General features: G+C 46.6%; 30 protein-coding genes. 12 read left to right on the top strand and 18 right to left on the bottom strand.

Features of this window, described 5'->3' with window-relative positions; translation table 11 throughout:
* The first annotated feature begins 223 nt into the window (after positions 1 to 223).
* Together KDD36_05165 and KDD36_05160 are read left to right on the top strand one after the other, a co-directional pair.
* Positions 224 to 1,099 carry a helix-turn-helix domain-containing protein gene (locus KDD36_05165; GenBank protein MCB0396018.1) on the top strand — a complete coding sequence of 292 codons (876 nt, stop codon included), beginning with the start codon at positions 224 to 226 and terminating at the stop codon, positions 1,097 to 1,099.
* 177 nt (positions 1,100 to 1,276) lie between these two features.
* Entirely contained in the window at positions 1,277 to 2,281 is a 1,005-nt protein-coding gene (locus KDD36_05160; GenBank protein ID MCB0396017.1) for a T9SS type A sorting domain-containing protein, read from the top strand.
* Here the strand turns inward: KDD36_05160 and KDD36_05155 are convergent, their stop codons facing one another.
* A complete protein-coding gene (locus KDD36_05155; GenBank protein MCB0396016.1) occupies positions 2,282 to 3,316 on the bottom strand; it encodes a T9SS type A sorting domain-containing protein in 1,035 nt (344 codons plus the stop codon).
* A 49-nt stretch (positions 3,317 to 3,365) separates the two neighbouring features.
* Between KDD36_05155 and KDD36_05150 the strand changes: the two genes are divergently transcribed.
* Positions 3,366 to 3,797, top strand: coding sequence for a DUF983 domain-containing protein (locus tag KDD36_05150; GenBank protein MCB0396015.1), 432 nt, complete (start codon positions 3,366 to 3,368; stop codon positions 3,795 to 3,797).
* 15 nt (positions 3,798 to 3,812) lie between these two features.
* Here KDD36_05150 and KDD36_05145 read toward each other — a convergent pair whose 3' ends face one another.
* The 5 genes from KDD36_05145 to KDD36_05125 form a co-directional block, all read right to left on the bottom strand.
* Complete coding sequence (locus KDD36_05145) at positions 3,813 to 7,013, bottom strand: M4 family metallopeptidase (protein MCB0396014.1); 3,201 nt, start codon at positions 7,011 to 7,013, stop codon at positions 3,813 to 3,815.
* A 90-nt stretch (positions 7,014 to 7,103) separates the two neighbouring features.
* Positions 7,104 to 10,037, bottom strand: a complete 2,934-nt coding sequence (locus tag KDD36_05140) for a PKD domain-containing protein (GenBank protein ID MCB0396013.1) — start codon at positions 10,035 to 10,037, stop codon at positions 7,104 to 7,106.
* Between the two features lie 2 nt (positions 10,038 to 10,039).
* Positions 10,040 to 12,814: a choice-of-anchor L domain-containing protein gene (locus KDD36_05135; GenBank protein MCB0396012.1), complete on the bottom strand. Its 2,775-nt coding sequence runs from the start codon at positions 12,812 to 12,814 to the stop codon at positions 10,040 to 10,042.
* Positions 12,815 to 13,211: 397 nt separating this feature from the next.
* Complete coding sequence (locus tag KDD36_05130) at positions 13,212 to 15,074, bottom strand: tetratricopeptide repeat protein (GenBank protein MCB0396011.1); 1,863 nt, start codon at positions 15,072 to 15,074, stop codon at positions 13,212 to 13,214.
* A gap of 67 nt (positions 15,075 to 15,141) precedes the next feature.
* Complete coding sequence (locus tag KDD36_05125; protein ID MCB0396010.1) at positions 15,142 to 16,095, bottom strand: glycosyltransferase family 2 protein; 954 nt, start codon at positions 16,093 to 16,095, stop codon at positions 15,142 to 15,144.
* Positions 16,096 to 16,307: 212 nt separating this feature from the next.
* Here KDD36_05125 and KDD36_05120 point away from each other — a divergent pair, with 212 nt between their 5' ends.
* Together KDD36_05120 and KDD36_05115 are read left to right on the top strand one after the other, a co-directional pair.
* Positions 16,308 to 17,573: a hypothetical protein gene (locus tag KDD36_05120; GenBank protein ID MCB0396009.1), complete on the top strand. Its 1,266-nt coding sequence runs from the start codon at positions 16,308 to 16,310 to the stop codon at positions 17,571 to 17,573.
* An 8-nt stretch (positions 17,574 to 17,581) separates the two neighbouring features.
* Positions 17,582 to 18,034 carry a hypothetical protein gene (locus KDD36_05115; protein ID MCB0396008.1) on the top strand — a complete coding sequence of 151 codons (453 nt, stop codon included), beginning with the start codon at positions 17,582 to 17,584 and terminating at the stop codon, positions 18,032 to 18,034.
* 96 nt (positions 18,035 to 18,130) lie between these two features.
* Here KDD36_05115 and KDD36_05110 read toward each other — a convergent pair whose 3' ends face one another.
* Positions 18,131 to 19,504, bottom strand: a complete 1,374-nt coding sequence (locus KDD36_05110) for a histidine kinase (protein MCB0396007.1) — start codon at positions 19,502 to 19,504, stop codon at positions 18,131 to 18,133.
* Between the two features lie 783 nt (positions 19,505 to 20,287).
* Between KDD36_05110 and KDD36_05105 the strand changes: the two genes are divergently transcribed.
* From KDD36_05105 to KDD36_05090, 4 genes are read left to right on the top strand one after another with little or no spacing between them, the layout of a single operon-like run.
* Positions 20,288 to 21,625, top strand: a complete 1,338-nt coding sequence (locus KDD36_05105; GenBank protein MCB0396006.1) for a PhoH family protein — start codon at positions 20,288 to 20,290, stop codon at positions 21,623 to 21,625.
* Between the two features lie 47 nt (positions 21,626 to 21,672).
* Positions 21,673 to 22,842: an aspartate aminotransferase family protein gene (locus KDD36_05100; protein MCB0396005.1), complete on the top strand. Its 1,170-nt coding sequence runs from the start codon at positions 21,673 to 21,675 to the stop codon at positions 22,840 to 22,842.
* Entirely contained in the window at positions 22,839 to 23,456 is a 618-nt protein-coding gene (locus KDD36_05095; protein MCB0396004.1) for a hypothetical protein, read from the top strand. Before KDD36_05100 ends, KDD36_05095 begins: the two co-directional genes overlap by 4 nt.
* Before the next feature lie 15 nt (positions 23,457 to 23,471).
* On the top strand, positions 23,472 to 24,287 hold the full coding sequence (locus tag KDD36_05090) for an ion transporter (GenBank protein ID MCB0396003.1): 816 nt from the start codon (positions 23,472 to 23,474) through the stop codon (positions 24,285 to 24,287).
* Between the two features lie 42 nt (positions 24,288 to 24,329).
* On the opposite strand, the gene KDD36_05085 is transcribed toward KDD36_05090, so the two are convergent.
* The 3 genes from KDD36_05085 to htpG are packed head-to-tail and all read right to left on the bottom strand — an operon-like array spanning position 24,330 to position 28,758.
* The gene (locus KDD36_05085; GenBank protein ID MCB0396002.1) at positions 24,330 to 25,472 is read right to left on the bottom strand and encodes a cysteine desulfurase; all 1,143 of its coding nucleotides are present in this window, start codon (positions 25,470 to 25,472) and stop codon (positions 24,330 to 24,332) included.
* Positions 25,465 to 26,856 (bottom strand): phosphoglucosamine mutase, encoded by a 1,392-nt coding sequence (gene glmM / locus KDD36_05080; GenBank protein ID MCB0396001.1) that lies wholly within the window; start codon positions 26,854 to 26,856, stop codon positions 25,465 to 25,467. The genes KDD36_05085 and glmM overlap by 8 nt, the downstream gene beginning before the upstream one ends.
* Positions 26,857 to 26,895: 39 nt before the next feature.
* Positions 26,896 to 28,758, bottom strand: coding sequence for a molecular chaperone HtpG (gene htpG, locus KDD36_05075; protein MCB0396000.1), 1,863 nt, complete (start codon positions 28,756 to 28,758; stop codon positions 26,896 to 26,898).
* 182 nt (positions 28,759 to 28,940) lie between these two features.
* On the opposite strand from htpG, the gene KDD36_05070 reads away from it, so the two are divergent.
* Positions 28,941 to 29,990 (top strand): branched-chain amino acid aminotransferase, encoded by a 1,050-nt coding sequence (locus KDD36_05070; protein ID MCB0395999.1) that lies wholly within the window; start codon positions 28,941 to 28,943, stop codon positions 29,988 to 29,990.
* Between the two features lie 517 nt (positions 29,991 to 30,507).
* Here KDD36_05070 and KDD36_05065 read toward each other — a convergent pair.
* The 3 genes from KDD36_05065 to gcvT form a co-directional block, all read right to left on the bottom strand.
* On the bottom strand, positions 30,508 to 31,635 hold the full coding sequence (locus KDD36_05065) for a DUF3524 domain-containing protein (GenBank protein MCB0395998.1): 1,128 nt from the start codon (positions 31,633 to 31,635) through the stop codon (positions 30,508 to 30,510).
* 204 nt (positions 31,636 to 31,839) lie between these two features.
* On the bottom strand, positions 31,840 to 32,598 hold the full coding sequence (locus tag KDD36_05060) for a 2-phosphosulfolactate phosphatase (protein MCB0395997.1): 759 nt from the start codon (positions 32,596 to 32,598) through the stop codon (positions 31,840 to 31,842).
* Between the two features lie 6 nt (positions 32,599 to 32,604).
* Positions 32,605 to 33,687: a glycine cleavage system aminomethyltransferase GcvT gene (gene gcvT, locus KDD36_05055; GenBank protein ID MCB0395996.1), complete on the bottom strand. Its 1,083-nt coding sequence runs from the start codon at positions 33,685 to 33,687 to the stop codon at positions 32,605 to 32,607.
* Between the two features lie 189 nt (positions 33,688 to 33,876).
* Between gcvT and KDD36_05050 the strand changes: the two genes are divergently transcribed.
* Complete coding sequence (locus tag KDD36_05050) at positions 33,877 to 35,754, top strand: polysaccharide biosynthesis protein (protein MCB0395995.1); 1,878 nt, start codon at positions 33,877 to 33,879, stop codon at positions 35,752 to 35,754.
* A gap of 36 nt (positions 35,755 to 35,790) precedes the next feature.
* Here the strand turns inward: KDD36_05050 and KDD36_05045 are convergent, their stop codons facing one another.
* On the bottom strand, positions 35,791 to 37,770 hold the full coding sequence (locus tag KDD36_05045; protein MCB0395994.1) for a hypothetical protein: 1,980 nt from the start codon (positions 37,768 to 37,770) through the stop codon (positions 35,791 to 35,793).
* A 115-nt stretch (positions 37,771 to 37,885) separates the two neighbouring features.
* A complete protein-coding gene (locus KDD36_05040; GenBank protein MCB0395993.1) occupies positions 37,886 to 38,224 on the bottom strand; it encodes a hypothetical protein in 339 nt (112 codons plus the stop codon).
* A gap of 147 nt (positions 38,225 to 38,371) precedes the next feature.
* Here KDD36_05040 and KDD36_05035 point away from each other — a divergent pair, with 147 nt between their 5' ends.
* Positions 38,372 to 38,779, top strand: coding sequence for an acyl-CoA thioesterase (locus KDD36_05035; protein ID MCB0395992.1), 408 nt, complete (start codon positions 38,372 to 38,374; stop codon positions 38,777 to 38,779).
* Here KDD36_05035 and KDD36_05030 read toward each other — a convergent pair whose 3' ends face one another.
* From KDD36_05030 to sucC, 3 genes are all read right to left on the bottom strand, one after another.
* A complete protein-coding gene (locus tag KDD36_05030; GenBank protein ID MCB0395991.1) occupies positions 38,780 to 39,379 on the bottom strand; it encodes a DUF4294 domain-containing protein in 600 nt (199 codons plus the stop codon). It lies immediately after the preceding gene.
* Between the two features lie 109 nt (positions 39,380 to 39,488).
* Entirely contained in the window at positions 39,489 to 40,982 is a 1,494-nt protein-coding gene (accC, locus tag KDD36_05025) for an acetyl-CoA carboxylase biotin carboxylase subunit (protein ID MCB0395990.1), read from the bottom strand.
* A 27-nt stretch (positions 40,983 to 41,009) separates the two neighbouring features.
* A complete protein-coding gene (gene sucC / locus KDD36_05020; GenBank protein ID MCB0395989.1) occupies positions 41,010 to 42,203 on the bottom strand; it encodes an ADP-forming succinate--CoA ligase subunit beta in 1,194 nt (397 codons plus the stop codon).
* Positions 42,204 to 42,271 lie beyond the last annotated feature (68 nt).

The following is a 42,271-nucleotide window of genomic DNA, read 5'->3' as shown; positions in this document are numbered from 1 at the left end:
TATTATATTTCCCTACATATTATCTTTATAGCATAAGGCAACCCTGAGGCCCGCCTCAACCACCATTGATTGAAATGCAAAAAATCCTTAAGTATTTTCGGCATGACCAAGGTACAAAAGAGAGTACCCAAATGCCTCCACGGAATTAACCAATCCATATACTAAATTAGCTCAATCGGTTATTTTGTAGCGGAAAATCCCCTATATTTGCTACTATATTAGCATGAAACCGATATTTTTCCAAAACCCAAAGACCAAAGAGAAGTCCATTCACGTACAAGTGGACCGGTCAGCCTATTTCTTTGATCATCTTCATTACCATCCTGAGGTTCAGATCACCGGGCTCGTTTCCGGAGAGGGAACGTTGATTGTGGGCGATCGCATTAAGCGCTTCGGCCCGGGCGATGTGTTTATGTTAGGAGCCAACCTTCCCCACGTTGTGCGAAGCGATGAAGCATATTATGAACCTGGATCACGACTCATATCCCACGGAACATCCGTATACTTCAGCACGATGGAACTGGGAGATGTTTTTATGGGCTTGCCCGAAATGGCTTCTGTAAGCCGCTTGGTGGAAGACGCTTCCAGGGGGATTATCTTTAAGGGAAAGGCCCGTGACAAGTGCCATTCGATGATTCAGGAAATGTCCAGAATCACCGGTGTCAACAGGCTGATCATGTTATTGGAGATCCTTAAGGTATTATCGGAAACTGATGAATACGAGTTCCTCAGTTCTGTGGCCATTGGAAAACAAGGTAAAGAGACCGACAACAAAAGAATGAAGGATACCCTGGCTTACATGTTCAACCATTACCAGGAGGATATCAAGCTGGAAGATGTGGCGGCTGTTGCCAATATGAGTACCACTGCTTTTTGCAGGTACTTCAAACAAAGAACCCGTAAAACGTTTTCCAGCTTTCTGAACGAGATCCGCATTGCCAACGCCTGTAAAATGCTTACCTCCTCTTCCATGTCCATCAGCCAGATATGCTATCAGAGCGGATTTAATAATGTGGCCAACTTTAATCGCCAGTTTAAGCGCATTAATAATCTGACCCCATCCGAATACCTGAAGAAATTCAGACGTCCGGAAATGTAGGGCCATTCCGCTTAAAACCCTTGCCCCGCCTTACAATCACTCATCGCCACCATTCAGCCTGAGCGTACAACGAAGCCATTTATCATCGCGTTTCACAAGTAGATCCACCTACAATGCTACGCTATGACACGGGAATCTTTTCACCTCATGTTCCAATGTAAAGAAGATTGGAACCATATGAAGAAAAACGGCATCGGAAGACATTGCGATTCCTGCGAGAAGACAGTGATTGATTTCACAGGGATGAACCCACATGAAATTAAACAATACCTCCGGGAGCAATCCCAGCCTGTATGTGGCCGAATTCAACGCGATCGGGTCCATATACCGGATTCACCTCCGGCTAAAAAAAGCATTATTGTTCTGAGTTATCTGACTTCTGCCTTGCTCATGCTTTTGGCCTTGTTCCCAAACCGAAAAGCAATCGCTCAAAAGACTGAACCGGAGGATGCAAAAACACCGACAGAATCCGGATCATCTCAAACCACGGGTTATCGTGAGATTGTAGGAAAGGTATCAGAGGAAGGTACAGGAGATAGAATTTCCTTTGCGATTGTTGGTGTTTCGTATAAAGGTGATCAGATCGCAACGACAACGACTGATTACTATGGCAACTACACCATCCGGTTTCCGATCAATCAACCTTTGGATCATGTGGATATTCAAATATCCGTTTTCGCATATGAGACGGTATTTATGGAAAACATTTCCTTTCCCCATCTTAAGGAAAAGATATATCTGAAGAATGAAATGCGGAAAGTTTCTGATTTCTGCATAATTGAAGTTGAGTTAAAGCCTAAAGTTACCCATGTGGCTGTAGGACTCATCGTTTATAAGAAAGCTGAAGTAGATGAAATTGATCCTGAGCCTGAGGTATTAGATCAGGAAAATGAAGTGAAGTTGAACGCTGAAAAAACAAATGTTATGAATACCTCCGACACCACCCACCTGAGACTTTACCCTAATCCTGCGGATGAATATGTTAAGATATTGCTGACGCAGAAAGGAGATTATAACCTCGAGATATTTGATTCGCAGGGCAACCTGTTATACAGCCAGATGTTTTCAGGAAAGGTTTCCCTTGTGAATACCACGAACTTTCCCTCGGGCATTTACACCACACGTATAACATCCAGGTTCTGGACCGGACCGAAGTCAGAACAACTTCTGGTGGTACATTGATCAGGGGAGTTTGCTGAAACGGGCATAATGATATGCTCCTCCTATTTCCGCAAAGCGGATCAGATATACACCGGAGGGCAACATATTTAGCTCCGCTTCTCCTTTGGTTCCAGATATCACGAGTTGCCCGGCCGAATCAAACACCTGCCATGACAACAGTCCCGCCTGATCCCAATGAAGGGAGTATGACGTTGGGTTTGGGAAAACGCGTACGCTTTCCGTATTCACACCGGCATATACAATACCTGTCGTATTGACAACCCACACATTCGCTATGGCAAAGTCTTCACAACCGTTCACATAAACCATGACCGTCACCTGATAGGCGCCGGGGGTTGTGTATGTATGCGACGGTGCGGTTGCAACGGAGGTGTCTCCATCGCCAAAATCCCAGGCCACGCTATCATAACCTGAAGTCAACAGACTGAAGTCAACTGTTCCACTTACGGAAAGATTAACCGTATCCTCACTTGCCTGGATGATCGGCGCATGGATCACGGTCAGCGTAACTGCCACGCCAACCGCAGCCGAATCGGAGCATCCTTTGCTGTTTGTTTTTGTCATGTTATACCAACCAGCCTGGGATGTGTCATAGACCGGAGATACTGCACCTGATATCGGATTGCCATTCATATACCATTGGCTTGTTCCTCCGGTAGAAGCGCTTAGTTGTACACTTTCACCGGGACAATAGGTGGTATCCGTTGCGGGCATGATGCTCACGGAGGGAATGTTATTCACTGAGACCGCAATGCCAGTTGCTGCACTATCCGTCCCACATGTTTGCCCTACCATGCAATTGTAAACACCGGGCGTATTCACGAACAAATATGAATCCGTTGCGCCATTGACAGGTACACCATTCCTGTACCATAGAAAGGTATCACCCAGCGGAGTCGCATCCAGTTTGATGCTGTCGTTGGCACAAACAGGGTTTTGTCCTGTGGATGCAATTGTGTGAGGACACTGGGCGTTGGCTTTATTGGCGCTGATAAAGAGCGGCATGGAGAGGACAAAAGGGATATACCATTTCATCCGTTAAAGATAAAATATTGAGGTTATTCCTGTAAATTGCACGCGATTTATGAAGTTCAAGCGCAGCAATATTATCCTGGGTATACTTCGCAATAGATGCCCGAGATGCCATAACGGACCTTTTTGGGCACATGCCAACCCATATGTTAACCTCATCCGGTATAAGGGTGGAATTTATGAACGATGCAGTTCCTGTGGTCTGAAGTACGAAAAGGATGTGGGCTTCTGGTATGGTGCGATGATCGTGAGTTATGCCCTCAACGTCGGACTCTTTCTCATCATGTGGGCACTTTGGGCTTGGGTATATGATGATGATACCCCTCTGCTACAGCTGGTAACCAGCATTATCCTTTCATCCATATTGTTTTTCCCCATCGTATTCTACCTTTCAAGAATGGTCTGGATCCGGTTCTTTGTAAGGTATGACGAGAAATGCCCTTCTGAGGCCGGAAGCTTTCCGGCAGAGGTTACCACCAGATAGCACCCGTTCAACAAATCAATACACAAGGATTTTCTGGACCTGGATGCCTTCTCCGGTACGCAAAGTCACCAGATACCAGCCCGGTTTCCAATGATCACCGGCAAATCTCACCTGGTTCATCCCGGGTTTTATTTTCATTGGCCGACTTTCGATAAACTGACCAATAATATTGCTAACCTCTACGGTCACATCATCTGCATTCGCTGAATTGACCCATACATCAAATACCCCTTCACTCGGATTCGGATAAATACCCCATGGCCATTCATTTGCATCGCCCGGTTCATTCACGCCGACATTGACGGTCTCTACCACATTGATGTTATCAATAAAGGCATTGTCACCCACATAAAGTGCGGGGTACTTTTCTGACTCACGGCCTTCATAATTCTTCGTTTCAAAACACACTTCAAACTTGTTACCAGCATAAGCACTTAAATCCACGTGATGAAATGTGAATGCATCTGATGTTTTGGTGACGGGATTATACTGATCCCCGATCTGACTTCCGTTGACCATGACCCTCAGGTTACTTGTAAATGGAAAGGGACCGCCGGCTTCCGTACTGTATATCCCGTTGTAAGTCTGCCTGAGGTCGAATGTCAGGTGTGCTGTGCTCCAGCTACTGGCATCAATACACAGGCAGAGTTCTCCGCGATAGTCATCATTTACCGTCCATGAGTTCAGATCTGTTGGTTTTTTATAACCGTACGTAAAACGGATGGAATTATAAACGGATCCGCTGATCTGGTAAGCATAATTTCCTGCTGCAGCGGAGGTGTCAGATATGCACCCCCTTGTTCTGGGCATGTTCACCGAATAAAACGAGTCAATAGCAGCGATGGGATCTTCAAAGGTGATGCGCGCATCCGTCAGGTAAGTCGGGCGGATAACCAGTACATCCGTCACAGAGTCGTTTACGGCATTATTATCTCCCGGATATTCTGTCCAGGCATCAAGCAGGAACGTCCGCGAGCCGGTCAGCGAAAGTTTTGTTGAGAAAGTATGACTGACCTTTCCTTTGGATGGAAGGTCTGTTCCGAGCACCAGGGTATCCCTGATGGCTGTTCCTCCATTGCTTCTATAGGCCAACGGAATAGAACTGCCGGAGGGTAATGTGTCGCACCCGAGGTATTGCAATGTAACCACTACATCTTCGGAATTGCCAAGGAGGCAACTCGAAGATGGGCTAATAATCTCGGTCACCCCAAGATCCGTGTTCTGGTACGCAATCTTTAGCACATTAACGTTGATCGTATCATTTGAAATATTCTGGTCATTAGCCATAGTCACCCAGCATTTCACAGCATAAGTTCCCGCGGTAACCAGATTGGCGGACTGCGAAAATGTATGAATGATGGTATCTCCCGCAGGCAGCGGTGTGGTCAGCACAATGGTATCTGTATGCACCGTACCCGAATTCACTTTGTACGATGTGGTGATGGTATCACCGGAAGCCACATCCTGACAGCCGGTATTTTTAATATATATACTTAAATTTTCATTGGCCGTGAGTCCGCATGAAGGATGTTCCGTTTCTAATTTCAAAACGCCTGCATCCAACTCTGACAAGGAGTCTCCTACACCTACTGCATACCAGGCCATTGCGGTTTGCTTCATTTCATCTGAACAGGTACCGAATAAATCTTCAGCGGCCCAGATAGAACCCTGACGGGCATCGGCATATGTAGATGATTTTGTCAGATATACGGTGAGGTTCCGGTAGGCAATGGCAGCAGCCTTATGCCTGCCGATGCCATTGACGGTATATGCATCTCCGTTGTCGTTCACCCCGGAATCACCATCCGTTAACAGATAGAACCAGAAGTTCTGAACGCCACTGTTATAATGCACACCTCCATTGTCATCTGAAGCCGTATACCAGTAGTTTCCCTTGTATGTATCCGGATTTGCAAAGCGATGTGGCTCCGCCATGTCACGAAGGGCACCAATATCCTCGCCCACATCCCAGTTCACACTGCTGCTGTCTCCCATCCATTCAACCATATATCCGAATATATCGCTGAATGATTCATTCAGTGCGCCTGATTCATTCTTATAGATAAGACCGGCGGAAAACTGCGTAACACCGTGGGTAAATTCATGCCCGCAAACATCCAGTGCAACGAAGGGTTTTGAATTACCCGCCCCATCTCCATAGGTCATAAACTCACCGTTCCAGAAAGCATTCTGGTACTTGTCGCGAAAATGGAGAAAAGACAACATGGGGGAACCGAGATTATCAAAACTGTTCCGGCCATGGTATTGAAGGTAGTAATCATGTGTTACCTCACCGCCCCAGTGTCCGTCTGTAGCCGCTTCATCATGCTGTGAATTGAAGTTGTCCCAGAAATTGTCGTCGTCGGTAAAATCCACCGCATCTCCGTAAAAAATTCCTTTGTTCATATCATAGGTTTCGATACGAACACCATCACGAACTTCCCGGAGGCGAAATGAATCCGGCGCCAGGGAGTCTGTTACAATGCTGACGGTATCGTTGTACATTGTTGCAGCGGTGCCGAAGGCATTATCGGTGTGAATCTGATCCAGGGTCATCAGCACTTCACCGGATGACGCGTCAACAAAATACCATTGGCGGCTCAGCGGCTCAACCGAGAAGATGTCGATCTGCCAGGCCAGTTTATATGCAGAAGGTATACCGGAAAATGTGGGATCAATGATCACCAGTTCCGCTTTGGGGTAATAGGTTGCATCCGGATCGTTGCGCAACCGTTTCAATAAGGTTTCCGCGTTCTTATCTTCCCACATATATACATGTGCATTTGCCCGTTGCATGGCGGTTGCCACTGCAGTTATGGATGAAACAGCAGGTTGCACATCAAGGGAAAGACCGGCGACCCACTTTCCGTTGGCGGAACGGGCAAGTCCGTTTTGTGAATGAACGGTCAGTTCGGCATCAAAAACCTGAACCCCCGAATATGTTTGCGTATATCGGTCGTGTGTCATACCGATGTTGTCATCAAAATGTTTTTGAAGCTCAAACCCGACCTCTTTCCCTAGTTCGGCATGTTGTGTAAACACTTCAATAAATTGACCGTTGGTCAGGTGTTGATCAGGAGTAACCTTTAACCAGCCGTTCTGATCAACTTGTAGTTTGGGTAGATTTTCCGGGGTTTCCGGAGAAGATTGCTGGGCGAATGAAAGCATGGTACCAGTACATAGCACGAGCATGCTGAATAGCTTGGGAGCAGACATAAGAAAATGGTTTTAGAGGCCGATCAAACGTAAAAAAATCCGGGCAGATGCTCTACCCGGATTTTATAAATTTTAAGATTTCAATTGGCCCTATCGTACGAGGGTGACCTGCCCTACCCGTCTCCAGCGTTCACCGGAACAGTCTATAGCCCGAATCAACCACACGTACACATCTTCCTGTGCAATTTTATCTCCTCCATTGGCTTTACCGTTCCAACCTTCGAATGAACTGGTCTGGAATATTTCATTTCCCCAACGGTCGAAAATAAACATCTCAACTTCACAGAAGCCTTCATACTCGATCTTAAAGAAATCATTAACACCATCTCCATTCGGGCTGAATACGTTTGGTACATAGATAGAAGATATAGGTTCTACAATGACTTTTTTGTAAACAGTATCCTTGCAGCCGTATTGGTTTTCCATGGCCAGCACCACGTTATACTCCCCCACTTCCCTGTAGGTGTGGTTGGGATGCTGGATGGCGGCGGTATCTCCATCACCGAAGAACCAGTTCCATTTCACACCAGCCGTAGATTTATCAGTGAAATTGATTACCGGGTTAATGATGCTCACCTTGATGGGATCAGCATCAAAAGCGGCATTCGGCCATGGATACCCCTCAACATAACAGGGCTTGGTCAATGACTTTTTACAACCCGATGGAGAAGTAACGGTGAGCGAAATATCATAGCATCCCGGCTCGGTGAATTGATGTGTAGGCTGGCAATCGGTGGAGGCCGCTGAACCGTCACCGAAGTCCCACAAACATGAACCACCATAAGAAGAGCAGTCTGCAAAATCCACAATCAGCGGCACACACCCCTTCAACGAGTCTGTGAAGCAGATGATTGGCTCCGGATTTACCATGACCGATTGTACAATTGAATCAGAACATCCGGATGCTTCTGCTACAAAAAGCTTAACGGTATACACACCGGCGCTGCCATAAATGTGGTCCTGATCTCCGCATCCGTTTACAACCGTTCCATCTCCGAAATCCCATACGCAGTTGGACAGGACACCTGTGGAAGAAGACAGGTCCGTAAAGTTTGTAGCACTGCCTACACAAACCGGACCGGTTGAGAAGTTGGCTACAGGAGGCGGATAAACGTTGACCTTGATGATGGTATCATCCGTACATCCGGCCTGTGTTACCACCGTGAGTTTCACATCAAATGTTCCCGTGCTTTGGTAAATGTGGGCAGGGTTCGGTGCGTTCTGGAAGGAAGTTTTGTCACCGAAACTCCAGGTCCAACCCACCAGGGGATCATTAGGATTCGTCGGATAAGAGTTATTGGTAAAGTATACGGTATCGCCCAGACAAACATCATAGCCGGAGATGTCAGCAACCGGCGCCGGCACTACCTCCACCGTTTTTGTTACGGTGGCCGGACATCCTGTTTGACTGCTTACATCCAGTGTGACCGTATAGGTTCCGGGACCCGGATACGTATATGTTGGGTTTTGAGAGGTAGATGTCGCATTATTATGACCAAAGTTCCAGGAATAAGATGTAATGGTCCCAGTCCCTATGACGGAATTATCCGTAAACTCGGTCTCTGCACCGGCACAAACAATCGGCGCCACGAAATCTGCAACCGGCATTGGGTCTACCTGTATAATGGCTTTTGCCGTGTCCAAACATCCTTCATCGGTATAAACGATAAGGGTAGGCTCATAGGTTCCGGCTGTGGTGTAGATATGGTAAGGATCCTGAACATTATCGGTTCCGCTGTCGCCGAAATCCCATTGGTAGGTTTGGATGTCCACCGTATCTCCGTTGCCCAGGAATATACTGTATGAGCTTTCATCAAAGAAAACCGTATCTCCTTCGCAAATAGGAGAAGGCTGTGCAGTAAAGATGGCATTGGTTTGTGTAGGACTGATAATCGCACCCAGGTCGGTCTTACAACCGTTACGGCTCGTAAGGGTTACCCATACAGAGTCTCCGGGACTCACATTATCTACAAGGATGGTGCGTGTACTTTCACCATTAAACCAATCATAAGCGAATCCTTCAGGTGCAGAAATGGTCACCGTACCGCCCGGTGTGCAGTTTTGAACGGTCAGTCCCAATGAATCACATCTGGCCGTTACATAGGCATAACCGAAGTGACCTCCCCATCCGCAATCCCACGTATTGAAGGTGATGGTGATCGGAACACCCACATAAGATCTGAGATCCACGCCTACGGTGGTCCATGCACGATATGCCGTTCCAACGGATGACAAAGGATTACCTCCAAAACTGGTGACCTGGTTGTAGGAGCACTCCCTGAAACCTGTGAGTGTAGTATCATAGATAACCTCGAAAGCGCCGCATGTCGGGTCAATGAGTTCGCCTGTAAGGTCGTTAGTAATAAAAACATTGAAGCGGGGACGGATGCTGTCTGAATGAGGGGGATTGTTCGGATCACGAAGCGGATCCTGTAGCACCACGGCATATTTATAGGTGAGCAGTTGATTATCGGTTCCGACAACGAATGAGTAACTGAGGTAGTCTATCTCCCACCCCACTCCTGTACCCCAAGGTCCCCTTCCTCCATTCCCTAGACGCACACACTGATTCTCACCCGGAGGTAGGGTCATTACATTATTGCAGGTAAACGGGTCAGGCTGGGAGTTGGTAATAATGGTATGCCTTCCTGGGAAAATACCTATCGTATTATAAAAATCACCAGGTTGGTTCATTGGAGGATTGAGACAAGCAAAGCATGCATTAGGTAAAGGAAACTGGAAACCTGGAACAGAGTAGCATGCCCCGTTACATGCTGGCCCGGTGCCATCGGGACAGTTCACATTCGGTCTTCCTGCCTGCGGACAGTTATTCGCGTCCGGGTGATCTGACTTATAAACCGTCGTTCGCCCCACCCATCCTGTGAAATCGCGCCTGCTGAAGTCCAGGTTTTCACATGTTGAAGGCGGTTTGGTCTGTGCCTGAACTTTCACTGATATAACTGTAGACATCAGCAGTACACACAGTACCACGGGGGCAATCCATCCTTTTATGTAGGCGACCATAGTCATCGGATTACGGTTACACTGCCCAGCAACTGCTTGAGCATAGATCCATTGTTCTTATCTGTAAATCTTGCGATATAAATATATACGTCATTCTGAACTGCTTTATCACCCGGATTTCCGGCGTTGCTGTATACCTTTCCATCCCAGGGATCATTCAATGATGTTGATTTATAAATGGTATTGCCCCATCGATCCATGATGTACATTACGAAGTCCGCTTCCAAATAGATACCTGTTGCTTTGGGAATGAAGCCCTCGTTGATGCCATCTCCTCCCGGTGTAAAAGCATTCGGGATGTATACCGACGATAATTCACGCACCACCACATATTCAACAGCGGTGTCCGCGCAACCATACTCATTATATACGATCTGTTCTACTGAATAGGTTCCGGGTTCGTTGTAAGTCTTGATCGGATTGGTATTTGTGGTGGTGGTATCGATATCTCCCCCCCCATAATTCCATATCCAGGTTCCGCCGCCAAAGGACTCATCCGTGATCTGTACGACCGGATTGATATCATCCACCACACGGGGTGACATATTGAAGCCGGCGGTTGGTTTGGGGTAAACGGTGATTAGGTTTTGCCTGAATACGGTATCCGAACAACCGTCAGAGGTAACAATCATCAAGCCCGGAGAAAAATAACCGTCTTCATAAAAACAGTAACGAACATCCTTCCCCACTTCCACATGGTTTCCAAACAACCAGGCCCATTGTTCGATCTGGGCCTGCCCCTCATCTGTCTGATCGCTGAAATCAAGACACAAAGGTGAACAGCCTGCAATGCTATCAAGGAAAAACTTGGGTTCAGGCATCGGATAGACATTAATTGTTTGCTCGACACTATCCGTACATCCGTAGTAGCTTGTCACCCATAACTTAATTGTTTTCGGGCCGTCGGTATCATAAAAATGGGTTGGATTCAGCGAATCTGAGGTAGATCCATCTCCAAAGTCCCATACCCAGTTACCACCGGTTATGCCTAGCGATCGGTTGAAAATTTTTGCCGCTACGTTCTGGCATATATCATCAACATACATCTGCGCCGTTGGCTTGGGCTGAATAATCACAGCCTTCTTAACAGTATTGCTGCATCCGTTTGCGGTTGTTACGGTAAGGGTAACAAAATAGGTGCCCGCCAGCTTGTAAACATGAGATGGATTTGGTGAATTCAGTGTCGGTGTTCCATCTCCAAAGTCCCATACGGACTGTGACAGATTATCATTCGGATCTGCAATCGTTGTAAGGTTCAGGAAAAAAGAGGTGTCATCCACACATGGTTCGTTGACAGAGAAATTGGCAACCGGAAGCGCCCATATCTGCATCGTCTGATCGGTTTGGGCGGTACACCCATTCTCATCTGTTGCTGTGAGAGTAATGGTATAAGTACCTGGCATATTATAGGTGTGCTGGGGATTGGCAATCGTATCGAAGAAATTATCTCCAAAATCCCAGAGCCATCCGGTGATATTTCCTCCACTGGAAGCGGAAAGATCCGTGAACATGGTTGGTTGATTGGTACATGCCGGCGTGAAGTTGAAGTTCACATCCGGCGGTGGCATCACATTCACCCTAATGCTGTCGGTCAACACACATCCGTCGGGCGAGGTTGCCTGCAGGACATACGTATAGGTTACCGGAGTGGTTGACGCCACTGATATTGAAATTACAGGATTTGACAGGGTCGGATCCGTAATGCCTCCGGTTGGCGTCCAGGCGTAGGTATACGTGGGATCAAGTATATTCCCTATCTGTATCTGCCCTCCGGAACAAATGGTTACATCCGGGCCGGCATCAATGGAAGCAGGATCTGAAATATTGATCCGGATGGTATCAAAAATCGGGCAATTCCCGCGTTGATAAACGATTTCAACATACTCACCTGGTTCCAGGGTACCATCAAAGATAGGGTCAATAATAACTTCGGCGCAGGATTGACCTGCAGGAATAGTCACATTATTAGGAATGGTCTGATAATCTACACCATTGGTTGCAGTCCCTCTGATTTCATAGTTCACGGTCAATGGCAAGTTTATCTCACCTGTACGGCAGAAAGTAAATGCACCTGGGGTACAGCCTTCTACCCCATCCCTGTTGGCTCCAATCTCGTTAAATACAATAGGTGTACACTCAACCGACTTGGATTCAATGAATATGCCCGAATCGAAAATACCGTCTTCTACGTCGGCAATGGCAATTTTCAGGTGATAAGTCTCACAGGGAATTACCGCAATCTTACCGGTAAGAGGCCAGGTATAGCCGTCATATTGGATTCCTGTACCGTTATTGTTATTTACGTACAGGTTAGCATTTACATTCTGATTAATATTATTGATGTTGATCGGAAGACCTTGTCCGGGAATAACCGCGATATTCTGCGCACCCACAATTCCAGGTCCGCTAACGTAGAAGGCAAACACATCGTTAAACTCCCTTCCTACGAATTCAGGATATTCCTCGGACCCGAAAGCATAGTTGATTCTAAGGGTATCACAATATGGAACGAGGTCAAATTCAAGCACGCATGCATCGTAGGTCGTTTGCCCGGCGAGTGCATCCAACTGGTTATCGCCTGCCGTACCATTATTTACCCCAGCACTTACATTGTTATTGGGGCCCCTCGCTGTTTGGGTAGAACCGGTGGTAAGAAGTATACCTGTACGAATAGCCATGGTGGTCGCTGTCGCATCAAAGAGACCAATGGCTCCCTGAGGGCAGTTAAGAACCACATTCTTCACATCGAAGCCCTGTCCTACAATTTGGTTTGCCATTTGGACTGGTGTCAGATTATTGTTCACCACCAATTGAGCTTTCAAATTGAAAAGGGTCAATAAGAATGCAGTCAGTGTATAGAATACACGTCTTTTACTGAAAGGATTAGAACTTCCACTCATCACGCATCGGTTAGGTCAAACGCCTTAATACCGTTGCTCTGGTACTTTCCAGAAGCACTTAAATGCACATCACTAAAGCGCTTCCCGCGCTTGACTCTTAATAAAAAATGGACAATCGATTCAACAACCATATCAAATATAATAAAGCGAGCTCCCTATTCCAAGTAATTTGACCAATAAGATTTGGTGAAAATGAAGAATCCTGCTTTATTTTTTCAAGTCGAACAAAATATTGTTCGGTATGGCAAAATAATTTTTCCACATCTGTGGATAACTATTCGCCGAGCAGTTCACGTGCATGCTTTTCATCTCCCAGTTTCCTATAGGTATAACCAAGGTTTGTACGTGCGGATTTGTCCTGGGGATTCATTTGGTAGGCTCTTGAAAAATGCCGCAATGCATTGTTATAATCCTGAAGATGATTGAAATATATGGCCCCGAGCGCGCTGGAGAGTATCGGTGGGCTGGGATCAATCGCTACTGCATTTTCCAAAAAGAAAGCCGCATTGCGATAATCTTTCTCCACTTCGAACAGCTGAAACCCGAGGTAATAGTTTACAAAGAAATTGTCAGGATAAGCATTATAAAGCTTCTGATAGATCGCATTACGTTCCGTTTTAGGACGCTCCTTTCCCTTTGGTTCCCAAACACCAACATCAAACCGCTGAATTTCTTCCCTCATGGTTGCATGGGGCATTCTGATGGGTATGGTCACGAGGAGTGTGTAATATCTGGAGTAAAAAGCCTCGTCCGTGAGGTATCTCGGACCTCTTCCCAAAACAATAAGATCAAACTTTTGCTGCTCAATCATTTGATTTACTTCTCTCCTTGCCTCCATCCAACGATCCTGTATCTCGGGATGTGGCGATAAAAAGGAAGACCAAATACCATTGCGCTCGCCACCATATTGAAAATACTCAGAGTTACCCGTGTCAAATACACGCTTGTTTTCCTGTAGCAGGTCCATCGCAATGACCGGGGTATTCAATACCTGATTGGCAGGTTCAGTCAGCGTTTTTAAAAGTTTCCACGATTCCTCGCTATACCTTACCTCCCCTGTATGGTTGAGGTATGCGAATGCGTTAATTCCCAGGTTGATCATCAACAATGCCATGACCAGACTTCGTTTATACCGGATAGACGCCCTGAAAACGGCAGGAAGGGTCGCTAAAAGCAAAAAGGGCGACATCAACTGAAATAAATAGGTAAGCCATGCACCCTGATGTTGGCCTAAGCGATATACGAATAACAGGAAAATACAAACAGCCACAAATGCCGAAAGAGGTATCGCGCTTGCTATTGCCGGGGCTTCTGGATTCTTTAAGTTCAATTTCCAGCTCCCACCCTTAAATGATCGCCACCCTGCATACCCACCCATCATCATCAGTCCAATTAAGCCAGGACTGTGCTTGACATAAGCCGATAATTGCCTGATCATATAATCAAATTTATCAATGCGATAGTTAGTATAAATGAAGAAGGCGTTGCTGAAATATGTTTCAAAACGTTGGTCTACAACAAGAACGGATATCAAGAGCAACAGGGCAAACCCACATCCATATATCAACCCTTGCTTTTTGGAAACAAACAAAAACATATATGCTGCAAGAAATGCGGAGGCCAGCAAAAAATACGGTTTGGCGTAGAATGCAACGATGCAACAAACCATGCTCACCACCAATGAACGCCAACCATATCCTGAGATCACAGGGTAAAACAAGGACACCATAAACAGGAACAACCCAAAGCTATCCGGCCTCACCATGGGCGTCACGAAATAAAGCAGTGAAGCATAGAAGATGAGTGTAGCTGCGGTGCTTTCCAGCCGGGGAACCTTCAACCGCTGCAGCAGCAAATACAAGGTGATGCAGCAACACCATATAAAGAAACCCACGATTGCGCGATATACCGGGTACCCCTCCCCAAAGACCATCACCACCGGATAGCATATATAATTAAAGGCCACACCATATACATTGGTATACCAGGGTTGTTGGGCAAGTTCATATGGATCACCCCCTTTAAGCATCAAATGCGTGGTGGCAGGTGTATGGGCTTCACGGTATTCTAGGGGGTATGGGCAACTGATCAATCTGTAATGATCCGCCAACAGCTTTACACCGATAACGCCAAGCATGAACCATAACATTATGGTTATCGCCTTAGGGAAAACAGAAGGTTTAGCGGATGTGACAGTCTCTCCTTCAGTCATTGCTAAAGTTGATGGTTTCGTCAATGATATACTCCGGTCGCTGTTTTACTTCGTCAAAGATGCTGCCGATATATTTACCTATCAGACCTACGGTCAGAAGCTGTACCCCGCCAAAGAAAATGATGGCTATCATGGTGGATGCCCAACCGGCCATAAAAAAGTAATCCCCGGACAAGCGAACTACCAGCGCATAAACCGCCAGTAACAAACCGATGAACAAACACAGGAAACCCAGATTAATGGCTACATGAAGAGGCCTTTTGGAAAAATAGGTCAACGCATTCATTCCAAGGCCCATCATCTTTGACCAACCGTACTTGGTGTTTCCTGCCAACCGCTCATCTCTTTTATAATAGAAAGGCACCTGATTGAATCCAACCCAACTTACCAGCCCTCTGACATACTTATTCTTTTCCTTCAATGTCCTGAATGCATCGATCACCTTTCTATCCATCAACCTGAAATCACCGGTGTCCACTGGAATATGTACGTCAGAGAACCGGTTGATCAGGCGATAAAACAAATGGGCAGAACTTTTCTTCAACCAACTTTCTCCCTGTCTTGATGAACGTACACCGTAAACCACATTAGCTCCGGTATCGTTCATCAACTTTATCATATCCGGAATGATTTCTGGGGGATCCTGTAAATCTGCATCTATGCTCACCGCAGTATCCCTGGAGCAATGATGAAGACCTGCTGCCACTGCCGCCTGATGCCCAAAATTTCTGGAGAATGAGATCACCTTAAAAGAAGGATTGGAATCAGCAAATGATCTTAAGATCTTACCTGTTCCATCAGAACTGCCATCGTTGATAAAGATGACTTCGGTATCCAATTCTGAAATCAGTCGTGAACATAAATTCACAAGTCGCTCGCATGTGCTCGCAATGACTTCTTCTTCCTGATAGCAGGGAACAATAATGGATAACCCAATAACCGGCATAGCACAAATGTATCTAAAACCTGTTAATCGCTGGTCACTTTACGTATTATTACCTACTATTCTCAACATCAACATGTTAACGCGTCGCCAACGTTCGGAGAAACGTTTAAACTTTTCACATCCAATTCAGGGTAACGTTGGGAAATTGAAATAAACATATGGTATGGCAGACACATATATATCGGTGTGTCCAATTTGAAATAACCATGATTATGAATAACCTGTCAAAACAAAAAAATACCACCCTGCTTCTCAGCGTTGGATTCTTTTGTTTGTTTTGTACACAACAAGCATCAGCCTTAAATGATGCCATTCGTTTCAGGGTTTCCCAGGGAACATTTTCCGATGAAACTGTCATCCGTTATCTACAGGAAGCAACTCCTGCATTCGACAGCAAATACGATGCATGGAAACGATTCACCAGCAGTACCGAAGTCCCAAGCCTATTCACCCGGATAGAAGATAGTCTGGCATTATCTATCAATGCCCTACCACCCTATGATACTTACGAAACAGAATACCTCTACCTCAAGGTTCAACAACCAGGTGACATCACCATTCAATGGGAAATCCTCGGATCTTTTGATCCTGATGCACAATTGACTATTGAAGATCCTTTAACCGGTGACAAGGTCGACATTCTTCATCTTGAACAATTTACGTTTGAAGCCCAGCCCGGAACTTATGAACTAAAGTTTGACATCACCTTCCCTAATCCTCCGGCAATCCCCACTGCTACAGCTGTTGCGGCAGGATGTAATCAAAAAGGCGGACTTCTGGTTTACACAGAGACCGTGCCCATACACATGGTGGCCAGCAGAAACGGTTCTACGGTTTTAGTGGCAGACATCGTATCCGCCGGAGAATCCGAGTTCGGTCAATTACAAGCGGGCACTTATCATCTCGTTTATTATTCGCAGGGGAACCCTATCTCGGAAGATGATGTTGTCATTTCCGCTCCAGCTCCGGTCAAGGCCGAATTTGACTATTCCACACAAACAGGCCTGTTGTATTCCGGTGAGGAGATTACTTTCACAAACTGGTCAACAGATGCCAACCATTTCGTTTGGGAATGCTCCAACGGTTATACCACCACTGAAACTTCACCGGTGATCCAATTTCAAAATGAAGGAACCTATGAAGTGACACTTACTGCATTTAATGACTCATGTGATAATAGTATCACAAAAACGATTACTATATTGCCCGACAACCCAACGGGTGTATATTCAGCCGGCGATAATGAAATTGGGCTTTCATTTATCCCCAATGGTAATTTTGTCAGGATTCAGGGATCAGGTCATCAGGAACCATATTCCTATGTGATTATGGACATGGGTGGACGTTTGATTGAAACGAAGACCATACCATCCTCTACCTCGCGTGTAAGAATCCCTGAGATGAAGAATGGCACATACATTTTTAACTTGATTTACTCGGGCAGAAATAAGGTAATACTTATCAACCAAACCAAATAACTACTACAATGACTAGCAAGAAGATTTTGATGCGATTTGTGATGTTGGCAACTTTCTGCGTGAACGCATTGACACCCTTGACTTCCACAGCACAGGATGCAAAGTCCGAACAGCCGGAGCCAAGTTCAAATAACGCGGTAACCAAGAGCGACCAAATCCTGGCACGCTTCACCGCCAAACCTGACCACAACAACGTTTATATTCAGTGTCGTACCAAAGGTGCCATTGAAGAAGGATTGCTCGTGCTGGAAAGGTCTACCGGTAACCTGGAATTTGTGGCTATACAAATGAGGCCCTGTTTCAACAGCCCGATCGAATTGGCATATTCATTTCAAGACTTGTCTGTACGCGGAGATATGGTTTGGTACAGGGTCAGATATGTCAGACACGGAGAGACACCCATTTTTTCAGAAAGCATACCGGTAAAAGTCGCCAATACGGAGGTGGCATTGTCGGAGTAGAAAGACGATGCCGGTTAGCAAATGGGCCTGATTCATTTGAATCAGGCCTTTTTCTTTTCAAACACGTTACCCACAGTTGAGTAGGTGTTCTTACACTTAGATGGATAATAATGGAAATGTCAGCTCAACGGAAGTTCCTTTCGCATTTCCATTGGCGTCCTTCAGATCAACAACTTTGATGTCGTGCTTTGCGCCGGATGTTTCGGTCAATAAACGAAGTCTGGTTTTGGTGATCTTTTCACCCATCGAGCGATGGGCCTTCCCACGATTCAGGGTGGTAAAGGAAAGCGCATATTCCCTCCCTACCCCATTGTCCTGAATTTTACAAATCAGTCGGTCTTTGACTCCGTTAAACGAAATGGTGATCAAGCCGTCGTCTCTACCCCTGAGCTTTCCGATACCATGAACAACGGCATTCTCCACATGCGGTTGCAATACCATGGGAGGAATCACAGCTGCATCCATATCAAGACCCGGTTCTATGATGACATTATACTCAAATCGTTTATCAAATCTTTTTTTCTCAAGTTCAAGGTATTTGATCAGAAACTCCACCTCCTCTGCAATGGTAATCTTCAGCTTGCTGGAATTCTCCAGAACATTCCTGATCAGGCTGGAAAACTCAGAAACATATTCAAGTGCAGGTTCAGTTTGCCTATCCAGAATATAAACCTGAATGGCATTCATCGCATTGAAAATAAAGTGGGGGTTGATCTGGGTGCTCAGGAATTGGGATTGATATTCCTTTGACATTCGTTCTTGCTTTTCAAGCTCCTTATCCACCTCTACCTTATGGGTGATATCTTTGGCAATAAGCAGCATCTGCTTATTGCCATGGTCATCAATTCCATTTGGGTAAACATGTGTGCCATACCATGCAGGATTATTGCCTTCTCCGATACTCTCCGCCTCAAAATAGGAGGGTCTGCCCGATTGAGACACCCTTTTTATCGTCGCTTTGATCTCCTTATGTTCCTTAGCGGGGAAAAATTCATAGACTGTTTTGCCAATCACATCTTTGGCATCCAGATGTTTTAAGGTTTTATTTATAAACTGAATTCTTCCATTCAGTGAAATATTCAGAAAAAAGAGAGAAGTTGCTTTTGTGATTATATTCAACTCCTGATCTTTCTGACGTAATTGTCTTTCCGCGCGCACGCGGTTGGAAACATCAAACCCAAGCAGCAAAAAGTGATCCCCGTGTATCGGTTGAATATCTGCAGACAGCCATATCTTCTCCCCGCCGCTCCCCCTGATGCACAAGGTACCTTCCCAGTTTTGACTCTTCTTAATTTGTTTTGATACTGCTTTCCAGGTTACGGATTTATCATCATTCCCCACAAATGTACCCCAAATGCTTACCTGCTTTGATGAAACACTTTTATCCAGCACACCGCCGGACTCATCCGGATGGCATTTCGTAAAAAGATCCTTGAGTAGCTCCGCACCAATACGGATCAATCTCTTCAAATGAAAACGGGAACCGATTCTTGCGAAAAGGCTCCCGTTTTACATTTCAGTGTAAACCGAAATGCCAGGTACCAATATCCGAAGCTATACCAGCGTTACCGCGGCATCGCTCCCTCCCGTCTTCCAATCAAAGGCATTCCGAGGACTGCCTTCAACATGAACTTCCATCGCCGTGAGGCTTCGGAAAGTTTACCCTTTTGATCCGGCAACTTAAGTTAACCTTTACTCAAGGGTCAGACATTTTAGTTATTCTTCTCACATACCTTTCAGAGAAATGCATGGAAAAAGAACGAACCACAGGTTACGAAATACCAACAGTATCCTTTCGTCAACCGCCGGTGCCCTCTCATCCTTTTTGCCCCAACAAAGTGGGATTTCAGACAGACCCGGGAGTCATGCCCTTTCAGCAATGACAGAACAACTTCCGATCCGGAGAACCACCTTTGGAATAAACCTTCGGTGATGAATACCGGTTACTTGCTATTTCAAATATAGAAGTGCAACAAGATGATCGCAAGAAATCCGATCCGGTTTTACACACATGGTTTCAACATAAGATATAAACAATTGTTAATATCCTCAGGACACGTGTATGTACTTACACCATTCATCAATTACCAAGGCCTGAGCCGGGTTTGTGAACAGGCTGCTACCAGAGTTATTAACAAGACACATCCGTTCGGGATGAAATTTATCAAGACAAGGCCGTTGATTTCTTTATGTATCCAAGGAGCTTCTAAGTCGTATTACCTGTTAAATTTGAAAAAACCTGATACCACCTCTATGACTGCCCGTAAAAAGACTAAAAAGATTTATGTTCTCGATACCTCTGTCATTCTTCACGATCACAATGCCATCTTTCATTTTGATGAACACGATATAGCGATCCCCATCACGGTATTGGAAGAGTTGGATAATTTTAAGAAAGGCAATAGCCCCAAGAACTATGAAGCCCGTGAATTTATCCGCATCATCGACCGGATTTCCGGCAACTATTCCCTGCAGGAATGGATACCCATTGATGGCAAAGAAAAGGGACGCGTAAAGATCGTCATGAACGAATCCGGCCCTTCCGTGGATGCTAACCGGGTTTTCGATCAGAAAAAACCAGACCACAAAATACTGAACGCGGCACTTACCCTGGCAGAAGAAGAAAAAACCACCCGTGTTGTCCTTGTGACCAAAGACATTAATCTGCGACTGAAGGCAAAAGCCCTCAACCTGATCGCGGAAGATTATGAGACCGGCAAGATTCAGGATATCAAGAATCTCTACACCGGAAGGGTATGCATTGAAGATATTCCCACGGATACCATCATGAAACTTTATAAAGATGGTGAGCTTGCCGATACCGATATACTCGGGGATTTTAAGATCAATAATCACTTCTTTATCCTGAAGAACGGAAAGACTTCTTCGCTCGCTTACTTCAATCCTTTCGACAACAGCATTAAAAAGGTTGAGAAGCAATATACCTATGGCATTAAACCCAGAAATGCCGAGCAAACATTCGCCATGCATGCCATCATGAATCCGGATATCAAGGTGGTGACCATTCAGGGGGTAGCCGGCACGGGTAAAACGCTGCTTGCGTTGGCTGGGTGTCTGGAACAAAAGAGTTTGTACAATCAGATCATCCTGGCGCGTCCCATTGTCCCCCTAAGCAACAAGGACCTGGGTTATCTTCCCGGTGATGTCAATGACAAGATCAATCCGTACATGGAGCCACTCTGGGATAACCTGAAGTTTATCAAGAATCAGTTCGGGGAGAATGAGAAACGCAGCAAGATGATCGATCAGATGCAAAAGGAAGAAAAGATCGTCATCGCACCCCTGGCATACATCCGCGGACGAAGCATCAGTGATTCAATTTTCATTGTAGACGAGTCACAGAACCTGACTCCTCATGAGGTTAAAACAATCATCACACGGGCCGGAGAAAACACCAAGATCATTTTCACCGGTGATGTGTTTCAAATTGATACACCATACCTTGATGAGCAGAGTAACGGTCTGTCTTATCTGATCGACCGCCTGAAAGGCAATAAGCTGTTCGCCCATATCACCCTGGAAAAAGGCGAACGTTCAGAACTTGCCAATCTGGCCAACGAACTTCTGTAGCATAATCAACCGGTTTCCCTTTCGCCCAAATGGTTAACTTTGGGCAAATGGCAACATCACCGCTAGCCCCTACCAGTCCGAAACCTATCGGGCTTGACATCCTTGATGCTGAAGGCATTTATCTCAGGGATCGCAACAACAAACAGTATATTGATCTGATCAGCGGTATCGCTGTAAATAATCTCGGACACCGTCACCCAAGCATCATTCAGGCATTAAAAGATCACCTGGATCACTACCTGCACGCCATGGTATATGGTGAGTTTGTTCAGGAAAAACAATTGGCCTTTGCCAAATTACTAACCGAACATCTGGCCTCCTCTCTCAACAATGTTTACTTTACCAATTCTGGTAGTGAAGCCGTAGAAGGTGCCTTAAAACTTGCCAAGAAATATACACGACGTACTGAAATACTGGCATTCGAAAAGGCATATCACGGAAGTACACACGGTGCCCTGAGTGTTACGGGAAACGATGCTTTGAAATCCGGGTTCGGCCCCCTGCTGCCGGGTGTCTTTCATGGGGTATTCAATGAAGAGGTCTCAGCTGAACTTATTAATCATAATACGGCAGCTGTTATTGTCGAGGTCATCCAGGGTGAAGCCGGAGTCAGGAACGCAACCCCTTCTTTTCTGAAAAGGCTGCGCGAAAGATGCACAGCGTTTGGCGCCCTGCTGATTATCGATGAGTCACAAACCGCCTTCGGTCGTACCGGGCATTTGTATGCCCATCAATCGTATGATGTGATACCCGACATCCTTGTTCTGGCCAAAGCTTTGGGTGGTGGCATGCCCCTTGGAGCTTTCATTGCGTCCGGGCAGGTCATGAACGTATTGAGTCACGATCCGGCATTGGGCCATATCACCACCTTTGGCGGACATCCATTGTCGTGTGCTGCCGGACTGGCACATATGCAAGCACTGATTTCCGAAGGATGGATGGATACGGTGGCTGAGAAAGAAAAACGATTTCGTGAAAACCTCAGTCATCCCCTAATAAAGGAAATACGTGGAAGTGGATTGATGCTGGCGGTGGAGCTAGGAAATACCGCTCTTCGCGAGAAAGCTTGTGATCAGGCATTAAAGAACGGATTACTCACCGATTGGTTCCTGTTTTGCGATACCGCTCTCCGGATTGCGCCACCATTGACCATTACCCTTGAACAGATAGATCAGGCGTGCGCCATCATTGACAAATCTTTGAACGAGGCAGAATGAAGCGATATATAATCCCGGCGCTCATTATGGCAATGATGCTATGCCAGACTGTACTCGCACAAGACAGTCTTATGCAAACATCATCTCAGCTTTACCTTGGCATGCGCACCACGGTGGGCGTTACACAAGGCTATACAGGAAGAGGATTCGGTGTTCACATCGGGCTTAAGCGAAGTAACCGTTGGAATACCAAATTATTCGGGGACATGATCATCACCGATATTGCTGACATTGCCAAAAGAACCGACATCCACACCGGTGGTGTGCTTATGTTTTACCCCATTCAGCCGTGGAATAACATACAACCGTTTATCCTCGCGGGGTACGGATTGGCTTACTCAACAATGCGACACGCCGATAAAGGCGGTATATCGCGACAAAGGTTCAGTTCAACTTCTCAAGGTGGCCTTGGTGCTGAGGTTGAGTTAACCAATCAGCTTTATGCTGCCTTATCCGGCCAATATATGTGGCATTTTAACAGTGAACTGGAAGCTTACGTTTCCAACCATGTGTTTATTATTGAACGGAACAGAAAGGCATTCTCACAGCATATGCTGATCACCCTGAGTATTAATTATTGCCTGACATCAAACCGAAGTGGTCACGCGAATTAACGCCTATTACTGAACATGACGCTGAAACCGTGGCAAAGAAAAATGCAGGTGGTGATCTTCGAAGCGGACACCTTCGGAGGCAAACTGTTTGATATCGTATTGCTTGTTGCCATTGTTCTCAGTGTAGGTGTGGTCATGCTGGAAAGTGTTCCCACCATTGCATCGCACCATCGGGATTTAATGAGAGCGTTGGAGTGGGTATTTACTATTCTGTTTACGCTGGAATACATTGCACGGCTGGTTTGCACGGGAAAACCCTGGAAATATGCCTTTAGCTTTTTCGGGATGGTGGATTTGCTTTCCATCCTCCCCACCTATCTCGCTATTCTTGTAGCCGGAAGCCAGGCCCTTTTAGTGGTAAGAACGATACGGCTGATCAGGGTATTCAGAATTCTGAAGCTTGCACAATTTTTAGGGGAGGCACGCAGTCTGACAGATGCCCTGAAGGCATCACGTTATAAGATTATCCTCTTTCTGACAACCGTTTCGTGCATTACCATCATTCTTGGAACTTTGATGTACCTGATCGAAGGACCACAAAATGGCTTCACCAGCATCCCCAAAAGCGTCTACTGGGCCATTGTAACCCTCACCACTGTTGGCTACGGAGATGTCGCACCTCAAACCGCATTGGGCCAGACCGTAGCTTCACTCATCATGATCCTCGGCTATGCCATCATCGCCGTACCCACAGGAATCGTGTCTGCAGAGATGGTACATACTAAGTCAAAAACGCCGGAGAAAATATCCACACAAAGCTGCCCGCAATGTGCCCGGGAAGGCCATGAACCAGATGCATTGTATTGCAAGTTCTGCGGCAGTGCGCTGTAGCTCCTGCCTCCTGCCTCCTGCCTCCTGCCTCCTGCCTCCTGCCTACTGCCTACTACCCACCGCCTCCTTCAACAACCCCATCGTCCGGTCCACTTCTTCTTCCGTATTGTACTTGCTGAAAGAAAAACGAATGGTAGGATGATCCTGATTGATTTGAATCGCTTCAAGTACGTGGGATCCTTTATGGCTTCCGGAAGTACAGGCACTTCCCCCTGAAACATCCAGCCCCAGTATATCCAGTTGAAACAGCAGCATCTCCTGGTTTGCCATTTCCGGAAAAGTCACGCTCAGAATGGTGTACAACGCTTTGTCGCTGTCGTCTCCATTAATAATGGCTTCCGGGTATTGCTTCATGATCGATGTGCGAAGCCGGTCCTTTAATCCTTCAATGTGCTTGCGATGAACCTGCATGTCCCGATAGGCTAATTCCAAAGCTTTAGCCATGCCGATGATACCGGGTACATTTTCGGTGCCTGCCCGCAGGTTACGCTCCTGAGCCCCACCGGTAAGGATGGGTGTAACAGGTATATCGGAATGCACAAACAGAAAACCCGCACCTTTGGGTCCATGGTATTTGTGTGCTGATGCGGATGCCATACCGACTTCAAGATCGGTCAGATTGATATCAAAATGACCTATGGTCTGCACCATGTCCGAATGAAAAAGAACATTCTTCTCCTTCAATCCGGGAGCGAGTTTCTTAAGAGGCAATACCGTTCCCAATTCATTGTTGGCATGCATCAGACTCACAAGTGTTGTTTCTTTATAATCCCGATCCAGCAGTCCCTCCCACTCCGGCCGGCCTTGCTTGTCTAAGGGTAACAATTCCAACACGACCTTTCCTTGCCTGGCAAGATCCAGGGCTGTATTCAAAACAGCATGGTGTTCTACCGGTGAGGTGATGATCTTCTTTACACCCAAGCCCTCTACGCTCATCCGGAGTGCAAAATTATCCGCTTCGGTTCCGCCGGATGTAAAATAAATTTCTGATGGAGAAACCCCAAGAAAAGCAGCCATCTGCTTCCTGGCCTTTTCAATAGCAGCGCGCGCTTCCCGGCCTGCATGATGGATAGATGATGGATTTCCATATCCACCTTTGAGATAAGGCATCATGGCATCCAGCACCTCGGGATCAAGAGGGGTGCTGGCCGCATTGTCTAAGTAGATACGTGGCTGATCAGCCATGGGTGGGCGATGATACCCGATCCATCACCTCACGGGCCAATGCGTCTGCTTTTTCTGCACTTTCACTTTCGGCATACACGCGCACGATGGGTTCGGTATTGGAACGACGCAGGTGTACCCATTCTTTCCCGAACTCGATCTTCACCCCGTCTATAAGGTTCATGGGCTGACCGTCATAAAGTTTAACGACATTCCCAAGCCAGTCATCAACGTTGACAGATGGATCCAATTCAATCTTATTCTTGGAGATATGGTAATCAGGATAGGATTTCCGGAGTTCCGTGCAGGTCATTCCGCATTTTGCAAGGTGGGTGAGAAAAAGAGCGATCCCTGCAAGGGCGTCGCGACCATAATGCAATGCCGGATAGATGACACCACCATTTCCTTCGCCGCCGATGACCGCATTTTTTTCCTTCATCATGGTCACCACATTCACTTCACCTACTGCAGAACTAAAATATTCACCGCCGCTTGCTTCAGTTACATCGCGCAAAGCACGGGTAGAGCTCATATTGGAGACCGTATTTCCGGGCGTATGCCTGAGCACATAATCTGCCACAGCCACAAGGGTGTATTCTTCTCCGAACATCGAACCGTCTTCACAAACCATTGCCAGTCGATCTACATCCGGATCAACCACGATGCCCACGTCGCAACCTTTGTCCTTCACCGTTGCAGAAATATCCGTCAAATGAGCGGGCAAGGGCTCCGGGTTATGAGGGAAATGCCCGGTAGGTTCACAATACAGTTTTTCAACCTGCTTCACTCCCAAAGCTTCCAGAAGGGCTGGCACTGCAATCCCTCCGGTGCTGTTCACCGCATCCACTGCCACCTTAAAGTTCCTGGCGGCGATGGCTTCTTTGTCTACCAGAGGAAGGGCAAGAATGGCGTCAATATGTTTTTTGATGCTATCGGTTTCCTGAGAATACGATCCGAGTTCCATCACCTCATTAAATGAGAAAGTACCTTGCGCTGCCAGCTCCAGCAACTTCTCCCCTTCTGCGCCGGAAATGAACTCTCCTTTACTATTGAGAAGCTTCAGTGCATTCCACTGGATCGGGTTATGACTGGCGGTAAGAATAATGCCTGCATCAGCCTTCAGTTCAGGTACGGCCATTTCTACGGTTGGTGTGGTGCTGAGCCCGAGATCGATCACATCCATACCCATTGCGCAAAGTGTTGCGGAAACAAGCTGACTGACCATCTCTCCGGAGATCCGGGCATCCCTGCCGATCACCACCTTACAGCGTTTTTTATTGGCCTGCTGTTTTACCATGCCGGCGAATGCCGACGTGAACTTCACAATGTCGGGAGGTGTTAGCCCTTCACCGGCTTTTCCGCCGATGGTCCCCCTGATACCTGAGATTGATGTAATGAGTGTCATAGCGCAAAGGTAGCCAATTCGATGTTCCCTTGGTTTACCTTATGTTAAAGCCTCAAGGTTTCTTTTGATAAAGTGGGTCAGTTGCTCTCCTTTCAACATATTCTGCCTTAGAAGAGCCAGGTCAGTGGCCTGTCTTGCCAGGGCGGATTGCTTCTGCTCATCCGACTCAACCAATATCTTTCCGATCAATGGGTGGTTGGTATTCACCACAAGGTTATAGGTTTCCGGCAAAGACCCCATGAAACCGCCTCCACCCACGGCATTCATTTCACGCATGCGGCGCATGAATTCCGGTTGGATGACAGAGATCGGATCTTCTCTTTCACTTTGGTTCTGAAACACAACCTGGAACTTTCCCGCAGGCACCAGTTTTTCTATAATGGGTTTGATCTGTCCTTGTTGTTCTTCGGAAAGTTTGGACGGAAGCTCATCATCCTTGGCGATCAGCTTATCCAGGGTATCACTGTCAACCCTGACGAAAGATGAATTTTCCAGGCTTTGTTCGAGCTTGCCAACGAAATGGCCGGTCAACGGGCTATCCAATACCAATACTTCATAACCGCGATCCTTTGCTGCTTCAATGTAAGCATGTTGTTCATCGGCATTGGCTGCGTAAAGGTATACCAGCTTGCCATCCTTGTCCGTCTGTGATGGTTTGATCTGTTCACTGAATTCATCAAGTGTATAGTATTTACCGTCGGTATTTTTCACCAATACGAACTTCCGGGCGCGCTCAAAGAATTTCTCATCGGCCACCATGCCATACTCTATGAATATCTTGATGTCATCCCATTTGCTTTCAAAATCCTTCCGGTCCTTTTTGAACATCTCCTCCAGTTTGTCCGTTACCTTTTTGGAGATATGACCTGAGATCTTCTTGACATTACCATCACTTTGCAGATAAGACCGGGATACGTTAAGCGGGATATCGGGGGAATCGATCACCCCATGCATCAGTGCCAGAAATTCCGGTACGACGCCTTCCACATTATCGGTTACGAAAACCTGGTTGCAGTATAGCTGGATCTTGTTTCGTTGAAACTCCAGGTTGTTCTTGAGTTTCGGAAAGTACAGGACACCGGTTAGATTGAAAGGGTAATCCACATTCAAATGGATATGAAAGAGCGGCTCTTCAAAGGTCATGGGGTAAAGTTCCCGGTAGAAATCCTTGTAGTCCTTGTCTTCCAGCTTTGCCGGATTCTTTGTCCATGCAGGTTCCGGGTTATTAATAGATGAAGGCGCTTCTTCTTTTTCGTCCCCTTTATCCTTCTTTTCTTCTTTCCCCACCACGGTGAAATAAATCGGAATCGGCATGAACTTGCAATACTTGTCCAGCAGGGTGCCGATGCGACCTTCTTCAAGAAACTCCTTTGAGTCATCATTGATATGGAGAACGATATCGGTACCGCGCTCCTTTTTATCACTTTCATCCAGCTGGTATTCCGGACTTCCGTCGCATGTCCAATGAACCGCTTTGGATTTTTTATGGGATTTGGAAATAATCTCTACGGACTTCGCCACCATAAAGGAAGAATAGAAACCAAGACCGAAGTGACCGATCATAGCAGTACCTTCTGCCTTATTCTTATATTTCTTCAGAAACTCTTCCGCACCGGAGAATGCGATCTGATTGATGTATTTGTCCACTTCTTTATCTGTCATCCCAATACCACGGTCCCTAACAGTCAGGGTTCCGGCCTTGGGATCAAGCACCACATCAATATGGGTCTCATTCAGATCTCCTTTGAACTCACCAATCGAGGCCAGGGCTTTCAGCTTCTGAGTGGCATCAACTGCATTGGAGACCAGTTCTCTTAGAAAAATCTCATGATCCGAATACAGGAACTTCTTAATGATGGGAAAAATGTTCTCCGACTGAACGTGAATACTTCCTTTTTGCATGATATCTTTTTTTAGAAACGTTGATTTTCAAAGCTTGTGCCATGAAGCATTTAGGCGACAAATTGACAGCTGTTATATGAATAGCACGGATTTCCGGGAAAAAGGCGTCACCAATTTTATCGAATTACGTATATTCACCCGGAACTAAACTTAGTAGAGTTATGTCAACGCTTACACAAAACATTGCGGTTACCAAAGTAGCGAGCTCAAGGTTGCCACAAACGGATTTCGATAACCTCGTATTCGGTCAGACTTTTTCAGACCACATGCTGGTGGCTGATTATAATGGAGAACAATGGACGGATATTCGAATCATTCCCTACGGCTCCATCACCTTTAATCCTGGTCTGGTGAGTTTACACTACGGTCAGGCGATCTTTGAAGGGATGAAAGCATACCGCAATGGTGCGGGTGAGATATTGCTGTTCAGGCCCCGGGCAAACATGGAGCGCATGAACCGTTCCGCCGATAGGATGTGCATGCCTTCTGTTCCTGAATCCATTTTTATTGATGGACTGAAAGAGCTGGTTCGGGTGGATGAAGGATGGGTTTCCTCCAAAGAAGGACATTCCCTGTATCTCAGACCTTTTATGTTTGCTACGGATCAGACTTTGGGTGTCAGGCCTTCCAAGACCTATTCATTCATGATCATTACATGCCCGGTGGCTGCTTTTTTCAGTGCACCGCTGAAGCTTAAGATTGAAACAAAATATTCCAGGGCTGCTGATGGCGGCGTTGGATATGCAAAAGCAGCAGGCAACTATGGTGGCGCCATGTACCCGCAGAAGATTGCACAGGATGAAGGTTACCACCAGGTGATCTGGACAGATTCAAAAGAACACCGCTTTATTGAAGAAGCCGGCGCCATGAATGTCGCCTTTGTCATAGACGATACGCTGGTAACCGCACCAACCTCAACCGGAACCATACTTGAAGGAATCACCCGGGACAGCGTTCTCACCCTGGCACGCGACCGTGGGGTGAAAGTAGAGGAGCGTAGGATTGAAGTAAAAGAAGTCCTGGATGCCATCACTGCCGGAAAAATGCGCGAGGCCTTCGGTATCGGAACGGCGGCAACCATCGCTCCGATCCATACCATTGGCCATGAAGGAACACTATATGATGTGACCACCGCTATGGACAACAGTCTATCCAAAGGTATCGCCAAGGATCTTGAAAAGATCAGGAAAGGTGAAGCCGCGGATCCACATGGCTGGGTAGAGAAACTGTAACGCTTTCTGAATTAAAATGAAAAAGACGGGAACACCTCCCGTCTTTTTTTATGGGGTAACCGGTGATGCAGTCAGCTGCCGGAACATCCGGTTGTATCTAGAGGCTTGTTGCTTCCAGTCATATCGGGAAACAAAACTCCTGAGGTGTTGGGCGAAGGTTGCACCTTCGTCTTTTTATCTTCAAAGCGTTCCGCTTTGGTATTTTCTACTGGGAACTTTTCCTCTATTACCATCACCGAAAGCCAAGACAAAGGATATAGCTTAAAGCTACAGGATAGACAGACGAAGGTACAACCTTCGCCCAACCACCGAAATTCACCATACTTAGTAATGACAGCATTCTGACGCTCTTGCCATTCTTACCATGATGCATAGCAGCCGTGTCATCCCGACGTAAAACCAGGGATATCTAAATCTAAAAACGAATCTACACACGGACGGTATATTTAGAAAGTGGTCAACGCACTAATACTATATAAGCTAAATAAAAAAAGACAGGAAGGGTTCCCGTCTTTTTTTATGGGGTAACCGGTGATGCAGCCAGCTGCCGGAACATCCGGTTGTATGTGGAGGCTTGTTGCTTCCAGTCATATCGGGAAACAAAGCTCCTCGCTTCTGCCCCTTTCAATTCCTTTTCACCTGAGACCAATTCAATGAGCATATGTTCCAGCATTTCCGGTGAAGAATAAATAAAGTCATTTCTTCCCGAATGCGGAATGTGCCCGGGATAAGCAAGTCTGTCAGGTAGTATCGGATGACATTGACAATACATTGCTTCAACCGTACTCATGCCAAAAAAGTCCTGGCGGGATGTAACGGGTAAGATGTTCGCCTTCCAAAGCCACCCGGCGTATTCCGCAGCATCTTTGGCATATCCCCAATGGAGGATGTGTGCAGACAAACGTTGTCTGGCTTCATCAAATATGACAGGATACTTATCACCGGATTCACCCAATACGATCAGGTCAAAGTCCATCCCTTTTTCCGACAACCTGAAGAGGACAGAAAAAAAATCCTCCGGTGACTTATCATATTCCCAGCGGTGATTCCAAAGTATCGCGGGCTTCCTGTTTTTCGGGCATTTAAAAATATCTAGTGCATTGAGATCCAAGGCCAACTCCAGTACTTCACTTTTTTTACGAATCGCCTCCACTGAGGCTAGTTCCCGATGATCCGGAAATGCCTTTAAAAATTTAGGCAGGGCATCCAGGAAAACGTTCATATGATAGCCCGAGTTGAAAAGAACCTTGTCTGCCACCAACGCAGACGCATAGTTGGTAAACGCATAGTGCCGGTCCCGCTTTAGCCTGACATCCCTGTCTTGCGGCGACCACGGATAGGTCAGCTGGTTCTCATGCATGTAAAGTGCAACGGGAACGTTTGCTGTCTGATGTCGCGTATGGGCCAGAAACAATGGTAGATCAAGCATGTCAGATGCGATGATGAGATCGGGACGGAAAGACGATTGGCTCAGTTTCTTTGCCAGGGTCACCGCCCCTCCGTGCATGCGCCATTTCCAATGCCGGCCTTTAAGCGCCAGCAATTCAATATCGCAATCACAAAACTTACCCAAGCCATCAATCCAGGATTTATGTGAACCTGAATGGAAGGGTTCTGCAATGATAATATGTATCGGGGAGTGCAAGCCGGAAGGTAAACAATGGCTCTAAAATAAAAAAGCCGAAAGAGGGGACGTTAATGGCTTACGCCATCATACGGAGGTGAAAATTTGGCACATCCCTTTCTTTCGGCCTTATTTTATACAAAGGAAGCACAAAAAAGTTTCACCTTCTCCATTCTACCCCATGAATCTAATCAATTTTTCGACGAACGAACTTACTCAAGCGATTTATTGAAATACGGCAGAGCGTGAGGGAGCCTTGCGCAGCGGCACGAGGGCATCTCCTTCCAGAATGGGGATGATATCCGTAATATCACGCTGCAGGCAATATCGAATATCCTTTTCCAATTGCAGTTGCCTCAGGCGGATGCGGTGAGACGAGTAGTCAAGGAACCTGTAGAGGTCGTAATTGGCAATTCCAAAGATATGGGATGCCGCAATGGCAGAATCACAAGTGGTAGAGAACCGTTCGCTTTTAAGCAATTCACCAACGACCGCACCGGCGTAGATTGAATCCTCCATATTGTATTTGTTTTTCCAGCCAGCACAAAGCAACACCACTTTTCGGTCTTGTTCAATCAACCATTTACACAAGGCACTCAGGTTAAGGAAAGATCCCACCACTACTTTATGAGAACCGGAAGCCGCTGCCAATGCCTGCGTACCATTGGTGGTGGTCAATACCACCTCCTTTCCTTTCAGGTCTTCTTCCAGAAAATCGTACGGAGAATTTCCCATGTCAAAGCCGGGCACCTTTTCACCATTACGTTCGGCAGCTGCCAGATAGCCCTTTTCTCTGTAGGCTATCGCCTCTTCCACCGTCTTAACGGGAATGACCCTGGCCACACCATTGATAAATGCCGCACAAATCGCAGAGGTAGCTCTGAGAATATCGATCACCACCACGATGGCATCTTCTGCTTCGTAGTATGGAAAATTTGCCGGTGTATAACTTACCAGCACATCGTTCTTTCCTTCTCCCGGCAAACCTTATCAGGATTTATAAAATGGAAACTTAGCTACAGTAGCCTTAATAGGTTGATTTCGTATGTCAAGATAAACCTCTGTTCCTTCTGAAGCAAATGCCTTATCCACATAACCCATTCCGATTGCTTTGGAAAGCGATGGTGATTGCGTTCCCGAAGTAACCACACCGATCACATTACCATCTGCATCCTTGATCTGATATCCTTTACGTGGAATGCCACGATCCACCATTTCAAGTCCGACCAGTTTGCGTTGAACACCTTCCTCCTTTTGCTTTTGCAGCGCAGCGCTGTTCACAAACTCTTTGGTGAATTTGGTGATCCATCCCAAACCAGCTTCCAAAGGTGAGGTGGTGTCATCGATATCGTTTCCATACAGGCAATAGCCCATTTCCATACGCAGGGTATCCCGTGCACCCAATCCACATGGCAGAATACCGAAGTTCTTTCCTGCATCAAATACCGCATTCCAGATGCGATCGGCATTTGCATTGTCAAAGTATATCTCGAAACCACCGGACCCGGTATACCCTGTTGCACTGATCACCACATTGTCAACGCCTGCAAAGGAGCCTTTGGTAAAGGTGTAAAAACCCATACCGGCCAGGTCTACATCTGTCAGGGACTGCATAGCCTCAGCAGCCTTAGGTCCCTGGATGGCCAGCAGGGTGGTACGATCTGAAATGTCTTCCATATCCACCTGCCATTCATCCTGGCTTTTGATCCAGTTCCAGTCTTTCTCTATGTTGGAAGCATTTACAACGAGCATATAATTTTCATTGCCCAGACAATATACGATCAGGTCATCCACAATTCCGCCTTTGGTATTGGGAAGGCAGGAATACTGCGCCTTTCCCTCTGTGAGTTTTGACGCATCATTGGAAGTTACTTTTTGAATCAGATCAAGCGCATGAGGTCCTCTGAGGATGAACTCACCCATATGCGAAACATCAAATACCCCTACCGCCTTTCTAACATTGTGATGCTCTTCCAACAGCCCACTGTACTGTAATGGCATATTGTAGCCTGCAAAGGGAACCATTTTGGCGCCTAACTCAATGTGCTTTTTGGTTAGCGCGGTTTCTTTCATTGTAGCGGTCGTATCGTTCATAAGTGTCATTATTAGAAAGGTGAGGAATGATAACCGCTTCACAAACGGTTATAGAAAGTACCATTCAGCGGGCAAAGGTAGAATATTTGCGGAATAAAAGAACGGTGCTTTTCAACAAGTCTTAGGAGTTGAAGACCATGAATAAGCGTTATCTTAGCCTCCTGAACTATGAATTTGACCGGCCATACAACCTCCAGGTGGATCGTTTTATCCATCGACCTGTGTCTTTCTTTCTTCTCGGTGATCATGGCCTATTTACTCAGGTTCGATTTTCACATTCCCACCCATGAGATCGCAGCGCTTCGTTTCGTCTTACCCTTTATGATGGTTGTGCGCATACTGTCCTTTGTTGTGGGACGAAGTCATGTCATGGTCGTCAGATACACTTCAACGCGCGACCTCCAAAGGATATTTACCATTGTTACCGCAGGAAGTATTCTTTTTGTCATTGGCAACGGCGTGAGCTACTTTATTGTCAACAAGACCTTCTTCATCCCCCGATCCATTCTCGTCATTGATTATATCATGTGCATGTTCACACTGGTCTCATTCAGGCTGGCGGTAAAAGTGCTTTACCTTGAACTCAGACAGTCCCGTCAGGACCGAAGCGATGCATTGATTTTCGGTGCAGGGGAATCCGGCCTCATCACCAAAAGAAGTCTGGAACGTGATTCTGAGACAGGTTTCAGGGTAAAGGGATTTATTGATGATGATCCGCGCAAGGCGGGAATGAAGGTAGAAGGTGTACCAGTGTGGCCGGGTTCAAAAATGGAAGAGTTGCTGGCATCGGGTGATATAAGGCAACTGGTGATCTCGGTTCAGCGATTATCTTCTGAGCGCAAACAAGAGATCGTAGACCTCTGTCTGAAGCACCATGTAAAAGCTTTTAATGTGCCTCCGGTACAGCAATGGATCAAAGGAGAATTGAGCGCTAATCAGATCCGGAGTATGCGCATTGAAGATCTTCTGGAAAGAGAACCGATCAGCATTGACCAGACCAACGTTGGCAACCTTTTGAATGGCGCGGTGGTACTGATCACAGGCGCGGCAGGTTCTATCGGAAGCGAGTTGGCGCGGCAGGCCATGGCATTTAAGCCCTCCAGACTGATCCTTCTGGACCAGGCCGAATCTCCGCTTTACGAATTGGAACTTGAACTGAAAGAAGCACCTGGTGGACAGATGGTGGAGACGGTCATCGGAGATGTCCGGAACGATTCGCGAATGCACCGCCTGTTTACCGCACTTAAACCGGAGATCGTGTTTCATGCGGCGGCCTACAAGCATGTTCCGGTCATGGAAAACAATCCTTCCGAATCCGTATTGACCAATGTATTGGGCACGAAGGTTGTCGCTGATCTTGCGGTAAAGTTCGGCGTGAAGAAATTCGTCATGGTATCCACAGATAAAGCGGTGAATCCGACAAACGTTATGGGGGCCAGCAAGCGGATCGCAGAGATTTATATCCAGGCATACAATGCTCATAGCTCTACTGCATTTATAACCACGCGTTTTGGCAATGTTCTGGGATCAAACGGATCGGTAATTCCGCGATTCAGAAAACTGATCCAGGAACGAAAACCACTCCCCGTGACACATCCTGAAGTCACACGTTTCTTTATGACCATTCCCGAGGCAGGCCAACTGGTATTTGAAGCGGCAGCTATGGGGCAGGGCGGTGAAATTTATCTCTTTGATATGGGGCAACCCGTGAAGATCGAGGACCTTGCGAAAAAGATGATCCGTCTTTCAGGATTGGAACCCGGTCGGGATATCAAGATAGAATACACCCAGTTGCGACCCGGTGAAAAATTGTATGAAGAACTGTTGGCCAACGAAGAGAATACCATACCTACCCACCACCCAAGAATTATGATTGCCCGGGTCAAAGAATATGATTTCGAAACTGTGGCGTCAGCGATTGAAAAGCTGGTCGACCAATTCGACACCCAGGATAATGATGCCATTGTTGCCACCATGAAAAGCCTGGTCCCCGAATTCAAAAGCCATCAATCCATCTTTGAAAAACTGGATCGGAAAACGAACTGACCCCACCTTTCATTCTTATTTCTTAATTCTTATTTCTTAATTCCCCTTCTTCTTCCCTCCCACTGTCAAATTCAACAGAGGCACATCCACCATCACTGAAAGCTGAAGCCTCAAGCCATTGGCGAGTCCAACCTGAACATCCTGACTGTTATAGATTTCACGGAGACGCGGACTGAAAGCAACGCCTGCACCAATAGAAAGGGGTGCATTCCGGAAGCCATAGACATAAGACAGACCCGGTGAAAGAATATTCTGCAGTTTAAGTTCAGGAACGGAAGATATGGCGACTGAGGAATCCTGGCTGTCATTGATAAAGCTGTAGCCCGCCACTACACCCAGGTCTAAAAGACTGAACAGGATTGAATGCGAGGCTGCAGTGCGTGTCTCAGTTCCTTTGCTGGTGCAGTATTCTATACCTATAGGTAAATAAGGGCCCAGGTATGGTGCACACACACCTGATAGTTTATTATGATCCATCCATTCATATCCGCCCGTTGCACCAACATATGACGACAGGAACAAACTTCTCGGAACGCTGCGTTTAATACGGTAACTCCCCACCGGAAGGATGGCGGTTTCAAGAATATCTTTGGCATCCTCCGTGCTTTTGGCTTCAGCTACATCCGCTGCCAGCGTAAGATATTTGACCAGGTCTGCAGACAAACCACTTTCTTCAGGCACCAACTCGCTTAACACACGAAACACAGACAAAATAGCCGCACTGTATTGATGCTCTCCGAGTTCATCGGTAAGATCCAGAACATAAGGTGCAATGGCCAATCCTTTCCGGATTCGATCATCTTTAATATTCAAGAGATCCTGTAATTGATTTACAGTACCAAGCCACTGGCGAACCATGGCAGTGATGGCAGCAAGCCTATTCTCATCGCTAACTGTTGCTGCGGCCGGCGATGGTATGCCCGCTCCATTGTTTCCGAAGAACTGAGCTTCGGACATCGCGTTTTGCTGACCGGCTTGAAGCATCATGGCTTCCATACTAAAAAAATGACTCCACAAATTCAGCAGTTTGTGCATATGCTGCTCGGTCATGTCAGACACAAGAGCATTCAGTGAGGCTTTATGATCCGGATTATGATAGAACAGATTGAAATAATAGATCAAACCCTGTTTGTCAAGTTTATTAAGTTCTGAAGGCTTCATCCAGGTTTCATTCTGCCCCTTTGATGACAGCATGCTTTCGGACACACCTACCAACACATTCAGCAAGTGATCCGCTGTGGTCATCTCCGAACTGTGATCCGGCCTTATATTCCGCATCACAGTGGCCGGATGCTGTCCGGCGCTTAACCCTTCCACCAATGAAACCGCAATATCAACCAGGGCATACGCCGGATCCTGTTTTAAGCAGGCAGGGATCAGATTGGCAGATACATTATCATATAGCCCGTGAATATCCTTTTCCAATGCCACCTTCAATGTGTGCCCTACCTGCCCGTTCAGGTTTTGCTGACCGTTCCTGATCAGCAAATAAAAATTAGGGAACAATGATTTGAGCTGGTAAGTTTGAAGGTAAGGGCTTGTCTTTGTTGCCTGGCAGCCTACCACCAGCTTCAACGTATCTGTTTGCGCCATCCTTAACGCCAACCTGTCAAAGTATGCCATGGCCAGCTCTTCCTTCGCCCTGCTAACGATCACCTCGGTAAGGGCGGTGATCAACTCACCTTCATTCAATTGTGGACTGAGCACCTGTCCCACCAAAGACACCAAGCTGTTGGGCACCTCCGTTGCTGTGGTTCCGTTCTTTGCGTTTTGAGAAGTCTTGAATGCCGCGAGTTGATTGGCAATCGTTTCTGCATCTACTGATTTCAGCGGAGCAAAATTATTCTGTGTAGCGAAATCATGAAGCTGCTTAAACTGCGGATCATTCGCCGCGTTTTGAATAATACTTGCTCGTTGTTGCTGCAGAGAAAGTGCCAGTTCAGCCTCATGCTGGGCTTTGGCAAAAACACTGGTCAGGAGGAATACGGATAATCCTAAAATTCTTGAATGCATCATACGACTGATTTTGTGTTAAGCTATAATACTGCCAGGGTCACATTACCTGTACATTCTGAAAAATCACTGAGTTTACCGGTTTGTGGTTCTACAAGAAAATACCCGGCATCTGCAGTCACAATCCAATTAATGGCGTGCAGATTTTCAATCCAGGTAAATGTCCCCAAATGAGCCCGACCGCCCAACTGTGCGGCTGATGGGCACGGTTGCGGTTGAACAAGGCGATCTGTCCTTTCAAGGCAAAGGAAAAGTCGTCGCAATCAAAACCTTCCGTGCCTGCTACCGGACTATTGGGATTTAAAAGGAGGGGGTTGTACTTGAGATACAATTCTATCTCTTGTCTTGGAGGTGCATAGTACTGATGGTCTGAAAAACCGGCAAAATGGCTGGTAGACCATTTCCCCTTCAGGATAACATCCAGTTCACGTTTTATTTGATCAGTGGATATAAACATTATTCACCTCCGCGTGAATTTTGAAACAATGATACTTAATCCATGCCTTGGATTTACCGTAGCGTAAGAAAAGTTTTTATTTATGATGAGGAGTCTCTTTGTTTCGAATGGGCGGTTATGATAACTTTGTTTCAAACATATGATGCGATGAAACATGCCAGCGAAGTAGAATTACGGTTTGCGGATATTGATGCACTGGGACATGTAAACAATGCTGTTTATCTCAGCCTGCTGGAGAATGCGCGGATCAGATTTTTTGAAGCGGTGATCAGGAAAGAAATAGACTGGGATTCTGAAGGCATGATCCTGGCAAGAGCAGAGATCAACTATAAGGCCCCCGTTTATCTGCACGACAAGATCGTTATATACACATGGGTAAGCAGATTGGGCAACACCAGTTTTGACATGTCCTATTCATTGGTCAAAAAAAATGGCGACCAGGAAATTGAGGTCGCCAATGCCATAACTGTGATCGTATGCTTTTCCTATAAAACTTCGAAACCCGTACCCATACCGGAGAAGTGGATTGTTGCACTGAACGAATACAACGGCTGATTATATCTCACCGGCCTCAATGGCCTGAACGATCTGCTCGATCATTTTATCTTCCCCGTCGGCATCGTAACGATCCTTCAGGTTACTACCGAACAGGCGTGCCAGTGATTGCCAGCAGAAGGCAGAGAAGCCGCCGCGAAGATCCTTGATAATATCGTAGGAGGTATCCCCGGTTTCCCTATCGATCAGCTTGATCAGGATTCGTCCCTGGGTCATGGTGAGTTTTCGGATGTCTCCTTCAAATTCGTCCTTAAGCTCTTGTTCCGCCTGCTTCATTAATTTTCGCTTCTTGCTGTCTTTTTCGACTTCCTGGAGCAAAACAGCATATTGCCGCATTTTCTCACCTGCAATTTTCGCATATGGATAGGCTTTACGTACATCGCGCAGAAGCTTTTTGTACCGCAAGTAATCTTTTTCGTTCTTAAATACCCTTGGAGCAGAGAAGGTCACACTGGGAAGGGAAGCATACAACATGGTATCACCGTTAACTACCCGTCCGGCCAGCACCCTGTGTTCGCCATTCTTGAAGGAAATGGTATCCTGGGCCAGTCCCTGGAGGGTACCTGCCAGCACAAACAGTATGACTACAAACCATCTCATGGTGATAATATATCCAATTCTATGCCAGAATGCAATACCTGCACCTGATAATCTACCACCAAACAGATGGCACATTACAACGTTTTAACGTAAATGAAGGGGATAAGTTTTATGATCTTCCCATGCGATTGGCCTTCCACCGTGAGGGTGCAGCCACATCGGGTCTTACATCAACCGCTTGCTGCTTGTCCCTTTCGCGGACAAAAGCGGCCATGATGGCACCAACTTCCAGATGATCCTGCGGGATATCGTTTCGAAGTTTTTCCGGGGTAAAATAGTTGGCAACAAAATGGGTGTCAAATGCACCGGTAACAAAGGCTTCATGGCTCAGAACGAATGCACAGAACGGCAGGGTTGTGGCAACCCCAACGACACGGTAATCTGCTATCGCGCGTAGCATGCGACCAATGGCCTCGTCCCTGTTTCTCGCATGAACGATCAATTTGGAAATCATCGGGTCATAATAAATGGGGATGGTCATACCCTGTTCAAAACCATCATCCACGCGCACCCCGGGACCGGAGGGTTTTTGGTACACATGAAGGGTACCTATATCGGGGAGAAACTTGTTGGCTGGATCTTCCGCGTAAACCCGCACTTCAATGGCATGTCCGTTTATCTTCAGGTCATCCTGACCAATAGAGAGGGGTTCGTTCATGGCCACACGGATCTGCTCTCTGACCAGATCAATTCCCGTGATCATCTCCGTAACAGGATGCTCTACCTGTAACCGGGTATTCATTTCAAGAAAATAAAAGTTCTTCTGCTCATCCAGGATAAACTCCACCGTTCCGGCGCCACTGTAGTCACAGGCTTTAGCCACATTTACCGCCGCCTCGCCCATGGCTTTTCTGGTGGCTTCATCAATGGCAATGGATGGCGCTTCTTCGATCACTTTCTGATGCCTCCGTTGAATGGAGCATTCTCTTTCAAAAAGGTAAACAACATTTCCGTGGTTATCGGCAAGCACCTGGATTTCGATGTGCTTCGGAGATGTAACATATTTTTCAATAAAAACAGAGCCGTCGCCAAAGGCGGAAGTTGCTTCACTGACAGCAAGATTCATTTGCTCCTTCAGCTCTTCTTCCTTCATGACTACCCGCATACCCTTACCACCACCACCGGCGGAAGCTTTAATTAGGATGGGATAGCCGATCTCCTGTGCAATCTTCGTAGCCTCCTTCACATCAGTTACCGCGCCTTTAGAGCCTGGTATCATGGGAATGTCATAGGCTGCTACCGCTTCTTTTGCGGCTAGCTTGCTTCCCATTGTCCTTATGGCCTGGGACGACGGACCGATAAATATCACCCCTGCCGCTTCTGCAGCCTGAGCAAATTTATCATTCTCGGAGAGGAAACCGTATCCGGGATGGATGCCATCCACATTCCGTTCCTTACAAATCTTAAGGATATCTTCTCCTTTCAGGTACGACTGTGAAGAAGGTGGTGGGCCTATACACACCGCCTCATCGGCATAGGAAACATGTGGAGAATCCCTGTCTGCTTCGGAGAAAACAGCCACGGTACTGATGCCCATTTCCCTGCAGGTTCGCATGATGCGTAATGCAATTTCCCCGCGGTTGGCGATCAGTATCTTCTTCATCAGGATGCTGCGGCTATATGGATCAAATTAACCTTTGATGGCTTGTGCTACTTTTTCTGCTGCTTCCTGAAGTAGGATAGCAGATTGCACTTTCAGGCCGGACTCATCGATCAGCTTTTTGGCTTCAACGGCATTGGTTCCCTGAAGTCTAACAATTACGGGCACTTTGATCTCGCCGATACTTTTGTAGGCATCCACGATACCCTGTGCTACGCGGTCACAACGTACGATACCTCCGAATATGTTTACGAGGATCGCTTTCACATTGGCGTCCTTCAAAATGATCTGGAATGCCTTTTCAACGCGCTCGGCATTGGCCGTACCGCCTACGTCCAGAAAGTTTGCAGGCTCACCACCTGACAATTTAATGATGTCCATGGTAGCCATGGCCAGTCCGGCACCGTTTACCATACATCCCACATCACCGTCGAGTTTGATAAAGTTCAGACCATGCTCTCCCGCTTCTACTTCAGCCGGATCTTCTTCCAGTACATCACGCATGGCAGCATAATCTGCATGGCGATAAAGGGCGTTATCATCCAGGTTCACTTTTGCATCAACCGCCAGGATCTTATTATCAGAGGTTTTCAGGGCCGGGTTAATCTCAAAAAGCGCAGAGTCTGTTGCATCATATGCCTTATAAAGACTGGCGATAAACTTGGTCATGTGTTTGAATGCATCGCCGGTCAAGCCCAGGTTAAAAGCAACCTTACGGCATTGGAATGGCTGCAGCCCTACCGCCGGATCAACCGTTTCTTTGAAAATAAGATGCGGCGTCTTCTCAGCCACCTCTTCGATATCCATACCGCCTTCGGTAGAATACACGATCATATTTTTACCGCTGGATCTGTCGAGAAGAACGCTGATATAAAACTCGCTGGTCTCTGACTCACCGGGATAGTATACATCCTGCGCAACCAAAACCTTATGAACTTTTTTGCCTTCCGCACCGGTTTGTGGCGTCACAAGGTTCATACCGATAATGTCAGTTGCTTTTTGCTTCACCTCGTCCAGGGACTTTGCAAGCTTCACACCGCCACCTTTACCACGACCACCTGCATGGATCTGTGCTTTTACCACCCACCATTCCGTGCCGGTTTGGCTGTTAAGTTTTTTTGCAGCTTCAACTGCTTCATCGGGTGTGTTGGCAATGATGCCCTCTTGAACGGTAACCCCGAAACTTTTCAGGATCTCTTTTCCCTGGTATTCATGTACATTCATATCGGATGTTGCTTTAACTTTGATTAAGCGTGTCCAAATGTAAGTTTTTTGAATGTGTTGACAAAGGG

The organism is Flavobacteriales bacterium (assembly GCA_020435415.1).
Taxonomy (GTDB): domain Bacteria; phylum Bacteroidota; class Bacteroidia; order JACJYZ01; family JACJYZ01; genus JACJYZ01.
This window is presented reverse-complemented; position numbering and strand designations above follow the sequence as displayed.

What these genes read in the sequence shown, in the direction of transcription:
- KDD36_05125 (MCB0396010.1), bottom strand. Translation starts at nt 16,095, where the DNA reads ATGCCGGTTATTGGGTTATCCATTATTGTTCCCTGCTATCAGGAAGAA.
- KDD36_05085 (MCB0396002.1), bottom strand. Translation starts at nt 25,472, where the DNA reads ATGGCTGATCAGCCACGTATCTACTTAGACAATGCGGCCAGCACCCCT.
- KDD36_05095 (MCB0396004.1), top strand. Translation starts at nt 22,839, where the DNA reads ATGAAGCGATATATAATCCCGGCGCTCATTATGGCAATGATGCTATGC.
- KDD36_05115 (MCB0396008.1), top strand. Translation starts at nt 17,582, where the DNA reads ATGACTAGCAAGAAGATTTTGATGCGATTTGTGATGTTGGCAACTTTC.
- KDD36_05130 (MCB0396011.1), bottom strand. Translation starts at nt 15,074, where the DNA reads ATGCTTGGCGTTATCGGTGTAAAGCTGTTGGCGGATCATTACAGATTG.
- accC (MCB0395990.1), bottom strand. Translation starts at nt 40,982, where the DNA reads ATGAAGAAGATACTGATCGCCAACCGCGGGGAAATTGCATTACGCATC.
- KDD36_05165 (MCB0396018.1), top strand. Translation starts at nt 224, where the DNA reads ATGAAACCGATATTTTTCCAAAACCCAAAGACCAAAGAGAAGTCCATT.
- KDD36_05100 (MCB0396005.1), top strand. Translation starts at nt 21,673, where the DNA reads ATGGCAACATCACCGCTAGCCCCTACCAGTCCGAAACCTATCGGGCTT.
- KDD36_05090 (MCB0396003.1), top strand. Translation starts at nt 23,472, where the DNA reads ATGACGCTGAAACCGTGGCAAAGAAAAATGCAGGTGGTGATCTTCGAA.
- KDD36_05105 (MCB0396006.1), top strand. Translation starts at nt 20,288, where the DNA reads ATGACTGCCCGTAAAAAGACTAAAAAGATTTATGTTCTCGATACCTCT.
- KDD36_05120 (MCB0396009.1), top strand. Translation starts at nt 16,308, where the DNA reads ATGAATAACCTGTCAAAACAAAAAAATACCACCCTGCTTCTCAGCGTT.
- KDD36_05050 (MCB0395995.1), top strand. Translation starts at nt 33,877, where the DNA reads ATGAATTTGACCGGCCATACAACCTCCAGGTGGATCGTTTTATCCATC.
- KDD36_05140 (MCB0396013.1), bottom strand. Translation starts at nt 10,037, where the DNA reads ATGGTCGCCTACATAAAAGGATGGATTGCCCCCGTGGTACTGTGTGTA.
- KDD36_05160 (MCB0396017.1), top strand. Translation starts at nt 1,277, where the DNA reads ATGAAGAAAAACGGCATCGGAAGACATTGCGATTCCTGCGAGAAGACA.
- KDD36_05150 (MCB0396015.1), top strand. Translation starts at nt 3,366, where the DNA reads ATGAAGTTCAAGCGCAGCAATATTATCCTGGGTATACTTCGCAATAGA.
- KDD36_05035 (MCB0395992.1), top strand. Translation starts at nt 38,372, where the DNA reads ATGAAACATGCCAGCGAAGTAGAATTACGGTTTGCGGATATTGATGCA.
- htpG (MCB0396000.1), bottom strand. Translation starts at nt 28,758, where the DNA reads ATGCAAAAAGGAAGTATTCACGTTCAGTCGGAGAACATTTTTCCCATC.
- sucC (MCB0395989.1), bottom strand. Translation starts at nt 42,203, where the DNA reads ATGAATGTACATGAATACCAGGGAAAAGAGATCCTGAAAAGTTTCGGG.
- KDD36_05145 (MCB0396014.1), bottom strand. Translation starts at nt 7,013, where the DNA reads ATGTCTGCTCCCAAGCTATTCAGCATGCTCGTGCTATGTACTGGTACC.
- glmM (MCB0396001.1), bottom strand. Translation starts at nt 26,856, where the DNA reads ATGACACTCATTACATCAATCTCAGGTATCAGGGGGACCATCGGCGGA.
- gcvT (MCB0395996.1), bottom strand. Translation starts at nt 33,687, where the DNA reads ATGAAAGAAACCGCGCTAACCAAAAAGCACATTGAGTTAGGCGCCAAA.
- KDD36_05045 (MCB0395994.1), bottom strand. Translation starts at nt 37,770, where the DNA reads ATGATGCATTCAAGAATTTTAGGATTATCCGTATTCCTCCTGACCAGT.
- KDD36_05135 (MCB0396012.1), bottom strand. Translation starts at nt 12,814, where the DNA reads ATGGCAAACCAAATTGTAGGACAGGGCTTCGATGTGAAGAATGTGGTT.
- KDD36_05155 (MCB0396016.1), bottom strand. Translation starts at nt 3,316, where the DNA reads ATGAAATGGTATATCCCTTTTGTCCTCTCCATGCCGCTCTTTATCAGC.
- KDD36_05030 (MCB0395991.1), bottom strand. Translation starts at nt 39,379, where the DNA reads ATGAGATGGTTTGTAGTCATACTGTTTGTGCTGGCAGGTACCCTCCAG.
- KDD36_05040 (MCB0395993.1), bottom strand. Translation starts at nt 38,224, where the DNA reads ATGTTTATATCCACTGATCAAATAAAACGTGAACTGGATGTTATCCTG.